Consider the following 56,446-nt stretch of genomic DNA (forward strand, 5'->3'; position numbering starts at 1 on the left):
GATCAGCATCGAGTACGTCATCTTGCGCCATTTGCGCATGGAGTTGAAGTCGCCGTTTACAACGAGCTTCGGCACGTTTCAAGCGAAAGAGTTTCTTTTAGTGGAAGCGGTCGACCGCGACGGCGTTTCCGGCTGGGGCGAATCGGTCGCCTTTGCCGCCCCGTGGTACAGCGAGGAAACGGTGAAAACGAACTGGCATATGCTCGAGGACTTCCTTGTCCCGCTTGCGCTGGCGGAGCCGATCGATCATCCAGCGGAACTGTCAACGCGCTTTAACGCCATCCGCCAAAATCATATGGCGAAAGCGGCGCTTGAAGGAGCGGTGTGGGATGTATATGCCAAGCGGCTCGGCGTCCCGCTTTATCAAGCTCTTGGGGGGACGAAAAAAGAGATTGAAGTCGGTGTCAGCATCGGCATTCAGCCGACGGTGGGCGACTTGCTGCGGGTCATTGAACGGTATGTGGCGCAAGGATATCGGCGAATCAAGGTGAAAATAAAGCCCGGATGGGATGTCGATGTCATTCGCGAGGTGCGGCGCGCGTTTCCGAACGTGCCGCTCATGGCCGATGCCAATTCGGCGTACACGCTTGCCGATATGGATCGGCTGAAAGCGCTTGATGAATTCGGATTGATGATGATCGAACAGCCGCTTGCCGCCGATGATCTCATCGATCATGCGCGCTTGCAGCCGCTCCTTGAGACGCCGATTTGCCTTGATGAAAGCGTTCGTTCCTATGACGATGCGCGCAAGGCGCTGGACCTTGGCAGCGGCCGCATCATCAATATCAAAATTGGGCGTGTCGGCGGGCTTGGGGAGGCGAAGCGCATCCACGATCTTTGTGCTGAGCGCGGCGTGCCGGTGTGGTGCGGGGGAATGCTCGAAGCGGGCATTGGGCGTGCCCACAATATTGCGATCACGACGTTGGAAAACTTTACCCTTCCCGGCGATACCGCCGCGTCGTCCCATTATTGGGAGCGGGATATTATCACGCCGGAAGTCGAGGTGCAAGGCGGCTTGATTCGCGTGCCGGACGCCCCCGGCATCGGCTACGGCGTCGACCGCCGCCAAGTCGAGCGGTATACACAGTTTGCCAAGGTGTTTCATCGGGCGACGACATAAAGCGGATGGCATTCAATAAGCTTTCCAAGGAGTTTACATAAAGGGGAAAAGAAAAAATGATCATAAGACCGATTGATGTTAGCAATGCGGAAAATTTTTTGGAGTTGAGCAAAAAAATTAATGAATATTATATGTGCAAACTGTTATAGCACGCATTTCAAGCTGGCCCAAAACGCGTTGGCGCTTTGGGCCAGCTCTTTGTTCGTGGCGTTACACCCGTCCGATTCCGGTGTTCGCTTTGACGACAATTTCGGTGTATTTCTTTTCGTCCGCTTTTTTCGACGAAACGAGCGTGCCGATGACGGCGCCGATAAAGCCGAGCGGGATCGAGATGATGCCCGGATTGGCGAGCTTAAAGAGCGGTTCGCCGACGAAAATGGCGGCTCCTGGCTGCGGTGACCAGACGTTCGGGCTGAAGAAGACGAGCAACAGGGCGCTGATCAAGCCAACGAGCATGCCAGTAATGGCTCCTGTCGTATTAAAGCGGCGCCAGAAGATCGTAAAGACGATCGTCGGCAAGTTGGCGCTCGCCGCCACCGCAAAGGCCAGCGACACGAGGAAGGCGACGTTCATTTTTTGTGCGAACAACGCTAACAAAATCGAGAGTACGGAAACGCCGACCGATGCCCAGCGCGCCGCCTGCATTTGTTCTTTTTCCGTTGCTTGGCCGCGCCGCAAAATATGGCTGTAAAAATCGTGGGCAAACGCGGAGGCGGCTGACAGAACGAGCCCGGCGACAACGGCCAAAATGGTCGCGAACGCGACAGCCGAGATGAAGGCGAACAAGAAATCTCCACCAAGCGCTTCAGCCAACAGCGGAGCGGCCATATTGCCGGCGGGGTTAGCGGCGACGATTTTGTCATAGCCGACGAACGCGGCGGCACCGAACCCTAAGAAGATGGTCAACACATAGAAAATCCCAATGATCCATGTTGCATAAACGACCGATTTGCGCGCGGTTGGCGCGTCTTTGACCGTAAAGAAGCGGATCAAAATGTGCGGCAGCCCGGCCGTTCCCAACACGAGCGCCAAGTTTAACGAAATCGTATCAAGCGGGTCTTTAAACTTGTTGCCCGGGTTTAAAAACGCTTCGCCAAGTGGCGTGGCGGTTTTGACTTCATGGAACATTTTAGCGATGCTGAAGTCGAATTTGGCAAAGACGATGATGGAAATGATAAACGTACCGACCATCAACAAGACGGCTTTGACGATTTGCACCCAACTTGTGGCCGTCATGCCGCCGAAGACGACGTACACCGTCATCAAAACGCCGACGATCAAGACGGAATAAATGTAATCGAGCCCAAGCAGGAGCTTAATGAGACCGCCGGCGCCGACGAGTTGGGCGATCATATAGAAAATCGAAATGGCGATCGTATTTAACGCCGCGACGCCGCGCACTTTTTTATCGTCAAAACGGGCGGCGATCATGTCGGCCATCGTGTATTTGCCGAGGTTGCGCAGCGGTTCGGCGACGATGTACAAGACGACAAGGTAGGCGACGAGAAACCCGATGCTGTAAAAGAAACCATCAAATCCCGCCAAGGCGATCATGCCGGCGATGCCCAAGAAAGACGCGGCGGACATATAGTCGCCGGCGATGGCCAGCCCGTTTTGCCAGCCGGTAAGGCTGCTGTCGGCCGTATAAAACTCGCTCGTCGTTTTCGTCCGTTTCGACGCGTAGTACGTAATGACCAACGTCAAGGCGACAATGACAAGAAAGAGGAAAAAGGCGAGCCCATGCATCAGACATTTCCTCCTTCCGCCGTTTCTTGTTTCACTTGTTCGACGATGTTGTCAAATTCGGCTGCGCGCTTTGAATAAAGGATGCATAAAGCCCATGTCATGATAAATTGCGCGAACGCAAACAGCCAAGCCCAGCTGACCGGTCCGATCGCCGGCGTATTGAGCACTTTCGAGTACGACGTTAATACCGGAAGGGCGAAGTAAAAAACGAAGAAAAAGACGGTCGCCGGAACGATAAAGCGCTTCTTCGCTTGGATGAGAGCGCGAAATGAAGCGGACTGGGCGATCGCTTCGTAATTGGCGCCGACCGGTTCGGAAAATGACTGCTTTTTGACGGCCATGAAAATCCCTCCTTAGTTTGAATTAAAACGTTTTCAAAACGAGATATCGATGCACACCGTTGGTCGGAAAGACCGTCCTCCTTTCTTGTCACAACTTTGTCACATGTTCATTATACAGTTGACTGAAAAATTTGTAAATTGTTTTTATTCAATCGATAATGAAAAAATTTTTTGCTTTGGCGCGCCAAACGGAAAAAATTTTTTGCTGTTTTTCTTATTTTCACACTTTACAAAAAAACCATCATCATGTACAATGCTAACTGTACTTTTCGATAAAATTCAACAAATTTCTACAAAAAACGACAAGGGGAGACATCTATGAGTCTGTTTCGTAAAAAACCGATTCACTTGCTGATCAATGAATCGGCGGCGAAAGGAGCCTCGCTGCGCAAGGAGTTAGGGGCGTTCGATTTGACGATGCTCGGCATCGGCGCCATCATTGGGACAGGCATTTTCGTCCTGACCGGGGTGGCGGCGGCGGAACATGCCGGTCCGGCGCTTGTTCTTTCGTTTATTTTGTCGGGGTTAGCGTGTGTGTTCGCGGCGCTTTGCTACGCGGAGTTCGCTTCGACGGTGCCGGTGTCCGGAAGCGCGTATACGTACAGCTATGCGACGTTCGGCGAACTGTTCGCCTGGATTTTAGGATGGGATTTGATTTTGGAGTACGGCGTCGCTTCATCGGCGGTTGCCGTTGGCTGGTCCGGCTATTTCCAAGGCCTGCTTGCTGGGTTTGGCATTGAGTTGCCAAAAGCGCTGACGAGCGCGTATGATCCGGCAAAAGGAACGTTCGTTGATTTGCCAGCTGTTTTGATCGTGTTGCTGATTGCTTTCCTGCTGAATTTGGGAGCGAAAAAATCGGCCCGTTTCAACGCCATCATCGTGACGATCAAAGTCGCGGTCGTGCTCCTCTTTTTAGCTGTCGGTGTTTGGTATGTCAAGCCGGAAAACTGGACGCCGTTTATGCCGTATGGCTTCTCGGGTGTCGCGACCGGCGCGGCGACGGTATTTTTCGCTTACATCGGGTTTGACGCGGTGTCGACGGCGGCGGAAGAAGTGCGCAATCCGCAGCGCGATATGCCGATCGGCATCATCGTCTCACTGCTTGTGTGCACTTTGTTATACATCGCTGTTTCGCTCGTGTTGACAGGCATTGTTCCGTATGAACAGCTCAATGTCAAAAACCCGGTGGCGTTTGCGTTGAACTATATTCACCAAGACTGGGTCGCTGGTTTTATTTCGCTCGGAGCGATCGCCGGCATTACGACGGTGCTTCTCGTGATGATGTACGGACAGACGCGCCTTTTCTACGCCATCAGCCGCGACGGGTTGCTGCCGAACGTGTTTGCCCGCATCAGCCCAACGCGCCAAGTGCCGTATGTCAATACGTGGCTGACTGGAGCGGCTGTAGCGGTGTTTGCCGGCGTCATCCCGCTCAACAAATTGGCCGAACTGACGAATATCGGCACGCTCTTTGCCTTCATTACCGTTTCAATCGGTGTGTTGGTATTACGCAAGACCCAGCCTGATTTAAAACGGGCTTTCCGCGTTCCGTTCGTCCCGGTCGTTCCGATTTTAGCCGTCTTGTTCTGCGGTTATTTAGTCCTTCAGCTTCCGCCGATGACATGGATGGGTTTTGTCTCGTGGCTGCTGATTGGCTTAGCGATTTACTTTGTCTACGGCCGGAGGCACAGCGCGCTCAATCAGGCGGGTGCCAAAGAAGAGAAAGTCAGCTGACGATTGTCAAAAGAAGAGAGGTTGATCCAAACGGTGTCGTTTGGACAACCTCTTTTTTGCTTCGGACGGCTGAGCAGCGGAAAAACGGACAGAGGTTGGGCAAATGGAGCTTGGAAAGGGGGGGGAACACCGGGGCCAGCCACATTCCTCAAGCAGGTCGGTGAAACACAGCTGCCACGAGTCAATCAGCGGCATTACACCATAAGGATGATTTTTCCATTTCTGATTTTTACCCAGCGAGCGAACCGGTGATGTTTCAGCCGTCGTTTCTAAAGGGGTGGTGAAAAACCGCTGTCACACACGAATCGGCGGCATTTTCATTCAGAAAAGAAAGCTGATTTTGCAAGGCTTCTCTCATTGAGAAACGGATGGAATCAGCAGTATTTTACACTAAATCACCAACCTTCTAAACGAGTTCCCCGGTTGCGACACCTTTCTCTTGAACGACGCCCACATTTCCGTTACGATGTACGAATAGTGTAAAGAAGAGCGTCAGTCCGTTTCATTTAAGCGGGGTGAAATCGATGTTTGGCACATTATTGAAAAAGAGAGAGAGAACGCTTGAACGGACGGTGGCAGAGATCCAGCAAGGGAATGAAGCGCTGCGCAATGACTTGATCCAGCAATACAAGCCGTTTATCGCCAAAACCGCCTCGAGCGTCTGCAAGCGGTTCATCCGTGAGGAAGATGATGAGGCGAGCATCGGGTTGATTGCGTTCAATGAGGCGATCGAAAAATATGCGCCGCACAAGGGCGGCTCGTTTCTCTCCTTCGCTGAGCTGCTCATTAAGCGGCGGTTGATCGATTACATTCGGAAAGAGGCGCGAATGCGCGAATCGGTCTGGCACGTTGAGGACGGCGAGGACAGCGAACAGGCAGCCCAGACGTATTTGGATGCCAAACTGTCCATTGATGAGTTTTACAAGCAGATCGAGCAGCAGCAGCGGCGCGAAGAAATCATTCACTACCGGCAGGTGCTAAAACAGTTCGGTATTGATTTCCATGATTTGGTTGAACAGTCGCCGAAACATAAGGATGCCCGTCTCAACGCCGTTCGTGTCGCCCAGTTGTTGGTTGAAAACGAGGAATGGCTTGCCCTCTTGTTTCAGAAAAAGCAATTGCCCATCAAACAGCTCGAAACAATGGCATCCGTCAGCCGCAAAACCATCGAGAGAAACAGAAAATACATTATTGCGGTCGCGGTCATTTTGGCGGGTGATTATCTTTACTTAAAGGACTATATAAAAGGGGTGCTTTCATCATGAAAAAGGGGATTGTGCTCGAATGGGACGAAGAGTTCGTCACGGTGCTGACGCCGGAAGGAGAATTCGTACAGCTAAAAAAAGAACGAGAGTACGAAATAGGGGAAGAAATTGAGGCGCGACCGGTCCATTCATCGTTTCCGTTTCGGCGCCGCTCCTTTCGATACGCTCTTGTGAGCGCCGTCATCGCTGCCGCGCTGCTGGTGGCCACTTGGATACAGCGGCCCGTCGATACGGTGTACGCGTATATGTCGATCGACATCAACCCGAGCATTGAAGCCGGAGTGGATGATGAGCTGCGCGTATTGACGCTCAAAGCCTATAATGAAGAAGGGAGCGACGTGCTCGCGGCGCTTTCAGCATGGAAAAGCGAACCGTTTTCAACGGTGGCGAAACAAATTATTGCTTTGAGTGAACAAAAAGGGTATTTAAGAGCGGGCGGTGAGGTGCTGATTACGACGGTGGAAACCGAACGAGACCTCTCTTCGGAACGGAAGCTGTCGGCCGAGCTCGCGGAAATCCGGCAAGCGGTAGCCGATGAACAGATTGTCGTCACAACGAAACAGAGCACGATGGAAGTGCGCAATCGAGCCGTCAAACGGGGAATGACAACAGGAAAGCTGCTGCAAATCGAGAAAAAAGGGAAACCCGTCCCGCCATCGCCCTCCCATTCGCCAAACGGCAAAGAGAAGGAAGGGAGAAAAGGAAACGAACCGTCGCCGTCGTCCACGAAGCCGCCGGCGTCAACGAAGAAACATCATGATGAGCCAAAACAACCGAAGGGGCAGAAAAACGAACAACAGCCGCCGCATCAGCGGAAAAACGCTGATTCCCCTTCAAAACCGTCCCCTGCAGACAAAATGTCCCCCAAAGGGAAAAACAATGAGAACGCCCGTCCTCTGCGGCCGGGCGATTATGATGAAAACAAACGGGCCGGGAAGGGAAAAGGCAACCCTACACGCGGTTCGCTCGCTCCAAACGAGACCGACCGAAAGATGAAAGCAACGGATGGCAACACAAAAAAAGCCGAGTGATTGCGCTCGGCTTTATTCCGTTCTTCGGCCCGTCAGCTCGCTTTGCGCCTGAGCGATGAGCCGTTTCGTTATTTCTCCGCCGACAGAGCCGTTGGCGCGCGAAACAGTGCCAGCCCCAAGCTGTACGCCAAACTCTTGGGCGATCTCGTATTTCATTTGTTCCAATGCTTGTTCAATGCCTGGAACAAGCAGTTTGTTGCTTCCACGTGCCATTCTTTTTTGCCTCCTTCGTCATGTTTCGATGTGGCATCATTAGTATAAGCAAACCGTTGCTTGGGTATAGGTGGGAATTAAAGGGAGGCAAGATGATGAAAAAAGTCGTTGCAAACTTTATTCATCATCGGTCCGATCGTATTTGCCGTTTTTTTAGCATTTCATAAAGTGCAGCTGTTAGGAACGGCATCTTTTGAGTTTGTAGGGTTTGATAACTTTGCGCGCATGGCGCATGATACTCGGGCAAAAATCGCGTTGTGGAACACCGTGAAATACGTCGTCATTGTCGTTCCTTGTCAGACCGTTTTGGCTCTTGTATTGGCGGCTACTTTAAACGCAGGGTTAAAAGGAGAAAAGTTTTTCCGCATCGTTTACTTTTTGCCAGCATTAGCTTGACGGCCTTGGTCGGTTCGGAACCTTTTTCCGGATCGTCCTGCCGCTCGCCCGCCCGGCGCTGGCGGCTCAGGCCATTTTCGTCTTCATGGGTTCGTGGAACGATTTCATGCGCCCGCTCATTATTTTGTCGGATCCGCAATTGTTTACCTTGCCGCTTGGCCTGAACAGCTTCAAAGGGCAATACATCAGTTATTGGAACTACATCATGGCCGCCTCCATGGTGTTTACTTTGCCGGTATTGATCATTTATGCGTTTTTCAATCGCTATTTTATAAAAGGGATTTCGTTTACGGGCGGGAAATAAAGATAGGTTTGTTTCTGTCTGCGCGTTGAGAACGGAAGAAGGGGCTTTGATAAAGCTGTCCCAAGGTCTTCCTGACCTTGGTACAGCTTTTTTTCATGCGGCATAGGCGTTGAAAAAACGAGCATCATATAGGTGAAATACCTACGCTGCGAGGAAAGGGATCAACGCCATGGAATGGACGATGCGGTGGCCGAGGCAGGCAGGAAAGAGGATAAGGCGAGGATGGGGGGCGGCTGCGCTTGCCGTCGTGTTGAAGCCATGACGGTGCATAATCGATGTATGGCCGAGGCACGATAAGAAAAAAGCGGAAGGAGGATCAAGGTGGCTGACATCGCGTTCCCGGTTGCCCGTCTTCATGACGGGACGCTTCGCCAGCTCCAGCAGTTGGAACAGCGGCTGCGCGAAGAGACGGGGGAAGAAATTGTGATTGTCGCTTATCAACGGAAAACGATAGATGAAGGGGAGACGAAACGATGATGAAACGAAAAGTGAAATTCGACGCGGCGAAAAACAACAATAAAACGCCGACCGAGAGCCTGCCGGATACGGAATTTGCCGCGCAATACGCCGGCGAAGAAGACATGATTCGCGGCGCGAACCGCAATTCGAAAAAAGGGCGCCAAGGAGGCGGCGATGGATAACGATCAGAAGGAGCGGCCTGTCCAACGAAATGAAGAAATGGCGTTTGAATGGGGCGATTTTGCCGCTCATCAACCTATTTGGCTGATGGAAGAGCAAAAACGGGCGAAGAGGAAGGAAACAAAAAAGAAAGACCCACCGCGGTGAGAGGGCTGTCTGCCAGCCGCTTTCACAGCAGGCAAGCGAAAACAGAAGGGACGCCGGAAGCGGCGTTCTTTTTTCGTGCCATGAATGGGCAGCTCCCATTTGCGAATGAATCGAATGTGGCGAAACAGCGGCGATGGTGAGACGCGGCTTCATCGATTCACGGAAACGAGCCCGTCGTTGATCATCCAGAATCGGGAACACCCGCATGCGCTGGCGGAAGGAGTCGGTAAGCGGGTGCTCAATGGAAAAGAAAAGCACTGACAACACTCCGGGCGTAAGGATAACGAAGGGTTGTCAGCGCCTGTTCACCGGCCTCCGTTTTCATGGAGGAGCGGCCGGCCATGACAAAAAGCTTTCCGTCTACGCCGATGCCGAAGAAACCGACAACGCTGAAAGCGGCGCGGAAAACAGCGTCGCACCGGCACCGGACGGGGCGAAGTAGGCGACGATGGCGGTTGGCGTGAACGAAAGCTGTTTTTTGGCCGTGTAGCGGCCGACATCCACCGGCACGATTTCAACGACCGTATGTTTAAACAGTTCTTTTTCCCCGAGCCCAAGGGCGGCAAAATCCGCTCCGAGCGCCTCAGGGCGCTCAAGCAGCGCCCGGTAGACGGCTGCGCGCGCCGTTTTCTCCGTTTTTTCGTCCCACCACGGTTTGCGCGGCTTATATTTTTGGTTGCGCAAGTAGTCGTATTTCATGAGCGATTCGGCGATCGGCAAAGCGTCTGGCGCAGAGGTGCGCAAAAACTCATGGAGGCGGCGGAACAAGTCTTCTAACTGGTGGCCGATGCGCGCCCAGCCGCGTTCATCCCAATACGTGCCAAACTGTTGGAAAAAGTCAAACGGCGACGAGAAGACGTCGGTGACTAAATATTCAATCGTTTCATCCATCCGATGGGCGTTCCAATATTTCTCGAGCACGTCTTCCACTTGCTTGATGCGAATCACGTCCTCAAAGGAAAGAACGTTGTTGCTCAGTATTTCGTACGGCGCATGATCCATATATACGTAGCCGTATTCATGGGCGCGCAGGCGCAGCCCGGTGCCGCGCAGCAATTTCAAAAACCCGAGCTGCAGCTCTTCGGGACGAAGAGCGAACACGTCATTGAACGTCTTCCGGAACGAGTCGTAATCTTCTTCCGGCAGGCCGGCGATCAAATCTAAGTGCTGGGCAATTTTCCCGCCTTCCTTAATCATCGTCACCGTCCGCGACAACTTGGCGAAGTTTTGCTTGCGCATGATCAGGCGGTTCACCTCATCGTTCGTTGATTGAACGCCGATCTCAAAGCGGAACAGCCCAGGGGGCGCTTCGTTGTTTAAAAACTCGATCACCTCCGGGCGCATGATGTCGGCGGTAATTTCAAACTGAAACACCGTCCCCGGCACATGCTCGTCAATTAAAAAGCGAAACATGTCCATCGCGTAGCTGCGGCTGATGTTGAACGTCCGGTCGACGAACTTGATCGTCCGCGCCCCGTGCTGCATCAAATAGCGCAAGTCGTCTTTGATTTTTTCGCGGTCAAAATAGCGGACGCCGACCTCAATGGATGACAGGCAAAACTGGCAGCTGAACGGGCAGCCGCGGCTCGTTTCGACATAAACGATCCGGTTGGGAAGATGGGGGATGTCTTCTGGAAAGCGAAACGGTGACGGCATGTCAGCCAAGCGAATTTTATTCCGCTGTGGATTGACGACGATGCGGTCTCCGTCCCGAAACGCCAGCCCGGCGATATTGCTTACGTCCCCGCCGCCGTTTAGGGCGAACAGCAGCTGTTTAAACGTTTCTTCCCCTTCGCCAATCACGATAAAGTCCAATTCCGGCACCCGCTCCATCCACTCGCGCACATCATAGGACACTTCGGGTCCGCCGGCGACAATGATCAGATTCGGCGCTGCTTTTTTTATCATTTTTACGACTTTGATCGTTTCTTCAATGTTCCAAATGTAGCAGCTAAAGCCGACGACATCGGGCCGGCGCTGGTACAAGTCGGCGACGATGTTCATGGCCGGATCTTTGATCGTATATTCAACGAGCTTGACGTCAAACTCTGGTTGGGCGTATGCTTTCAAATAGCGGATGGCGAGATTCATATGAATGTATTTGGCGTTTAAGGTCGTGCAAATAATGTTCATCGAAATGAAAACCCCTTTTTCCATTCGTACTAACCTTTCATTATAGCGCAGTTTCGCCAAATGAAAAAGAAGAAAAAACTTGTCGAACATTGAAGAAAAGATTTTTGCAAAATCTTCGTAAATAAAGGGAGGAGTAAATTTTTCCACAGCGAATATACATGTAGTTGATATGGTTTGAATAGACAAGGAGAGATCGATATGGCCAAAAGCCTTTCTCCCCGGGAAGAGCAACATGCATCGCCGGACGTGCGGCTGCTTGAAGAAGAAAATCGACGTTTGAAGGAGCGGTTAAACAGCTATTCAATCATTTTCGAGCGGTCGCTTGATGCCATTGTCATTTTAAATAAAAACGGCGAATTTGTCGATGTGAACGAAGCGGCGTGCAAGCTGTTTGAAATGGATAAGTTTTCGCTCGTCGGCCGTTCCTTCTCTTCCTTTTTAGAACTCGTGCCGCCCGATATTTTGCTGTTTCAGCGCTCGATGCTGCAAAAGTTCGGTTCGTTTAGCGATGAATTGCTCATCAAGCTGCCGGACGGCAAGGTCAAGCATGTTGAATTTTCGATGAAAAAAGATGTGTTCGACGAATTTGACCTCGTCATGATGCGCGATGTTTCGGCCCATAAGGCGCTTGAGCGCGAGCGGATCATTCACGAGTTTTTGTTTCGCGACGTCTTTAACCGCGCGGTCGACAGCATCGTCATTTTTGATGAGTTCGGCCGCTTTATTGACGTGAATCCGGCGTTTTCGCTGAGTTTGAATTTGGAAAAAGACAAGTTGCTAAACTTATCGTTCCAGCAGTTTGTCGCCCGCGAGTGCGCCGAGGAGTTCGCTCGTTTGCTGGCGGAGATGAAAGAAAAAGGGACAGCCAAGGGCGAGCTGTCGCTCATTCGCCCCGATGGCACGGTGAAAATGTTCGAGCTGACGGCGACGTCGAACGTGTACAGCGGATTTTACATGGCCATTATGCGCGATGTGACAGAGCGGAAAAATATGGAGGTCAAGCTGCAAAAAAGCGAAGAACGATTCCGGGCCATTTTTGAGCAGGCGCACGAAGCGATTCTCATTTGGGATGACTTTGGCTACATATTGAACGCCAACCCAGCGGCGAGCCGCACGTTCGAGCTGCCGTTGAACTTGCTTGTGCGCCGCAATTTATTGGATTTTGTCGACTATGGAGAGGAAAAGGTGAAGCGCATTTTTAGCGAATTTCGCCGCAAAGGAGAAATTCGCGATGAATTGACGTTCCATATGCCGAACGGTGAGGATAAACAGCTCGAGTTTACGATGAAAAAAGGGGCGATCGACGGCTATCATTTGACGATTTTTCGCAATGTGAGCGAGCGGCGCAAAATCGAACGCGAGCTGCGCGAAAGCGAGCAAAAGTTCCGCAGCATTTTCGACCATGCGATGGACGGCATTTTGCTCTGGGATCGGGAGCATCGCATCATTGACGCCAATCCGATCGCCTGCGACATCTTTGCCGCTGCCAAAGAACAGCTGCTCGGCCGAACCGTGGGAGAGTGCGTTCCAGATCGGGCGCGCCGCCAGCTGAACAAGCTGCTTGCTCAATGCGAGCGAGCCGGTGAGGCGAGTGGAGAAGTGGAGTTTTCCGATGAGTGGAAAGGAAGAATGGTCGAATTTTCGTTGAAAAAAGAAGTGATTCCCGGCGTCGGGATGATGATGCTCCGCGACGTGACGGAACGGAAAGAGATGGAGCTGCAGCTGCGCAAATCGGATACGCTCAATGTCGTCGGCGAGCTGGCTGCGGGCATCGCCCATGAAATCCGCAACCCGATGACGGCGTTAAAAGGGTTTATCCAGCTGCTGCAAGGAAGCATTGACGGCGACTATTCGATGTATTTTAATGTTATTATGTCGGAGTTGAAGCGGATTGAGTCGATCATCACCGAGTTTCTCGTTCTAGCGAAACCGCAGGCGGTGCAATACAAGCAAAACGACATTTGCAAAATTATGCAAGATACGATCGATTTGATCAGCGCCCAAGCGATGATGCATAACGTGCAAATCATTGCCGATTTCGAGCGCGGGCTGCCGCCGGTATATTGCGAGCCGAACCAGCTGAAGCAAGTGTTCATTAATATTTTGAAAAACGCCATTGAAGTGATGCCAAAAGGCGGGGACATTACGGTGCGCATCGCCCGCGCCGGTTGCCATGTGCGCATCTCGATCACCGACCAAGGGTGCGGCATCCCGAAAGATAAAATTAAAAAGCTCGGCGAGCCGTTTTATACGACAAAAGAGCGCGGCACCGGGCTCGGCTTGATGGTCAGCTATAAAATTATCGAAGAACACCAAGGGAAAATTGACGTGGAAAGCGAGGTCGGCGTCGGCACGACGTTCCATATTACGCTGCCGATCGAGCGAACGGAAAGAGAGGACGACGATGACGATTGACTATGCGGTATACCGTTCAGCGCTGCTCGGCGATATGTACATCGCTTCTGACGGTGAGGCGATTGTGAAAGTTGAGCTGTTTTCGGAGGAATGGCGCGCGTTTGCGAGCAGGCATCCGGTGGTGGAAAGCCGGTCGCCGCTTTTGGAACGCGCGCTTGCGCAGTTGGATGAATATTTTCAAGGCCGCCGTCAAGCGTTCGATTTGCCGCTGCGGTGGCAAGGCACGGCTTTTCAACAAGACGTGTGGAAGGCGCTCTGCCGCATTCCGTACGGTGAAACGGCGACCTACGCCGATATTGCCGCGCAAATCGGCCGGCCGAAAGCGGTGCGCGCCGTCGGACAGGCGAACCGGGCGAATGAACTGGCGATCATCGTTCCGTGCCATCGCGTGATCGGCAAAAACGGCGCCTTGACCGGCTATGCCGGAAGCCGCACCGATGTGAAGGAGAAGCTGTTGGCGCTCGAGCGGCGCCACAAATAGGGGCAAAGGTGCAAAAAAACGCCGCCCCTAGGACTTGAGTCCACAGGGGCGGGATCGGGCGTTATTTTTTTTGCCAATGCGACAACGCGAGGGCGCCGACTAAAATGGCGCCTTTTATAATGTCTTGGGCGTAGTACGGAACGTTGGCCATCGTCAAGCCGTTCAACAACACCCCCATCAAAATCGAGCCGAACAACGTGCCGATGACGTTCGGCTTGCCGGCGCCAAAGACGGAAAAGCCGATGTAGGCGGCGGCGACGCCGTCCATCAAAAACGAGGCGCCGGCGGACACTTGCCCGGTGCCGATGCGTGAAGCGAGGACGATGCCGCCAAGGGCGGCGAAAAAGCCGCTAATGATGTACGCGTACGTCCGGTAACGGTTCACCGGAATCCCCGACAGCCTTGCCGCTTCCCGGTTTTCCCCCGTCAAATAAAAGAGGCGCCCCGGTTTGGTGTATGTCAAAAACAAATGGGTAGCTATAACGACAAACAGCATCAGCAAAACGGAAAACGGCACGCCGAACAGCTCTCCTTGGCCGATAAATAGAAAGGAAGGGATGAATTTGCCCGGCGCCGTGCCGCCGTCTGGCAGCGGCATATCGTTATAAATCGAAAATCCTTTCGTATAGGTGAGCTGTACGCCGTTGATGGCGTACATCGTCGCCAATGTCGCAAGCAAATCCGGCAATTTGAATTTGACGATCAAGAGCGAGTTGAGCAGTCCGACGGCGACGCCGAGCAACAGCGGCACGAGCAAGGTGACGAAAATTTCTTGGCGGTACAGAACAAGCGCCGCCGCACTGGCGATCGTCGCAAGGCTGACCGTTGACCCGACCGATAAATCGAAGCCGTCAACGATGAGCGAAAACGTAATCCCGATCGCCACGAGCGTCACGATCGAAATCGAACGCAAAATGTCGCTGAAGTTTTCATACGTGAAAAACCGGTCTTGCGTGATGCCAAAATAGGCGATCACGGCCAGAATGGCGAGCAATGTCCCGTGTTTATACAAAAACTCAAGAATAGACGGTGCCGTTTTTTTCGACGGCGTCGCGGAAACGGTCGGCTGGTTCATCGATTTCACCTCCGCTGCAATAATAAACAAGCTGCTCGTACGTGAGTTCAGCGGCCGGCAGGCGGGCGAGCAGCCGACCGTCGACCATCACGTAGATGGTGTCGCAAATGTCAAGAAGCTCTTGACATTCACTGGAAAAGTACAGCACCGTTTTTCCTTCATCGGCAAGGGAGCGGATGATGGCAAACACGTCCTGCTTCGCGTGAACATCGATCCCTTTCGTCGGCTCGTCGAACAAAAAGACGCGCGCGTTCGTGTTTAGCCATTTGCCGATCACGACTTTTTGCTGGTTGCCGCCGCTCAAATGGCGGACAGCCGTGGCGCTTGACGGCGGATGAATGCCGAGCGAGCGCACGAGAGCATTGGCGGCTTCCGCTTCTTGTGCCCGCTTGATCCATTGCCAGCGCGCTAGGCGGGAAAGAAGGCGCACGGTGATGTTCGCCCGCACCGATTCGGGCAAAAACAGCCCTTGTTTGCGCCGTTCTTCGGGGATAAGGCAAACGCCGGCGGCGATGGCTTCATAGGGCGATGAGAACATATAACGTCTGCCATCTATTTTCCACTCGCCGGATGTGTTTCGATGGGCGATCAAGCTTTCAGCAAGCTCCGTCTTGCCGGCGCCGACCAAGCCGGCGATGCCGACAATTTCGCCGCGATGGGCGTATAGGTCGATGGTCGTGCCGGTTTTGTCAATCGTGATTCCGCGGGCGGCAAAGGCGATGTCGTCCCCGTACGTGCGCGCCTGGTTGGCAGACGTTCTTCGCTTTGTCCCGGTCATATGCAGGACGATGTCTTCAAGCGACAGGCTGTCGGCCGCGCCGTGATAGACGACGCGGCCGTCGCGCAAAATCGTCAGCCGGTCGGCGATTTCTTGCACTTCTTTCAGCTTATGAGAAATATAAATAAAGCCGACGCCTTGCTGTTTCAGCTCATGAATGATGGCAAACAGCCGCTTCGTTTCCGCCTCGCTCAGCGCCGCGGTCGGTTCGTCCAAAATGATGTAGCGCGCGTCGGATGACAGCACCTTCGCGAGCACGATCAGCTGCTTTTCGTGGAGCGAACAGTCGCGCACGAGCTTCGTCGGCGGGATGGAAAGGCCGACGCGGCGAAGGAGAGCGGCGGCCCGCTCTTTTTCTTGGCGCAGCGAGCGGATCGGCCGCTGCGTGGCGCGAGCGAGTTCATCGGCGGCGATGTTTTCGTACACTGACAAACCGGGAAACAGCGCTGTGTCGACTTCTTGCACGACAAAGCCGATGCCGGCTCGTTTCGCGTCAAACGGCGAGGAAAACGCGCATGGGGTGCCGTCGATTGCGATCGTGCCGGCATCAGGCGAAATGGCGCCGGCCAACATGTTCATCAGCGTGCTTTTGCCGGCGCCGTTCATGCCTAAAAGGGCGTGGACTTCGCCCGGACGAACGTCGAAGTCCACGCCGTCAAGCACGCGCACGGCGCCAAACGATTTTTCCATGCCCCGCATTGACAACCCGTTCATTTTTTGTTCACCTGAGCTTCCAACGTTTTCATCCACGGCGAGATGGCGACGTTCGATTGCCCCCAGCCCGGGATGTATTGCGAGAGATCGCTCATTGATACTTGTTTGTCCGGCAGGTCGGACCGTTTCACTAAATGCGGCTCGAGCGAGTAAATGTTCGGCGTTTTTTCACCAGCAATTTTTTGGTAGGCAAAGCGAACTTGCACGCGGCCGACTTCCGCCGGATCCGTCGCTGTCGTCGCCACCCACGGGCTGTTCGGTTTTTGGATCATTTGCAAATCTTCATCGCTCAAATCGATGCCGTACACTTTAATTTCCGTGCGCCCGGCTTGTTCGATGGCGCGCGTCGCCCCTTTGGCGAACTCGTCCCATGTGGCGAAGACGGCGTCAATGTCGCCTTTGTTCGGGTATTTTTTCAAAATCGCTTCCATTTGCGTTTGCGTGTCTAGCGCGGTGTTGGCGCTCGCTGTGCCGAACTTGGCGATTTCCTTAATGTTCGGGTAGCGTTTTTTGAACGCCTCATAAATGACATGGCGCCGTTCCATCGGAGTAAAGCCGCCGACCCAAATCGTGACGATGTTGCCCTCGCCGTTTAAATCTTCGGCGAGCGTCTTTAACGTTTTCCAAGCGAGGCTATAGTCGTCTTGGTCGATGACGGTGACGCCGGGAATGTTCAAATCGTTGTCAAACGCCACAACCGGAATGCCTTTGGCGACGGCTTTTTTTACCGGACCTTCGAGCGCATCGGCGCGGCCGTGGTCAAGCAAAATCGCGTCGACGTTTTGTGTAATGGCCGTTTCAACATACGATGCCATCTTTGTCAAATCGTTGTCGGCGTTGTAAATTTGCACTTCGCCGCCGAATTTTTGCACTTGTTCTTTCACGCCGGCGATGTATTGCGAGGAGAATGTGCCGATCGATAGTTGCATAATGGCGGCGATTTTCACCGGCTTTTTCAGTTTTTCCGGAATGGCCGCCTGCTCGCTGCTCGCGGCGGTGGAGCTGTTGGACGATGTGGCGTCGTTGTTGTTCGTTTGTTTCGTTTCGTTGGCCGGCTTGGCGCTCATGGCATCTTGCTCGTTCGTGCAGCCGGTTAAGATGGAAAACACCGTAAAGAAAAGAAGAAAAAGAGGTGATAAGGCTTTAAATCGTTTCATACTGCTCCTCCTTTGCGAATAACGATGGCAGCGCCGTTTCGTAATGGCCGCGGACGATGCCTTTTTCGGTAATGATGGCGGTAATGAGTTCGTTTGGTGTCACGTCAAACGCCGGGTTGTACACGTTGACGCCTTCCGGGGCGATGCGCACACCGGCGAGATGGGTCACTTCGTCCGGATGGCGCTCTTCAATCGGGATGTCCGCCCCTGTTTTTGTCTTGATGTCGATCGTAGACAGCGGCGCGGCGACGTAAAACGGAATGCCGAACGATTGAGCGAGCAAAGCGAGGCCGAACGTGCCGATTTTGTTCGCCGTGTCGCCGTTTCGCGCGATCCGGTCGGCGCCGACGATGATGGCGTTAATATGTTTCGCCTTGATCGTTTGCGCCGCCATGTTGTCGGTGATGAGCGTCACATCGACGCCCGCCTGCATGAGTTCCCATGTGGTCAGGCGCGCCCCTTGCAAAACGGGACGTGTCTCAAGGGCGTAGACGGACAGCTCGATTCCTTTTTCTTTCGCCAAATAAAATGGAGCAAGCGCCGTTCCGTAGCGGGCGGTGGCGATCGAACCGGCGTTGCAAATCGTCATCACCCGGTCGCCCGGGCGGAAAAGGGACAAGGCGTATTCGCCGATGCGGCGGCACACATCCTCATCTTCGATTTGGATGCGGATCGCTTCGTGAATGAGCGTTGTTTTCGCTTCGTTGACGGAAGCGGCGCTGTTGGCGGCGGCGACGAGCCGATCGAGCGCCCAAAACAAGTTGACGGCCGTCGGGCGCGCGCTCGCTAAGTAGTCGCGGTCTTGTTGCAAGCGGCGCTGAAATTCGTCCACCGCTTCGGTTTCATAGCGCGAGGCGGCGAGCGCCAAGCCATAGGCGGCCGTGATGCCGATCGCCGGCGCCCCGCGCACTTTCAACGTCGCGATCGCCTCATGGACGTCTTCGAGCGTATGCAAGTCGATGTATTCGGTGACCGATGGCAGTTTTTGCTGGTTTAAAATCGTGATATGCGTCTCACGCCATTCGACAGAGCGCGGGATGGCAAATGAGTTCATCGTCGTCTTCCTTTCTCGGTTGATCGATTGGCCCAAGCTGGCGTTGGACGGCCGGCCCGGGCAGAGGGTGTCATCGTTCCGTTTCGATAAACAGGCGGCGGAAGCCGTCCGTTCCCGCCAGTTCGGCGCGCTCAACGATCAGGCGGCGGCCAAGGCGGAGCGCGTGCCGTTTCGCGGCGAGCCGTTCGTCTTTTTGTTCAATGCCGTCGAGATCCGCCACATGGGCGAGGCCGATCGTCCGGCGGATGACTTCGCAGCCGGCAAAACCGACGGCGTCAATGAACGCTTGCCGCAGCACCTCATCAAGCAGTCCGGGCGTCGCGGCGTACGTTTCGACGCTTTCCGTCTGCCACAGCTCAGCGAAAATGGACGTAAACACCTTCCATGTTGAGTCGATGTGAACAAAGAGCGGTTGACGCTCCGCTTCAGGACGGGACAACGCATTTAACAGCAAATTGGCGAAAAATTGGCCAAGGTCAAACCCGATCGGGCCGTAAAAGGCGAATTCCGGGTCGATCACTTTCGTTTCGTCGTCGCTGGCGAAAATGCTGCCAGTGTGTAAGTCTCCGTGCAGCAGCACATCCGCTTCAGTCAAAAACTTGCGCTTCAGCTTCGCCGCTTCGAGGCGGAGGCGGTCATCTTCCCAAAGCGCTTCAACGTCTGGGCGCAATTCGTCCTCAAAGTTGTTCGTGTCATGGTCGAAAAACGGATCGGTGAAGACGAGATCTTCCGTAATTTTGCATAGCTCTGGATTGACAAAGCTTTGCGCCAACTTCTTTTTCTCTTGTTGGTTCATGCCGAAATCAGACGTGTAAAACGCCGTTTTGGCGATGAATTCGCCGATATGCCGGGACAACAGCGGGTACGTTTTCCCTTCGATCAGCCCTTTGCGCGCGATTTGCAAGCGAGACAAATCTTCCATTACCGTGATGGCGAGCGATTCGTCGGAATAATAGACTTTTGGGACGTATTGCGGCACATAGCTGGCAAACGTGCGCAGCGCGTTGCTTTCAATGACCGCGCGCTTTAACGTAAGCGGCCAGCTTTCCCCGACGACTTTCGCGTACGGCAGCGCTTGTTTGATGATGACGCCTTGCTTTGTTGCTTGGTCGACGATATGGAAAACAAGGTTCAAGTTTCCGTCGCCGATCTCGCGGCAGGCAAGCGGCGCCCCGTCGCGGAACAAGCCGAGGCGGACGGCGAGGGCGGTCGCTTTTTGTTCGGTGAGCGGTTCGTAAACAGCTGATTGGACAATCGTCATTTTCACGTTCCCCCTTTACGTTTTGGCAAATGAAAAAGCCTCTTTCGCATACGGAAAGAGGCTTGAAGATTATTTGTCTTCACGCCTCTTATCTTTCAGAAAGACAGCGGTCTTTCTGTTGGACTTAGCACCGTGCCCTGCGGAAGCGGGTCGCTTCCGGCGCCGCCCTTGGCGTGCGCCCTATCTCACGATAGCATTACGGTCGGTTGCTGGGCTTCATTGGGCCAATTCCCTCAGCCAACTCTTGATAAGAGTACCGGTCTGGCTATTGAGTTTTTGCAATTTTCGCGATGTTAACAATCGTTTGGTTGCTTGATTCGAATGATACAGGTTGGGCAGGCGGATTGTCAATACGTTTTGAAAAATTTTTTTGCCGCCTCGTCGTAATCGCGCGGCCGGCGGTCGGCAAACACTGGGATGCGCGCACGCACCTGTTTAACGAGCGCCGGGTCGATGTCCGCCAGAAGAACGCCCGGCTTTTCATCGGCCTCGGCGATGATTTCGCCCCACGGGTCGATGACGAGCGAATGGCCGGCAAAGACGTTGTTCGGGTCGCTTCCGGCCCGATTGCAAGCGATGACGTAGCATTGATTTTCAATCGCTCGCGCCATCAGCAGCGTCCGCCAATGGTGAAGGCGAGGAAGCGGCCATTCGGCGACGACAAACAGCACTTCCGCCCCGGCTAAAGCATGGACGCGAATCCACTCCGGAAAGCGGATGTCATAGCAAATGACTCCGGCGCACGACAGCCCGTCAAGCGAAAATAAGCCTGGCGCGTTTCCCGGCTGCAAATACAAATGCTCATCCATCAGTTGGAACAGATGAAGTTTGCTATATTCACTGACGATTTGGCCGCTTCGGTCGGCGACGATCATCGTGTTCGTCACACCGGCGGCGGTTTTTTTGGCGACTGAGCCGGCGACGAAATGGACGCCATATGTTTGCGCCAGGCGGGAGGCGAACGCTTTCGCCCGCCCGGCATCGTCATCGGCAATTTCGTCCAAGCGCGTCAAGTCATAGCCGGTCGTCCATAGTTCCGGAAGCACGACGATGTCGGCTCCTTCGTTGGCGGCGGATTGCACGGCTGTTTCGGCTTGCTGTTCGTTCGTTTGCGGATCGCCAAACGCGATATCGAGCTGGAGGCACGCGATGCGGATGGTCATTGTTTTTCACCCCAATGAAAAAATTTGCTTTACATTTTGCTTTTTACGATATATGATGTTGCACTAGAATTTCAAGAATTTTTCAAGAAGGTGTGGGCGATGACGATCGAATTTCCTTTTTCCGAACTGCTTGAACAGCTGCCGAAGCAGTTTTTTGCTTCGCTTGTCGCCAAAGTGGGAGAGAAAATCAAGGCCGGGCATGATGTCATTAATTTAGGGCAAGGCAATCCGGACCAGCCGACGCCGAAGCATATTGTCGAGGCGATGCAGCGGGCGGCGGCCAACCCGAAATACCATAAATACTCGCCGTTTCAAGGCTACTCGTTTTTGAAAGAAGCCGTTGCCGCCTTTTATGCACGCGAGTACGGAGTTGAGGTCGACCCGACCCGCGAAGTCGCCATTTTGTTTGGCGGCAAGGCCGGGCTTGTCGAGCTGCCGCTTTGCCTCGTCAACCCGGGCGATGCGGTGCTCGTCCCGGATCCGGGCTATCCGGATTACTGGTCGGGAATCGCGCTCGCCCGCGCGCGGATGGAAATGATGCCGCTTGTCGCCGAGCAGCAATTTTTGCCCGATTACAGCACCATTCCGGCGGCGGTTGCCGACCAAGCGAAACTGATGTTTTTAAACTATCCGAACAACCCGACCGGTGCGACGGCGACAAAAGAATTTTTCGCCGAGACGGTGGCGTTCGCCGCCAAGCACGGCATCGCCGTCGTGCACGACTTTGCCTATGGGGCGATCGGTTTTGACGGCAAAAAGCCGGTTAGCTTCCTCGAAGTTGACGGGGCGAAAGATGTCGGGGTGGAAATTTACACGTTTTCGAAAACGTACAATATGGCCGGCTGGCGCGTCGCGTTTGCCGTCGGCAACGAGCGGATCATTCGGGCGCTTGAGCTGCTGCAAGATCATTTGTACGTCAGCCTGTTCGGCGCCGTCCAAGAAGCGGCGGCCGCAGCACTTCTCGGCCCGCAAGATTGCGTCAACGAGCTTGTCGCGCTGTATGAAGCGCGCCGCAACGCCTTCATCGCCGCGTTGCGCGAGATCGGCTGGGAAGCACCGGCGCCGTCCGGGTCGTTTTTCGCCTGGCTCCCCGTACCGAAAGGGTGGTCGTCCGCCGAGTTTGCCGATGTGCTCCTTGAGCGGGCGCATGTCGCCGTCGCTCCGGGCATCGGCTTTGGCGAGCACGGCGAAGGGTATGTGCGCGTCGGCCTGTTGACCGATGAGGCGCGGCTCTGTGAAGCGGCCGAGCGGATCGGACGGCTCGGGCTGTTTTGAAAAAAATGATTGACAACGGCGGCAAAGGCTGTCATAATTCAAAGTAAATTTGCCATACTCGCCAAAATCGTTTGACAAGTGTATAGTTACGCAAGCATTCTTATCAAGAGCAGGCGGAGGGACGAGCCCAATGAAGCCCGGCAACCGGCTTGGTACATTCAAGCACGGTGCTAATTCTTGCAGCGGAAACGCTGAGAGATAAGAAGAGCGCCATAAACGAATGACGCCTCTTCTTATGAAGAGGCTTTTTTCTTTGGAAAGAGGGATGAATGATGAGTGCAGTGATGGCAACGTATTTGCTTCATGACGAGAAAGACATCCGCAAAAAGGCGGAAGGAATCGCGCTCGGCTTGACGGTCGGCACATGGACCGACTTGCCGGCGTTGGAGCAGGAGCAGCTTCGCAAACATAAAGGGGAAGTGGTCGCCGTTGAGGAGCTTGGCGAAAGCGAGCGGGTAAACGCGTATTTTGGCAAGCGGCTGAAGCGGGCGATCGTCAAAATCGCCTATCCGACGGTCAACTTCAGCGCTGATTTGCCGGCGCTTTTGGTGACGACGTTTGGCAAATTGTCGCTTGATGGGGAAGTGCGGCTGCTTGACCTTGAGTTTCCGGACGAGTGGAAGCGGCAATTTCCGGGGCCGCGCTTTGGCATCAGCGGCATTCGCGAAAAAGTCGGGGTATATAACCGCCCGCTGTTGATGAGCATTTTTAAAGGCATCATCGGCCGCGATTTGGCGTATTTGACGTCCGAATTGAAAAAACAGGCGCTTGGTGGCGTCGACCTAGTCAAAGATGACGAAATTTTGTTTGACAGCGAGCTTCTTCCGTTTGAGAAGCGGATTACGGAAGGAAAGGCCGCGCTTCGGGAAGTGTACGAACAAACGGGCAAACGGACGCTGTACGCCGTCAACTTGACCGGCAAAACGTTTGAGCTGAAAGAAAAAGCGAAACGGGCCGCCGAGCTTGGCGCCGACGTGCTGTTGTTTAACGTGTTCGCCTACGGGCTTGATGTGTTGCAAGGGCTGCGCGAGGATGAAAACATCACCGTCCCGATTATGGCGCATCCGGCGTTTAGCGGCGCGATCACGCCGTCTGAGTTTTACGGGGTCGCCCCGTCGCTGTTGCTCGGCAAGCTGTTGCGGCTCGCCGGGGCTGATTTCGTCCTGTTCCCGTCGCCGTACGGCAGCGTCGCTCTCGAGCGCGAGCAGGCGCTTGGTATCGCAAGGGCGCTCACCGATGACCAAGAGCCGTTTGCGCGCGCCTTTCCGGTGCCGTCGGCCGGCATTCATCCGGGGCTCGTGCCGCTTCTTTTCCGTGATTTCGGCCTTGACAGCATCGTCAACGCCGGCGGCGGCATTCACGGCCATCCGGACGGGGCGATCGGCGGCGGGCAGGCGTTTCGCGCGGCGATCGATGCGGTGTTGGCCGGTCGGCCGCTCCGCGAAGCAGCTGTTGAAAACGAGGCCCTACAAAAAGCGATCGACCGCTGGGGTGCTGTTGAGGTGGAAGCATGACGAGGCAGCTTGTTCTCTTTTGCGATTTTGACGGCACGATTACGGAAAACGACAACATTATCGCCATTATGAAACAGTTCGCCCCGCCGGAGTGGGAGGCGCTCAAAGACGACATTCTCGCTGAGCGCATCTCCGTTCAGGAAGGGGTCGGGAAGATGTTTTCCCTCCTTCCGTCTTCGTTAAAGGGCGAAATCGTCGATTTTCTGCGGCGCACCGCCCGTTTGCGCGAAGGGTTTCGCGAATTCGCCGCTTGGACGAAAGAGCAGGGCATTCCGCTCTATGTGGTGAGCGGGGGGATCGACTTTTTTGTCTACCCGCTGCTTGACGGGATCATCGAACGAGAGCGCATTTTTTGCAACGGATCCGATTTCAGCGGCGCGACGATCCGCATCACGTGGCCTTACGCGTGCGACGGTGAGTGCCAAAACGGCTGCGGCTGCTGCAAGCCGTCGCTCCTTCGCAAGCTTTCCCGCCCGGACGGGTATCATGTCGTCATCGGCGATTCGATTACGGACGTAGCGGTGGCGAAGCAAGCGGATTACGTGTTGGCGCGCGATTTTTTGCTCCAAAAATGCCAAGAGCTTGGCTTGCCCCATGCGCCGTTTGCGACGTTTTTTGATGTGATGGATCATTTGCAGCAGGTGGAGGTGGTCGTATGAGCCTCGTCGTGCAAAAATGGAACGAGCTCGCCGAGGTGAAGGCCGAGCTTGCCGCCCGCGACTGGTTTTTCGCGACAAGCGGTAATTTATCGATCAAAGTGACAAACGATCCGCTCACCTTTCTTGTCACGGCCAGCGGCAAAGACAAACGGAAGCAGACAGACGAAGATTTTCTGCTCGTTGATGGTGATGGAAACCCGGCGGAAGACACGCATTTGAAGCCGTCGGCGGAGACGCTGCTGCATGTTGAGATTTATCGGCGGACGAAGGCCGGCTGTGTGTTGCACGTCCATACGGTCGACAACAACCTCATTTCCGACGTGTACGCCCAAAACGGGGAAGCGGTTTTTTCCGGCCAAGAAATCATCAAAGCGTTCGGCATTTGGGAGGAAAACGCCGCGGTGCGCATTCCGATCATTGACAATGACGCCGACATCCCGACGTTGGCCGCTAAATTTGCGAAACATGTCGACGGCGATACGGGCGCGGTATTGATCCATAACCACGGCATCACCGTCTGGGGCCGCGACGCCTTTGAAGCGAAAAAACATTTGGAAGCATGGGAGTTTTTGTTCCGCTGGCAAGTAAAGCGGCTGCTTTTGCAACGGGCCGGCTTGCCAGTTGGTTGATCTATATTCATTTCCAAGGAGGATGAAAACGATGGCAGTCATTAAAGTGAAAAAAACTGGTCAAGTGATTGAGGGAGAGGACAACGTCCGCGCGTTTTTAAACAGCCAAGGTGTCTTGTACGAGCATTGGGATATCTCAAAGCTGCCGGAACATTTGCGCGACAAGTATGTGTTAAGCGATGAAGAGAAAGCGGAAATTTTAGCGGCATTTAAAGACGAGATCGAAGACTTGGCGGCGCGCCGCGGCTACAAAACATGGGACATTGTCGCTTTGTCCGACGCGACGCCGAACTTGGATGAGCTGCTGAAAAAGTTTGAACAAGTCCACATTCATACAGAAGATGAAGTACGCGCCATTACGGCCGGCCACGGCATTTTCATCATCAAAGGCGACAAAGAAACGGGCTATTTCGATGTGGAACTCGAAGCCGGCGATGTCATTTCCGTGCCGGAAGGGAATCCGCACTACTTCACATTGATGGATGACCGCCGGGTGGTGGCTGTCCGCCTGTTCATCGATCCGTCCGGCTGGGTCGCTCATCCGTACGAGGAAACAGAAGAAGGAACCCGCTGAAGCGGCTGTCGCGATAAGGTGGAAAGCGGCTGATTACTCCGAACCGTCTGCTTTCCCCGCCTTTTCCGCCTAGGCGCGCCGCTGCGCTGACGATCCGGTCGCACAAGGGGCTGACGTTGTCTGCCTTCAAGATCGGCGCAACAGACCGTGCGACAGAAGCAGCCCAACCCGTATACAGCAACGAAAAGGGGGCTGTCCCAAAGGGCGCTTTCCCCTCAAGAAAGCCCCCAACTCGTGTGGCAAGGAAGCGGTTAGTGCCTATATATAGCGACGAGAGAGGGTGTCCCGGTCCTTTTGGGACACCCTCTTGTACGATCCATCTCCTTGATGGAAGTTTTGCTTTCTTGTGCACGGAACTCATGTTTCGCGGCCTTTGCATATTATACAAAAAACAGCCCATCAGCGGTTGTGCGAGCCAATCGCTGGCCTCCTAAAGATGGTCAAACGTGTTTGGCCTTCGCCAAGAGGGCGTTTGGTGCGTTCCTAACGAGGCGAAGGCCGGCGTTAAAACGATTGGGTTAAAAATATCATAAATAAAATGCCGACAATAAACGCATACGTTGCTGCTCGTTCGTGTCCATCGCCATGGCTTTCCGGAATCAGCTCTTTGTAAATAATAAACAGCATGGCTCCGGCAGCAAACGCCAATCCATACGGAACTAAGCCGCGAAAGACGGAAGTCAAATAAAAGCCGAGCAGCGAGGTGACGATTTCAACCGCCCCCGTTAACGTGGCGATCAAAAAGGCTTTGAAGCGGCCGATTTGCTGGTTGACTAAAAACAAGGCGACTAGAAATCCTTCCGGCGCATTTTGCAAGCCGATGGCTAAGGCGATCAAATTGCCGATGGGAGAAGCGCTGTCCGAGGCGTAACTGACTCCGACCGACAGCCCTTCCGGAAGGTTGTGCAGCGTAATGGCAGCGATAATGAGCAGCGCCTTTTCATCAAATTGCAAGCCGCTTTTTGTATGTTCCAAATCTATATGGGGCACAGTCATTTCAAGCAGCGTTAAAGCAAGCACCCCCGCCGCCAATCCGATCAAAAGCGCCCCAAAACCGCCGGTTTGCAATGCTTGCGGGATTAGGCTAGCCATGGAAGCTGCCATCATAATGCCGGCAGAAAAGGCGAGCAACATGTCGCGCCACCGATGGGTGAGCGATTTGGCCATAAACAAAATCGGCACGGCGCCAAGCCCGGTCGATAAGGCGGACAGCACGCTGCCGACTAACACTCCGCTCATCGAATCCCTCCTCCTCATCCTTTATTCTTTTCATATGCGCTGGCAAAGAAAACGTGACAATCGCCCAAAGAGGCGGCGATTTCGTACAAAATCCTGCGATTCCATCTCGTTCTCAGTTAGAAAAGCTTGGCGAAATCAGCCTGCTTTTTTGGCAAAATGCCGCTCATTCCCTTCATCAATGGGAAAACGCGTGAAAAGCAAGGCCGATGCAGCATTTTCGTTAGAGAAATGAGATTGCCCATCGGTATACGATGAAATTACCAGCCTCCTAGAAAGCTGGTGAAAAACGGCAGATTCCCTTCATCAATGAGAGAACACGTGAAAAGTAGGACTGATGAAACAAGGTTTTCGAATGGAGAAATGACATGGCAAAGCCGTATCCACGAGTCAATCCCCGGCCTCCTAGGCGCTGCTACATAGGCTGTCATAAAGCAATTCCGGCTCAATCCCTTGGCAAGCTGGCACGGTGACAAAAAGAGCGATGCCGCCAAAAACAAGCGCGGCTTATATGATAACTTATCATAACGGAATTGGAACGGGGTTGGCGAGAAAAATGCATACATAAAAAAACGGTTGCCTGCTCGTTTTCTGTTCCAGTATAATTGCAAGTAAGAAACGGCCAAATGCAAAGGATTGGATGTTATGGAACAGAAAGGACAAGCACTCGAGCAATCGTTAAAATTATTTATCGTTCTCTCGCGGGCGTATCGCGCGGTCAGCGATCAAGTCAACAAATCGATCCACTCATTCGGGGTCAATCCCACGGAGTTTGCCGTGTTGGAACTGTTATATCATAAAGGCGATCAACCGCTCCAGCAAATCGGTGAGAAAATTTTGCTCGCCAGCGGCAGCATCACGTACGTTGTCGATAAACTGGAAAACAAAGGGTTGATCGTCCGCCGCGCTTGCGAGCGGGATCGCCGCGTCACATACGCTTCGATTACGGAAGAAGGACGGCGGTTTATTGAGCGCGTTTTTCCAGAACACGCCGAAACCATTCATGACACCGTGTCCGCGCTTACGGCAGAGGAGAAGGAGCAGGCCATCGCTTTGTTGAAAAAATTAGGATACGGGGCGAAACATGCCCTCACCGATCGAGACTGACGGTGTGTCAGTCTCTTTATTTTTGCCGAAAATGGATACGTTAATAAAGAAAGCAACAACGCCAAAGGAGGGAACGTGTATGATGATTCCCGTGGGGGTGTCGAACCGCCACATTCATTTGTCGAGCGAGCATATGGCGGCGCTGTTTGGCGAAGGCGTCGAGTTGACCGTGCTCAAGCCGCTGTCGCAGCCCGGGCAGTTTGCGGCGAACGAGACGGTGACGGTCGAAGGGCCGAAAGGGAAAATCGAAAACGTCCGCGTCCTCGGTCCCGTCCGTTCGCTGACGCAGCTCGAGATTTCGAAAACCGACAGCTTCAAGCTCGGCGTCGCGCCACCGGTTCGCTTATCCGGCGACATTGACGGAACGCCGGGCATTACGATTCACGGACCGAAGGGGACGGTGACCGTCGACAAAGGGGTGATCATTGCCAAACGGCACATTCATATGACGCCGAAAGATGCCGAGACGTTCGGCGTTCGCGACAAGCAAGTCGTGAAGGTGAAAACGCAAGGGGAGCGGGCGCTCATTTTTGATGAAGTCATCGTCCGCGTCAGCGACGATTTTGCCTTAGATATGCACATCGACACGGATGAAGCGAACGCAGCCGGCCTAAAAACGGGCGATTATGTTGAGCTGCTTCCGTCATGAAAATCATCCGTGTCAAAGGCGAACAAAGCGCCCTCTCGTTTGTACCGAGAGGGCGCCTTCCGTTAACGCGTAACGCGGACGCTTCTTCTCTGATCGATCTAGGGTGCCGGTGATTTCGTGCAAAACACCGTTGAGTTCGATCCATTTCTCAATTAGAGAAACCTTGAAGAATCGGTTTTCTTTTCTTAATGAAAATGTCGCCGCTTGGTGGTGGCATCGTTTTTTCACCAGCCTTCTAGGAGGCCGACGAGATGAAACGATGCCTCACGCCGAATGGCATCAATGACGCCGCCGCTGATTGATGACAAGAGCGTGCATGGCGGCTCATCCTTTCGGGTTAATGCAGCGATTCGTTCAAATAATGGTCAAACCATTCGACGATATGGCGAAGCCGCTCAAGGCGAAGCGTCGGGTTGCCGGTGCGCGACAAGTCATGGTTGGCGTCCGGAAAGCGAACGAATTTCGTTTCTCGCCCGAGTTGTTTCAAGGCGATAAACAGTTGTTCCGCCTGCTCGATCGGACAGCGGTAATCGCGCTCACTGTGAAGAATAAGAAGCGGCGTGTTCATCTGTTTGACGTATTTGAGCGGCGAATGATGCCAAAGCCGCTCGGCGTCTTCCCACATGTCGCAGCCGACCTCCCATTTGGTGAAAAAGTAGCCGATGTCGCTCACGCCGGAGAAACTGAGCCAGTTGGAAATCGAGCGCTGGGTGACGGCCGCTTTGAACCGGTTCGTATGCCCGACGATCCAGTTTGTCATAAAGCCGCCGTAGCTGCCGCCGGTGACGCCAAGCCGTGTTTCGTCAATGAAGTCGAATTGGCGAATGGCGGCGTCGACGCCGGCCATAATGTCTTCATAATCCATGCCGCCATAGTCGCCGCGCACGGCATTGACAAATGCCTGGCCATATCCGTGGCTGCCGCGCGGGTTCGTGAATAAGACGGCATAACCGCGCGAAACGAGCAATTGAAATTCATGAAAAAAAGTCAATCCGTACATCGCATGCGGCCCGCCGTGAATTTCGACGACAAGCGGCGCCTTTTCCCCTTCGCCAAGCCCGGGCGGTTTCATGATCCAGCCTTGAATGTCCGAACCGTCTGTTGATTGGTAGGTAAACGGTTCGGCATCAGCGAGCGCGACTTCGTTCTCGAGCGCTTCATTGACCGTGGTGAGCCGCGTTTTTGCGCCGTTTTCAAGTGAGATGGCATACAAATCCCCAATCACTGTCGGCTCGCTAATCGCGGCAACGGCCTGCTGTTCGTTCGGATGGACGGCGAGGCCGTATACATGGAAGTCTCCTTCGATGATCGGAACGACGGGTCCGTCAAGCGGGATGAAAAATACGTTGACGCGCCCGCGCTCCGAGGCGGTGACATACAGGCCGCTCCCGTCGTTTGCCCAAATCGGGCCCGGGCCTTTCGCATCAGCGTGCATGTCGCCGATCATCGCATCGCCGAGATGGACGTCCCAATCGGCGGTCAGCACCCGCGCCGTTCCACGCTCCGGCTCAAAAACGTAAAGCCGGTGAAGCGTCGCCCCGAGATAAGCCAAATCATGGCCGATGGCGGCGAGTTTTGTTCCGTCCGGCGACCAAGCGAGCGAGGCGAAGGTGCCGCATCCGTTCGTCACATTCGTTTCCGCTTTCGATTCGAGGTCAAGCAGCACAATGTCGCGTGTAAAGACGGTGTCGGGATCTTCGTTCCGGTTAGCCACAAAGGCAAGCGTCCGTCCATTGGGCGACACCGCAAACGAACCGATTTCCTCCTCGCGGCTCGTCAACGCTTCCGCTTTTCCCGTCGCCGCATCGATGCGCACGAGCACCGGTCGTTTGTCGTCAAGAAATCCTGCCGCGTCTGATTTGTAATAGAGACGCTCGACTACGCGCGGTTTCGGGTCCGCCGGCTTCGCTTCCTTTTTTTCCGGCTCTTCGCGGTCGGCGATCGTTTCGTCGTCGCCGATCGTCGTTAGGGCGATGAGAAACGTTCCATCCGGCGCCCAAACGTAATCGCGCACCCCATTTTTGAAAAACGTCAGCTGGCGCGCTTCGCCGCCATGGGCAGGCAACAGCCAAAGCTGCGCGCGTCCGGAGCGGTCCGATAAAAAGGCGATCTCTTCCCCCGTTGGGGAAAAGCGCGGTTTCGTATCGCGCCAGCGCCCGAACGTCCATGGACGGACGGAGCCGTCTTCGCTCCACATCGATAGATGCGAGCGGTATTGTTTTTCCTCGTCGATCGATTTTTCCACAAACACGACGCGCGTCCCGTCCGGGGCGTAGTGCGGGTCGCGCACGGAGCGGAGGCGAAGCAAGTCTTCTGCCGTCATGCCGCGGCGTTTCGTTTCGTGTTCGCTGTTCATGCCTGATCCCTTCTTTCGTAAGAAATGCTTGGTTGATAGATTGTTTCGCTTTTCGAAAGAAAAATCCTGCTTTTGGTGAAAAAAAAACGAACGTCCGTTGAGACGGACGCCCGCTTTCGATTATGCCGATCGTTTTTGTCTTTGTCGCTCGTGCTGTGCTGCTTTTCTCACTTGCGGGTAAAAGATCAAACCGCTCGCGAGCAAAGTGAGACCAAAGAGAAACGTTTTGATGTCCGCCGTGCCAGCGATGACGACCCAGACCGAATAGACGGTCGCTACAGCGGCAACGACGCCATCCGTTAGGCGGCTGCGCTCCCCTTGATACGTTTCGCCCGTGATGACAAGCTTTAATTGAAAGACGGACGCAATCAAGTACGGGACGAGGTACGCCAGCGTGGCGATGTAAATGACAAAATCAAACGCCGCGGCCATCGAGTGGGAAATCGTTGAAAAGATAAACAGCTGGGCCAACGCATTGGACAAGGCCAATGAAAAGCTCGGCGCCCGTCTGTCGTTTTCCTTTAAAAAGGACGGCAAAAACATCCCTTGTTTCGCCGCTTGGTACGGTACCTCGGCGCTCAACAAAATCCAACCGAGCGTCGAACCGAGCAAGCTGATAAGACCGAGTCCGGCAAGCACGTAGCCGCCGATAGGACCAACGATGGCGACAATGGCATCGACGAGCGGTTTTTCCGATTGAATGAGCTTCTCTTGCGGCAAGACGCCCATCACCAAAAAGCTGATGCCGATATAAATGGCCAAAGCGATCAGAAGACCGGCGATCGTCGCCCGTTTGACGTCCGCCTGTTTGCGGGCCCGCGCTGCGAACACCATCGCCGATTCAACGCCGACAAACGCCCAGAGTGTTGCTAACGCGGCGTTGTTGATTTGCCCGAGCAGGCTGATCGCTTGCCCATCCCCGTCATAGCGCGGAGCATTAAGGGGACCGATGACCGCCTTGTCAAAGGCAAACAGCGCGACGACGATAAACAGGAAAAAGCCGAGCACTTTGGCGGCGGTAGCTACAAAATTGAGCTTTCCGGCGTTTTCCACTCCGTGCAAAATGATGGCATGCATCCCCCAAAGGAGCGCCGTGCAGACGAGAAACGTCAGCAAATTTCCTAGTTTCAAAGGAAACGAACCGATCATGGCCACGGTGTGGTCGCTTGTCAAGACAGGAAAGAATGTCGATAAGTAGCTCGCAAACGTTGTGATGATGGCGACATTGCCGGCAAAGTTGCCGACCCAATAGCCCCATGATGACATAAACCCGGATAAAATCGACCAGTTCGACCCTTTCGGGAACAGCTCTTTCGCGTAAATTTGCGGCCCGCCGTTCAAGTCGGGCTTGCGGATCGCCAAGTTTCCAAACACAAGCGCTGTCATCAAAACGCCCGTTCCGGTCAACAGCCAAGCGAGCATGACGCCAAGGGGGCTGGCAGCCTCCGCGAGCGAACGCGGCAGCATAAAAATTCCCGAACCGACCATATTGCCGACGACTAGCGCCGTTAATACCCAAACGCCCAGTTTTTGTTGCTTACCCAACCGCTAACACTCCTTTTCAAAAAAATATGCACCCGCGCCTCTTCAGCGGGTGCATGGCATGTTCGCATCCAGACTGAATGGCGATAGCGCTCCATCGCCGTAGGCGATGGCAGTCCTGCGCCTGTTCGGCCGCAGTCCCAGCTTGCGGCGCCGGAGCGCGCCGCAAACTTCGGCGGTGAACCCTTTCCCGCTGCGTCATCGGCCGCTCCGAGCCTCGGCAGCGCTACTTTTGTTCACCGCAACCTCTATCCCATTGGTGGAGAGGGGGTATATGGTTGCCGACATTATAGTACTTAATTCGACAAAAAACGTCAAGTTGTTTTTGCTGGAAACGGCGCCGAACCGTTCGGATGGAAAAAACCGGTACGAAGCGGTTTTTCACCAGCCTTTTAGGAAGGCGGTGATTTAATCCTAGATACGGCTTTGCAATGGCATTTCTAAACTAGAAAAAACCTGATGCATCGGTCCTGCTTTTCACACGCTTTCCCATTAATGAGGGGAATCAACCGTTTTTCACCGGCCTTTTAGATGTCTTGTGAAAAACGGTTGTTTCTTTTGAGCGATGGGGGAGAGTTTGAAAGACGATCCTGATGCGACACGGCTTTTCTATGGGAGAAACGGGCTTGATCAGCGGCTTGCTCCCTTAAATCACCGCCTCTTAGAAAGATGTGGGACGGAAGAAGGATGTTCCCGCTTTTTTCGGATCGTCCGGGCAAAATTCAAAGGTTGGAAAAGGCAGGAGATTTTTGCACGACGGCGAATAGACAAAAAGGGCGAAAAAATACGAGCCCAATGCATGGTGATGAGATCATTCGTGAAGAGAGAAGGGGATGACGATGAAATTTTCCGAGTTTCGCTATGAGCGTCCGGACATCGATCAGTTGCAGGATGAGTTTCAAGAAGCGCTCGATGCGTTCCGCCGCGCCGGGAGCGCCGCCGGTCAGCACGAGGCGATGAAACGGGTGAACGAGCTGCGCCGCCGCTACAGCACGATGGCGAATTTGTGCCACATTCGCCATACGATCGATACAAACGATGAGTTTTATAAGAAAGAACAAGACTTTTTCGATGAAACGGAGCCGATCGTCAAAGGGCTCGTCAACGACTATTACCGCGCCCTTGTCGAGTCGCCGTTTCGCGCCGAGCTCGAAAAAACGTGGGGCGCGCAGCTGTTTGCCTTGGCGGAAACGCAGCTGAAAACGTACGCTCCGGCAGTGATGGAAGACTTGCAAAAAGAGAACAAGCTGGCGAGCGAATATACGAAGCTGATCGCCTCGGCGAAAATCATGTTTGAAGGCGAAGAGCGGACGCTCGCCCAGCTGCAGCCGTTCGTCGAATCGCCGGATCGCTCGATGCGCAAACGAGCGAGTGAAGCGCGGTTTTCGTTTTTCACCGATCATGAAAAAGAGCTTGATGAGCTGTACGATGAGCTCGTCCATGTCCGCACGGCGATCGCCGAGAAGCTCGGGTTCAAAAATTTTGTCGAGCTCGGTTATGCCCGTTTAGGCCGGACCGATTACAATGCCGAGATGGTTGCCAACTTCCGCCGGCAAGTGAAAGCGCACATCGTCCCGCTCGCCGTCAAACTGCGCGAACGTCAGCGGCAGCGGATTCAGGTCGATCGGCTTACGTATTATGATGAGCCGTTCATGTTCCCGAGCGGCAACCCGGCGCCAAAAGGGGACGCCGTTTGGATCGTCGACAACGGCCAGCGCATGTATGAAGAGCTGTCGCCGGAAACGGGCGCGTTTTTCCGCTATATGATCGAACATGAACTGATGGATCTTGTCGCCAAAAAAGGGAAAGCGAGCGGCGGCTATTGCACGTATATTGACGACTACCAAGCGCCGTTTATTTTCTCGAACTTTACCGGAACGTCCGGCGACATTGACGTATTGACCCATGAAGCGGGGCATGCGTTCCAAGTGTACGAAAGCCGCCATTACGACATTCCGGAATACAACTGGCCGACGCTTGAGGCGTGCGAAATCCATTCGATGAGCATGGAATTTTTCACATGGCCGTGGATGGAGCTGTTTTTCGCCGAGGACGCCGATAAATACCGATTCGCCCATTTGAGCGACGCGCTCTTGTTTTTGCCGTACGGCGTGGCCGTTGATGAATTCCAACACGCCGTCTACGAGCGCCCGGACATGACGCCGGCCGAGCGGAAGAAAACATGGCGCGACATTGAGAACGTGTATTTGCCGACAAGGGATTACGACGGCCACGATTACCTTGAACGGGGCGGCTTTTGGCAGCGGCAAGGGCACATTTACACCGACCCGTTTTATTACATCGACTACACGCTCGCGCAAGTGTGTGCGTTCCAGTTTTGGAAGCGGGCGCAAGACGACCGGGCTGCGGCGTGGCGCGACTATGTGGCGCTTTGCCGATTGGGCGGCAGCCGGCCGTTCACCGAGCTCGTCCAATGCGCCAACCTCCAGTCGCCGTTTGCCGACGGGGCGGTCGCTTCGGTCGTCAGCCATATCGAACGGTGGCTGGACAGTGTCGATGACAAAGCGTTGTGAATGAAAAAGGTGGAACGGCATCGTTTCACCTTCTTTCTTCAAGACGGAGAAACACTTATTGCGCTAGGGGGAAAAACGATGATTCGGAAAGCAGCTTTCAGCGATGTGCTGGCGATTGCTGCTGTCCATGTGGACAGTTGGAAGACAACATACCGCGGCATCGTGCCGGATGCGTACTTGGAGACATTGGCAGTGGAAGAAAAACAAACGTTATGGGAGAAGGTGCTCAGCCAAGCGGACCATTCCGTGTTTGTCGCCGAGGAACACGGGCGCGTCGTTGGCTTCATCTCCGGCGGACGAAACCGGGCGAGCGACGGCCCAGCGGCCCACTATGACGGGGAGTTGTACGCGGTGTATTTGCTCAAAGAGGCGCAAGGAAAAGGATGGGGACGGCGGCTTGTGCAAGCTTTGGCCCGCGACTTGGCGCAAAAAGGTATTCATTCGCTCGTCGTCTGGGTGCTTGCCGCCAATCCGTCGCGCGGTTTTTACGAACGGCTTGGCGGTGAAAAACTGGCCGAGGAAAGGGTGGAAATCGGCGGAACAGCGTTATCGGAGTGGTGCTACGGCTGGCAAGACATTCAAACGATGAACTAGGAAGGGGCTGCCGAACCGTCGGCAGCTTAAAAAATGTATTTTGTGAGTGATTACTCACTTTACAAGTACGTATTCCTGTTTTATACTTCTTGTGAGTGATTGCTCACTACTTCATTTTTAAGAAGGAGGAAAGGCTTATGAGTGTTTTGAAAAATAAGTGGGTGGCCTTGTCACCCGTCATTGTGGCCGTTGTTGTATTGATTTTCTCTCTTGTTCTCATTCCAACAGTGCACCCGACACCGCAAAAACTTCCCGTTGCGTTTGTCAACGAAGACGAAGGGATGCAATTGCCGAATCAGCCGTCGATCAACATGGGGAAGAACATTGAACAGGCCATCAGAAACACCATGAAATCGAATGCAACAGAAAAGGATCAACCGCCCATTGATTGGATAAACGTTGATAGCGAGATGGAAGCGCGAAAAGGGATGGATAAGCAAAACTATTATGGCGCTCTCATTATTCCAAAAGATTTCAGCCAGAAAGTAACGTCTCTGCAGACGGTCCATCCTTCTTCCCCAAAAGTGAAAATCATTGTCAATCAAGGAATGAATGCCGCAGTGTCTACGATCGTGCAGCAAATCTTGAATCAAATGGTGGATCATATTAACACCAATGTACGCCAACAATTGTTGCAAGCGATGGCGAAAAAAAGGGTGATGATGAAAGCTGAACAGGCCGCTTTTCTCGCCTCACCTGTTGGGAAAGAGACAGCCGTCGTTCACTCGGTCGGCACACATAGCGCCAACGGCAATGCGCCTGTTTCGTTCGTTCAGCCGATTTGGATGACAAGTCTTGCCGCGGCGGCGCTGCTATATTTAGCGATGGACCGGCGTGGGGTGGCACGCCGGCGGGAGAAACTGGCCGCACAGGTGATGAAAAACGTTGTCGGACTGCTTCTAGCGCTTATAGCAGGATTTGGATTTATCGGAATGGCCGACGCCATCGGATTTCACATCCCTTCGTTTATCAATATGGCGCTGTTTGTTTCGCTTGCTTTTTTCAGCTTCTTTACCATCGAAAGCGCCGTGTTGGCTTGGATTGGTTTCAAAGGGATTCCGATTTTTGTTCTTCTTTTGTTCTTCGGTGCTCCACTGCTTTCCATGGCGCCAGAATTGATGACATCGTTCTATCGGGATTGGGTTTATTCGTGGCTGCCACAACGTTTCATGGTGGAGGGGCTTCGGGAACTGTTTTTCTTTAATCAGAAGCTGCAATGGAACGAACCTGTTTTCGTCTTATGTTCGTTGGCGCTTGCTGGGATTGTTCTCGTCATTGTTTCGGCATTCAAGAATGATTCTGTTCAGCAGTCGGGGGAACCCGGCAAACTGACGGTTTCATCATGATACGCAAGGAGGAATAAAAAATGCTCGCTCATCCACCTATTCAAGTCGAGCGTGTTTCCAAGCGGTTTGGAAAAAAAGTGGTCATCGACGATGTGTCGTTGGATGTCCGCGCGGGGGAAATTTTCGGTCTGCTCGGCCCGTCGGGAGCCGGCAAGACGACATTGGTGCGCATGATCGCCGGCATTGATCAAGCGAGCGAAGGCACGATTCGCGTGCTGGGCGTGAACATGCCTGATCTTGGCGCCATGAAGCGGATCGGCTTTATGGCGCAGTCGGATGCCTTGTACGGAGAATTGACTGCGCTCGAGAACATGCAATTTTTTGCTTCGATCTATGGGTTGCGAGGGAAAAAACAAAAAGAACGGATCGATGATATGCTTGCGCTCGTCAACTTGACGAATGATCGGAAAAAGCCGGTGCACCAATACTCAGGCGGGATGAAGCGGCGGCTGTCGCTGGCGATCGCCTTGCTTCATGAACCCGAAGTGCTCATTTTGGATGAGCCGACGGTCGGCATCGATCCAGTGCTACGCCAATCGATTTGGGCGGAGCTCGAGCGGATTCGCCAGCGTGGTACAACCATTGTCGTCACGACCCATGTGATGGATGAAGCGGAAAAGTGCGGGCGGCTTGGCATGATTCGCGAAGGTCGGTTGATTGCCGTCGGCGGCCCGGATGAATTGAAACAAAAAGCAGGCGCAGAAACGATTGAACAAGCGTTTTTGACGTTTGGAGGTGCTCGTCGATGAGAGTGTTGGCCATTGTCGTCCGCATCATCCGCCAATTTTTCCGCGACAAGCGCACGCTGGCGCTCATGATTGTCGCACCGATGTTCGTCTTGTTGTTAATGGATTTGGTGTTTAATGGCGAAGAATACAAACCAGCCATTGCCGTCAGCGAACACGTGCCTGAGGCGGTTGTTGACAAGTTGAAAGAAGCAGGAGCGAACGTGAACGAGCTGTCGGCAAAACAAGCGCGAAAGCAGCTGGACGATCAAGACATTGACGCGTGGCTTGACATGAGCGGAAGCGCTCCGCACCTTACGCTGGAAGGAAGCGACCCGACGGCCAATCAGGCGGTGCTGGCCGCGGTGCAGCAGGCGTTTCAGTCCATGGCGCCCAAGCCCCCGTTTCAGCTGAAAACAACGTATTGGCACGGATCAAGCGACATGGCGTCATTTGATTATTTCGGCCCCGTGCTGATCGGCTTTTTCGTCTTCTTTTTTGTCTTTTTGATTGCCGGAGTGTCATTTTTGCGCGAGCGGACGAATGGGACGCTCGAGCGGTTGATGGCGACGCCGCTCAGGCGCTGGGAAATGGTCGTCGGCTACATGATCGGGTTCGGGCTGTTTACGACGATTCAGGCAAGCTTAATTTCATGGTTTGCCATTGATGTGCTCGACATGATGATGGAAGGTTCGTTCGTGTATGTGCTGCTCATCACGTTTTTGCTGGCGATGACGGCGCTGGCGCTCGGGATGCTGCTGTCGGCGTTCGCCAACAACGAGCTGCAAATGGTGCAGTTTATCCCGCTTATCGTCGTGCCGCAAGTGTTTTTCTCCGGCTTGTTCAACCTTGACACGATGGAACAATGGCTGCGTTCGCTGAGCGTCATTATGCCGCTCACCTACGGGGCGGATGCGCTGCGCGATATTATGGTGCGCGGAGAGGATTGGAGCGCTATCGCTGTTGACGTATACGTGCTGCTTGGCTTTACGTTGCTGTTTATGGTATTCAATGTAGTAGCATTGAAAAAATACCGCAAGCTGTAAGGAGTAGAGTCATGAGCGAGCATTCATGGATTCAAGAATTGCTGCAAATCGGCGGCAAGGACGGACAGTTCAGTGAAAAACAGCTAAAAATTTTGGAAGCAGCGGTGGAAATGTTTGCTGAAAAAGGCTATGCGGCGACGTCCACGAGTGAAATCGCCAAAAAGGCCGGGGTGGCGGAAGGGACGATCTTCCGCCACTATAAGACGAAAAAAGACTTATTGTTGGCGATCGTCACGCCGACATTGTTTCAGTCCGTCGCCCCGTTTTTGGCGAAAGAGTTTGTCCGCGAAGTGTTTGACAACGAATATGAGACGTACGAACAGTTTTTGCGCGCGGTGCTCGCCAACCGCTACGCGTTTGTGAAAACGTATTTGCCGGCGATTCGCGTGCTTTGGCAGGAGCTGGCCTTTCATTCCGAGATTAAACAATGCTTTCAACGCGTGTTTACCGAGCATGTGTATCCAAAATTCGCCCGCATTGTCCGCCATTTTCAAGAGAAAGGGGAGTTGGCCGAGCTGCCGGTCGATTCGGTCATCCGCTTGACGATCACATCGCTCGCCGGCTTTTTGGCCGCCCGCTTTCTCCTTTTGCCTGACCGCAACTGGGATGATGAGGCGGAAATGGAACGGACGATCCGCGTGTTGATGAACGGTCTGCGGCGCTAACCGGCCGGCTTCCGTCAAGGAGCCGGCCTAGTTGCTTTCTTTCGCGTAACGGAGGATGGCTTCGGCATCAAGCAGCGTTCGATCACGCTGATCTTGTTGAAAATGACTTCCCTTTTCATAGATGGTCCCGCTTTCCATAATTTATTGTAACACCGGCGTTCTCTCTTCGTTTAGCTTCGCATCACCAAAAGTTGTCCTTGATTTTTTCATCACGTACTTACGTATGCAACCAAGAAAGAACAGGAAACCAATCATGTTTTGCATACACTTGTGCAAAGAAGTGGACCGGCTGTCAAGTACATGTTGTGGTGAAAAGACAGAAAACGAAAAAAGAGGCGATGGCGACCACCCTTTTTCAGCGAAAATCCTTTATTCGTGCGAAAGAGTCTGACCTCAAGAAACGGACGTGCATTCGGTCAAAACGTTTGACCGAATGGCCGTCATGTTCTGGCACCGCCGTCTTCCGAAATGACGCTGGACCCTTTGTTTGGATCGAACGATGGATACCACTGGACATCGTTAAAAATATGGACAGGGGATCGCTCTTTGTCCAAGATGAAAAGATTGTACCGCAAGTCTCCATGATTGATTCGATTGATCAAATCTTTTGGTATATCGTCTATCCATGAGGAAGAAATGGTGATGGTATATGACAACTGTCCGTTGGCCGGCAAAGGGCCTTTGACGGCGTTCGAACGGTCAACATGGGTCACGCGAGAAAGTTCCTCTGGATATTGAATGACGAAATAGTAATCTCGATACTGTTCAAGCAACTGATACAGCTGCTCCGAGAGGGTGTAACGCATCGTCAAGTGAATCGAGCGGCTCGTTTTTGGCGGTAAATTCATTGACTAAAAAATGCGGTGGCAGAAATTTCTCCTCTAGCGATAACGGCTTCTGTTCCTTTTTTGCTTTTTCCTTTTGCTCGTTTCCTTGTACCGCTTCTTTCCCTACATGGTGCGGAGCGGGGGTAGGATCATGTCCGCGCTCGCACGCCGCCAGCAAGAGAACGCCGATAAAAAGAGGGTAGAAGAACTTTTCCTTCATAAAATCACCCATTCATGAAGATAGGTTGGAGGAATTGGGCTCCCGCTTTTCAGATGCCAAAACCAAGGCCGAGAGACAGGATCGCTTTTTACGCTACAAACACTAACAATATTTTCAAATTGATTGTCTCATCAAATAAGAAAAATGCCAAGCACAACCGTTAGTGAAAATTCGACATCTTTCGACTTGTGGTTTGTGGTATTGGTCATAAAAAAACGCCTCACCTTTTGTTCAAAGGTGAGACGATGTTCGTCAGACGGTTATGAGGCGATTTTTGCCACGATGGCGTCTCCTTCAACATCGATGCGGATCGCGCGCACCGATTGGTCAGCGTCAAGCAGGCAGTCGGCGATGTTGTCTTCGACATGCTCTTGGATGACGCGGCGGAGCGGGCGGGCGCCGAAGGCCGGATGGTAGCCGAGCTCAGCCAGCTTTTCTTTCGCCGCTTTGGTCACGTCGAGTTCAATGCCTTGTTCGCGCATCGCCGCTTTGACATCGGCGAGCATCAAGTCGACAATCTCAAGCAAGTGCGCTTTTTCGAGCGGCTTGAACTCGATGATGGCGTCGAAGCGGTTCAAAAATTCCGGCTTGAAGTAAGCGCTGAGTGAGTCAAGGACGCTTGATGGGCCGCCGCTTTGTTTTTCAAAGCCGACGGTGATTTTTTTGTCGGTGACGCCGGCGTTGCTTGTCGCGATAATGACCGTGTCTTTGAAACTGACGGTGCGGCCTTGGCTGTCGGTTAAGCGGCCGTCTTCCAAAATTTGCAGGAAGATGTGCTGCACGTCCGGGTGCGCCTTTTCAATCTCGTCGAGCAAGATGATGCTGTACGGATGGCGGCGCACTTTTTCCGTCAGCTGGCCGGCTTCTTCAAAGCCGACATAGCCCGGAGGAGAACCGATCAGCTTCGCGACCGAATGTTTCTCCATGTATTCGCTCATATCGAGGCGAATCATGGCGTCTTTCGTGCCAAACAGCTCTTCGGCGAGCGTTTTGGCGAGTTCCGTTTTCCCAACGCCGGTCGGGCCGACGAACAAGAACGAACCGATCGGGCGGTGTTTCGCCTTCAAGCCGGCGCGGCTGCGGCGAATGGCTTTGGCGACTTTTTGCACCGCTTCCGCTTGGCCGATCACTTTTTTCGCCAAGTTTTCTTCGAGATGTTTCATTTTTTCTTTTTCATCGGCTTGCAGCTTGCCGACCGGGATGCCGGTTTTCTCGGCGATGATTTGCTCGATATCGGCGGCATCCACGACAGGGCGTTCTTGGGTGACGCCTTGGTCGAGCTGTTTCTCCAGTTTCAGCTCTTCATCGCGCAGTTTTGCCGCCAGTTCATAGTTTTCTTCTTTCGCCGCTTGTTCTTTTTCTTTCGCGATTTGCATCAGCCGCTCTTGCAGCTGTTTTTCATCGGTCGGGCCGAGGCGCAAGTTCGCTTTCGAGCCGGCCTCGTCCAACAAGTCGATCGCTTTGTCCGGCAGGAAGCGGTCTTGGATGTAGCGGTGCGCGAGTTTGACGCACGCTTCGATCGCCTCATCCGTATAGCGGACATGGTGGAACTGCTCATATTTTGGTTGAATGCCTTTTAAGATGGCGATCGCTTCGTCAACGGTCGGCTCGTTTACGATGACCGGTTGGAAGCGGCGCTCAAGAGCGGCGTCTTTTTCAATGTGCCGGTATTCTTTCAATGTCGTCGCCCCGACGACTTGCAGCTCGCCGCGGGCGAGCGCCGGTTTTAAAATGTTGCCGGCATCCATCGACCCTTCGGCAGCGCCAGCGCCGACGAGCAGGTGAATTTCGTCAATGAACAAGATGACGTTTTTCCGCTCTTGCAGTTCGGCGATGAGCCGTTTCATCCGCTCTTCGAATTGACCGCGGATGCCGGTGTTGGCGACAAGCGAAGCGACGTCAAGCAGGTACACTTCTTTGTTCAGCAGTTTTTCCGGCACGTTTCCTTCGGCGATTTTCAGCGCGAGCCCTTCAACGATCGCCGTTTTCCCGACACCTGGTTCCCCGATTAAGACCGGATTGTTTTTATTGCGGCGGTTCAAAATTTCAATAACGCGCGCAATTTCTTTGTCGCGGCCGATGACGGGGTCAATTAAGCCCGCTTTGGCCATTTGCGTCAAGTTGCGGCCAAATTGATCCAAAAATCCGCCGCCATGACGCTGCGGGCGTTTGGCCGCCGTTTCCGGCGCGGCCGCTTGCGCGTTGGCCGCCGCCAGATGACCAGCGAACCAGTCGTCAAACGAAAACGGCGAAAAGCCGAAGTTCATTGGAATTGACAGTTGTTGTTTTTGTTTTTCATAGCATGTATGGCAGAGATGAAGCTGTTTTTTCTCACCATTCCATTGCAAGTTGACAAACACCGTTGCTTCACGTTGTTGGCATGCTTGGCAACGCATGAGGAATACCCCCTTCTCCGTTACTAGTAGTTTGACTTTGACTTTCTTTGACTTTCTGATTTTATTATACTTTGACCTTTTTTGACTTTCAAGTGTTTTGCGCAAAAAAATTTGTGATAACGATGAAATGTTTTTGAAAAAATGGTGAAGACTAATAGAGGTGGGGCGAAGCTATGATAAACTGAAAAACAGAAAAAGAGACTGTTTTGTTCACCTGTCCGGTCGGGCAAGTGGCATGACAGCTCTTAGATGGAAAGGAGAACAGGAACATGAAACGGTTCGCGTTAGCGTGTGTGGCTGCGTTGATTGGCCTCACAGCGGCGGCTTGCTCGGACAACAATAAGCGAACAGAAACGCCGGCTGTGCTTGATGTGAAGATGGAGATACCCGATCATATCGAGTTGAACAAGCCGACGAAGCTCGCTTGTGTCGTGACGTATGGCGGTGAAAAAGTAGACGATGCGAGCGAAGTAAAATTTGAAGTGTGGAAGCACGGCGCCGGCGATCGCGACATGCTGGAAGCGAAGCGCGATGGCAGCGGGCGCTATTCGGTCACCAAAACGTTCACCGAAGCGGGGACGTATTCTGTTGTCGCCCATGTGACGGCACGTGATATGCACAACATGCCGAAAAAAGATGTTGTCGTCGGCAATCCAAGCCAAGCGGCTGAAAAAGGAGAATCGGATAGCCACGCGTCCGGCGAAGCGGATCATCAGCACGGTGAGGCAGGCCATCACCACGACAACAGTGTGTCCATGTCGTTATCTTCCCATTCGGTGACAGCCGGAAAACCAGTGACCTTAGCGGTTCGCATCATGAAAGACGGAAAGCCGCTGACGAAGGCGACCGTCCGTTTTGAAATTTGGCAGGCGGACAACAAACATGAGTTTGTCGAAACAAAAGAAGCCGGAAACGGTGACTATCAGGCAGAGGTGACGTTTGCTACGCCGGGAACGTATTCCGTGAAAGTGCATGTCGAAGCGGCCTCCCTGCATGAACATCAAGTCGAACAAGTGATGGCGCATTAACGAAGACGAGGGTGTCCCAAAAGGAACGGGATACCCTCTTTCGTTGCTATAGATACGTGCTGACTGCTTCTGCCGCACTATAGTGCCGATCTTGAAGGCAGACAACCTTTTGGGTCAGCACCGTTTTTTCTATTGAGGAACATTCTCCGGTTCGGCCGTCTTTCTTGTCCGCTGCGGACATATACATGGAATGAAAAGAGAGGACAAGAGAAGGAGATGGCAGACGGTGAGAAAAAAAACGGAATGGGCGGAGGCGTGGCAAATTGCCGCCGTGTATGTCGGTACGGTGATCGGCGCTGGATTCGCGACGGGCAGAGAAATCATTGAATTTTTTACCCGGTATGGAACGGCGGGGACGATCGGGGTGGCGGTCAGCGGCGCGCTGTTCACTTGGGGCGGGGCGCGGCTCATGGTGATGGCGCGCCGCCTTGGCGCCGCCTCTTACGATGAATTGAACCGCTATTTGTTCGGGAAACGGCTCAGTCCGCTAGTGACCTTCGTGATGACGTGCATGGTGGCAGGGGTGACGGCGGTAATGATTGCCGGGGCGGGCGCGGTGTTTGAAGAGCAGCTCGGCTGGCCGCGGCAGGCGGGGATTGCGCTGACGCTTGGCGCGGCGTTGGCGGTCATGTTGCTCGACCGCAAAGGGCTGTTTGGCGTGAATGTGTTTGTAGTGCCGATGATGGTGTTGTTTAGCGTCACCATTTTGCTCAAAATGGCGACAGCCGGGCATCTATGCCGACCGGGGGCAACAGCAGCGGACTATTCGCTGAAAGCGATGATGGCGCCGTTTTCTTATGCGGCGTTTAACTTGGCCATGGCGCAAGCGGTGCTTGTTCCCGTCGCCCGCGAAGCGGCGAATGAGCGGGTGGTCAAGCGCGGCGCGGTGTTGGGCGGCTTGCTGCTGACGGGGCTGCTGCTGTTGAATCATACGGTGCTGTTGTCGTTTCCGCATCACGCGGGCGATGAAATCCCGATGGCTCAGGTGGTTCGGACGTTTTTCGCCGTGCTTTATTGGTTTTATGTCGTCGTGATTTACGGGGAAATTTTCACCTCCGTCATCGGCGGATTGTTTGGGCTGGAACGTCAGGCGCGCGCCTGGTGGCCCGGGGGCGGAAAACCGCTTGGGGTGCTGCTTGTGCTGCTGTTTGCCGCCGTCAGCCCATTTCGCTACGGGGAGCTGTTGTCGATGGTTTATCCGTTGTTCGGTTACATAAGCGTTTGTTTGTTATGGCTTCTTTGGCGCCGGCGTATGCCAAAGCGGTAAACAAGCCCTTTTGCTCCTTGCCCAAGCGGACGAGAAGCAAAAGGGTTTGCTTTTATAAAACCGGTCATTGAAGAGAGGTGGGCCTGTCACCAACTTCAGCGGTTTTCTCGGTCTTTTCGAAGTGAAAGCGGGAAATCATCTTATCCAATTCGCGCGCTGCCGCTGCCAGTGCATCCGCTTCGCGCGCCAGCTGATGAAGAGCGAGCGTCTGCTGTTCGAGCCCGGCCGATGTTTCATGAACCATGTTGGAAAATTCGGTGGCGACAGTGCGCACGCCTTCCATCAATTCACCGAGGCGTCTGCCGTCGGCGGTGATATCGTTGACGTAGACTTCGTTTTGTTGAAGCAAGCCGTTCAGCTGCGCAAACATGTTGCCGAGCGCCGTGAATGTTTCCCCGGTTTTCCACAGCGAATCTTTCGTTTTTTCTACGTGCCGGCCGCTTCCTTGCGCGGCATCGACCGCTTCTTTGAGCGCGTTCGCCATAGCGTCGAGGGAGGAAAAAATTTCCGACGCAAACGCGTTTGTGTCTTCGGCGAGTTTGCGCACCTCTTGGGCGACGATGGAAAACCCACGCCCCGCCTCGCCGGCCCGCGCCGCCTCGATCGACGCGTTCAGGGCGAGCAAGTTCGTCTGTTTGGCGATCGTGCGAATGGCGGCGATCATCTCATGAACGCGCCCGGCTTCTTTGGCCGCCTTGTCGATTAAGGCGGTCGTCTCCCCGATGCCGATCTGCATGGCATCCATATTCGTTTTCGTTTCGTCCATGAGGCGAATGCCCTCAGCCGCCGATGACCACGCTTCATCGGCCTGCCTGACGACCCGCTCTACAGCGGAACGCATTCCTTGGACGCGCTCCACCATTTGTTGGATGACGTCATCGGCTTGTCGGACGGCGTCGGTTTGTTGCTTGGCTCCTTCACGGAACGTTTCTACTGCGGCAGCGATTTCGTCAAACGATTCGGACAAGCGGCGCATTTCCATTTGTTGCTCATGGCTGACATCTCGCACCGTTTTCGCTGCTTTGCCGAGCTCGGTGATCATCGTGCGGATGCCGAGAATCATTTTGTTGATTTCGTAAGCGATTTGGTGAAATTCGTTTCGTTTCCCCGCCGTTTCCACTTCAGCGTGCAATTGGCCGGAAGAGGCGGTGCGGGCAACGCGGTACCAACGGCGCAGTTCGGTTGTCAGCCGCCGTTCCCAGAAAAACGAAAGCGCTGCGCCCGCTATCATCGCGGCCAAGGCGGCCAACCAGACAGGCAGCCGAGCGGCCGCCATTCCTCCGCCAACTGCGACGGGAAGGGCGACGAGGCTGGCAAACACCCACGGCAAATACGGGCGATGCATGAGCCGCCCTAGCCGCAAATTGATCCGTCTTCCACTCGGCTCTGTCCAAAGCGGGCAGCTAGCGTCAATCAACACTTCGCCCGTGTCGCGTTCGTACACTTGCAATAGCGGCTCGTTCGTGCGGGCGGCGGCGAGCCCGACCGGATCGGCGAAGGTTCGCCCTTCGCGGAGACGGTTGGTATGAATGAGGCCGTATCCGTTTTCGTCGACAACGACAAAGTATTCGTCATGGCCGAGCCGCTCATCCAACAAGGCGCGGAGGCGGTCGAGCTGCTCCTCAAGGGGGCGCGTCGGGTCCATGGATCGCCGCAGCCATTCCGCTGTTTCTGTCACTTTTTTCAACGCCTGTTTCGCGCGGCGTCGCTTCGTCAAGTCACTCATTCGGCATTCTCCTTTTTCTTTTCGTCAGTCTTTTACACGCGTCCAGCCAAAGAGCACGCACTGGCGTGATAGGGAAGAAGGCGTCTCCTTTTGATCGGCACGTTTCACCAAGGGGGCTATTTTTAATAATATATAGAAGATTTTGTCGAATCAATAGGAGATCAGAGGGGGATGAAGAAAAATCATCGATGGTTGGAAGTGGACTTGAAAGCTGGCGAAAAACAATAGATTCGCTCGATTGATGAGAAATTCCAAGGAATGACATGATGACGTTGCAAGGTTTTTTCCGGTTGAGAAACACGGTTGGAGAGCAGTATTTCCCTTTAAATCACCAACCTTCTTGGTTCGTCCACCTCCAAGTCGGCTGCTGAGGATGAATAAAACTCATGGATAGCTGGGAGACTATGGCGTAAACGGAAAAGCGAGGGGATGGACGTGGGGTTGTTCACGTTTTGGAAAAATAAGAAGAAACGCCCTCCCAAGCGTCCGGTTTCGCAGCTTTGGGAACAATTGCGGCAATCGAGCGACTTTGTCGAAGTATCGTTTCGCGTTGGAGGCAAAGAGCTTTCCATTTATTATTTTGATTCACTCGTCGATCCCCAACTGTTGCAAGAGCGGATTCTTTGCCATCTGCAAAATGACATTCCAAAGCATCCAGACGTCCGGCTGGAAGATTTGCAGCAAATCGTGCCGATTCAGCGCATTGAAGTGAGCGAAGACACGGCGCTGATCGAAGAAAAAGTGCTGAAAGGATTTGTCGCTGTCACCTTCCGCGAGCAGCCGAACAAAGCGGCGCTCATGAGCGCCCCTGCTGACAATTTAGGGCTGCGGGAAAACAACGATTCGGAAAATGAGTTCAGCGTCGTCGGGCCGAAAGTCGGGTTTATCGAAAACATCGGCGTCAACCTTCATCTCCTCCGGCGGCAAATCGCCATCCCGAATTTGGTGTTTCGGGAAATGGCGATCGGTTCTGTATCGAAAACGAAAGTCGTCGTCGCCTATATCGACGGCGTGGCCAATCCGGAAGTGGTGCAAACGGTGACGCAGCGGCTTGAGACGATTCACTTTGACGTCGTGTTTGACAACGCGATTTTGGATCAGCTGCTCGCCGACAATTCGCGAACGCCGTTTCCGCTCTTTATCTCGACCGAACGGATCGATCGCGCGGTGTATGCCCTCATTTCCGGGCAAGTCGCGGTGCTTTGCGACGGTTCGCCGTATGCGGTGATCGGGCCCGCGGCGCTGTTCGATTTTTTTACGTCGCCAGAAGATTACTATTTGCCGTGGGTACTCGGTTCGTTTTTTCGGCTGATCCGGTTTTTCGGCGTGGCGTTTTCCGTGCTGGCGTCGCCGATTTATGTGGCCGTGTTGACGTATCATTACGAAATGATTCCCGAGGATCTGCTCGGTCCGATCATTTATTCGCGTTCCAATGTGCCGTTTCCGCCCGTGCTCGAAGTGCTGTTTTTGGAAATTACGATTGAGCTGCTGCGTGAAGCCGGGGCGCGGCTGCCGACGAAAGTCGCGCAGACGCTCGGGATTGTCGGCGGGATTGTGATCGGGCAGGCGACCGTCGACGCCGGTTTGACGAGCACGATTTTGTTGATTGTCGTCGCCTTGGCCGCGCTCGCGTCGTTTACCACGCCGATTTTCAAAATGTCCAACACGATTCGGTTCATTCGGTTTCCATTCATTTTGTTTGCTGCCGGCTGGGGCGGGGTCGGGATTGCTTTTGCCGTCTGTTGGCTGCTCATTCATTTAGGCCGGCTGCAGTCGTTTGGGTATCCGTATTTGGTGCCGTTTTATCCGTTGCGGTTTCCGCATTTGAACGATACCTTTATTCGCTCCCCGTACAGCCAAGCGGCGGAGCGGCCGCAGTTTCTTCGCCCGCGGTCGCGGTTTCGCTTTGACCCGAAGGAGGCGAAGCAAAAGCGCGATATTGATGAGTAAAGTACGATGGCCGACATGATCGCCGCCCGTTTTGACGAGAAGCAAAAGCGCGATATTGATGAATAAAGGGGGATGATGATGCGGCGCGGGTGGCTATGGATCGGGGCGCTGCTGTTGCTAGGCGGGTGCGCCAGTTCGTCGCGCCCGATCGACGAAATTCAAATTATCCAAGAGATGGGATATGATTTTGCGAACGGTCGTTATACAGGGACAGCCGTGTACCCGACGTTCAAACAAGGACCGATGACGAAACCGAACATATTGACGACGACGTCGCCAACGATTTACGACCTCATTCCGCGCCTGTCGTCGAAATCGCCGTTGCCGATCGAGGAGGGGCAGCTGCGCCTCATTTTGTTCGGCAAGGAGTTTGCGAAGCGGGGAGTGACGCAGATTACGCACAGCTTGGCACGCAACAACAAAGTCGGAAGCCATTTGCTGCTTGGCGTGGCCAAAGGCAGCGCCAAGGAGCTGTTGCACATCACAGCGAAGACAACGCTCAGCGATACGCTCTATTTGCCGAACCTCGTCGAGCAAAATGAACAGTCGATGAACTTGCCGAAGACGAACTTGCATCTGTTTTTGTATCGCTACTTTTCCCCGGGGAGCGATCCGTTTTTGCCGTACTTTGAGAAAAAAGGCGATTTTGTGAAGCTCGAGGGGCTCGCGTTGTTTCGCGACGACAACTATGTCGGGCACGTCAGCTTGCGCGATGCCTTTTTAATGAAAATTTTGCTCGGGGAAACGAAAAACGGCGTTTATCAGCTGAAGGTTGGCAATCGCGGAAAGCAAGGCGAGGATCGGGTCATGCTGCAAAACTTATGGGCGAAGCCGAAATTTGAATGGAAACGTGACGGAAGCCGCCATCGCCTCGATGTGTCCGTTCATATTCATGCTTCGGTGCGAGATTATCCGTCATGGCTCGATCCGCTCATGGGGAAGCAGTTAGATAACGTGAGAAAAAAGATGGAAAGCGAATTGGAACACAATATGGAACGTTTATTCCGCTCTTTTCAAAAAAAGCGAATTGATCCGCTTGGCTTCGGCGATTTTGTCCGCAGTGTGACAAGACATTGGGATCAGGCTGCGTTTTACCGCGAATATCCGGACTTGGACATCCGCCCCCATGTGACAGTCGACATCGTGCACACGGGCATTGGCGAATAAGACGGGGACTATGAGGAGGGAAAATCATGAAACAACCGATTCCAGACCGGTTTCTCATCTCCCCGTTTTTCGTTTTTTTCGTCATCCACGCTACACAAATTGGCGTTGGGGCGCTCAGCTTCCAACGGCCGCTGATGAAAGCGGTCGGGCAAGACGCCTGGATGGTCGTGCTTCTGACCGGGCTGGCCACCCACTTGTTCATTTGGTTCATGTATCGCCTGCTTTCCCGCGCTCCTTTCGGCGGGGATATCGTCTTGCTTCATCAACATTATTTGGGCCGGTGGTTTGGCGGCCTGTTGAGCGTAGGGGTACTGTTTTACTATTTGTTGGCGGCGCTGACGGTGCTGCAGGCGTACATTGAAATCATTAAAGTATGGGTGTTTCCGTTCATGGGAACATGGCAGTTCAGCCTCATTTTTTTGGTGCTCACCTATTACGCCGTACTTGGCGGATTCCGCGTCGTGACGGGACTGTGTGTATGGGGTGTGGTCATTCCGCTGGCGACCATTTTCCCGATGTTGTTTTTCCCGCTGGAGTACGCGCAGTATCGAAACTTGCTGCCGGTATTCGACCATTCGTTTGGGCAGCTCGTCAGCGCGTCGAAAGAAATGACGCTGCAATATTTAGGATTTGAAATGTTGCTCATGTACTACCCATTTGTGAAAAACGCGCCGTCTTCGCAAAAATGGGCGCATGCCGCCAACGGTTTTACGACCTTCATTTACCTTGTCATCATTCTTATCTCGATCGTGTTTTATAATCAAGAACAAGTGCAGCACTTAACATGGCCGACGTTGACGCTGGCGAAAATTCCCGAAGTGCCGTTTATCGAACGGATGGAATACATCGTCATCTCGATTTATGTGCTTGTCGTGTTTCCGATCATCACCCTCTCGGTTTGGGCGGCGACGCGGGTTGTGAAACAGCTGTTTGCTGTCCAGCAGCGCCGGTCGCTGCCTATGCTTCTTGTCATTTTGTTTATCGGCACGCTCTTGCTTCAAGAGAAAGCGGACATCGAACGGATCAGCCAATGGACGGCCAAGCTCGGATTGTATCTTGTCGCCGTCTATGTTCCACTTTTATGCATCAGCGTGTGGGTGGTGGAAAAGGTGAAAAAAACGCTACAACAAAAGCCGTAAATATGGTATAGTGAGAAAGAAAACAGAAGAATACAATTCCGTACGTTTGTACGGGAGAGGTTTCTAGCAACACCCTCTATAAAAAACTAGGGACGGCTGTATCCTAGGGGTATGGCCTTTTTGTTTTGGAAACCTCTTCTTCTGCTCATTCAGAAGGAGGCGGATGAGGATGAAGCGAAAGGAAGAAAAGGCGGTCGTCGTCTTTAGCGGCGGCCAAGACAGCACGACGTGTTTGTTTTGGGCGAAAAAGCAGTTTGGTGACGTGGAAGCGGTGACGTTTGACTACGGCCAGCGCCACCGTCTAGAAATAGAAGTGGCCTCGTCCATCGCCGCGGAACTTGGCGTCCGCCATACGGTGCTTGATTTGTCGCTTCTCGGGCAGTTGGCGCCGAACGCCTTGACGCGGCGCGACATCGCCATTGAACAAAAGGAAGGCGAGCTGCCGACGACGTTTGTGGACGGGCGCAATTTGTTGTTTTTGTCGTTCGCTGCCGTGCTTGCCAAACAGCGGGGGGCGCGCCATATGGTGACAGGTGTGTGCGAAACTGATTTCAGCGGCTATCCGGACTGCCGCGATGTATTTATCAAATCTTTGAACGTCACGCTCAATTTGGCGATGGATTACGAATTTGTCATTCATACGCCGCTCATGTGGCTGACGAAAGCGGAGACGTGGAAGCTCGCTGATGAGCTCGGGGCGCTCGAGTTCATCCGCACGAAGACGCTGACGTGCTACAACGGCATCATCGCCGACGGCTGCGGCGAGTGCCCAGCGTGCGTGCTGCGCAAGCGCGGGTTGGAGGAATATTTGCGAGAAAAAGCGGAGGTGGAGGCGCGATGATGCATCAGCTCTATCCGCAGGTGACGCATCACTACCGCTATGAGTTGAACAAAGATATGCACATCGCCGCCGCCCATTTCATCCCGCACAAAGCGGCGGGAAGCTGCGCCAACGTCCACGGCCACACGTACATCGTCAATGTGACGATCGCCGGCGATGAGCTCGATGAGAGCGGCTTTTTAGTCAACTTCCAAACGGTAAAGAAGCTTGTCCACGGAAAATTGGACCATACGCTGCTCAATGATCACAACGATTGGTTTGACCGTCACGACCCGAACCGGTTTCCGACGACCGAAGTGGTGGCGCGCACGATTTATGAAACGATCCAGCGCTATTTGGATACGCTGCCGCACAAGCCGAAATGTTTGCAAGTGTTTGTCCGCGAGACGCCGACGAGCTATGTCGTCTACCGGCCGAAAGCGGGGGAGTGGTAATGGCGCGCACGATTCCGGTGTTGGAGATTTTTGGTCCGACCATCCAAGGAGAAGGAATGGTGATCGGTCAAAAGACGATGTTCGTCCGCACCGCCGGCTGCGATTACCGCTGCCGCTGGTGCGATTCGGCGTTTACGTGGGACGGGTCGGCGAAAGACGAGATCGAGCAGCTGACGGCCGACGACATTTGGCAACGGCTTGAAGCCATTGGCGGCCGCCGCTTCCGCCACGTGACGATCTCCGGCGGCAACCCACTGCTGATCGCCGCGCTCGGTGAGCTCGTCGCGCTCCTTCATGAAAAAGGGGTGCGGGTGGCGGTCGAAACGCAAGGGAGCCGCTGGCAGGATTGGCTGCTTGACGTTGACGACGTCACCCTTTCCCCGAAACCGCCAAGCTCGGGGATGGACACCGACTGGACGGCGCTCGATCAAATCATCGAACGGCTGCTGGCCGATCGCAGCCGGATGCGGCGCATCAGCTTGAAAGTCGTCGTGTTTGACGACGCTGATTTGGCGTATGCGAAACAGGTGCACTGCCGCTACCCAGGCGTTCCGTTTTACTTGCAGACGGGCAACGCCGATGTGGTCGCTTCCGAGGTCGATGCCCTTCGCGCAAAGCTTCTCGGCCGGTTGGAATGGCTCGTCGAGCAAGCCGCCGAGTCGGAGGAGCTGGCCGATGTCCACATCCTGCCGCAGCTGCACACGCTTCTTTGGGGAAACAAGCGCGGCGTGTAAAGCGGGGGCGGCTCACTTGGCATAGATCCATCAAGGAGGAATGAAGGAATGGCAGGAAGAAAAGAGGAAGAATTGAAAGAGTTGACGCTGCTTGGCAATCAAGGAACGACGTATTCGTTTACGTACAATCCGAATCTTCTTGAAGTGTTTGACAACAAACATCCTGACCGGGATTATTTCGTGAAGTTCAATTGTCCGGAGTTTACGACGTTGTGTCCAAAAACCGGACAACCGGACTTCGCGACGATTTACATCAGCTACATCCCGGACAAAAAATGCGTCGAAAGCAAGTCGCTGAAGCTGTATTTGTTCAGCTTCCGCAACCACGGCGATTTTCACGAAGACTGCGTCAACATCATTATGAACGATTTGATCAAAGTCATGGAGCCGCGCTATATCGAAGTATGGGGAAAATTCACCCCGCGCGGCGGCATTTCCATCGACCCGTATTGCAACTGGGGACGCCCGGGGACGAAATACGAAAACATGGCGGAATACCGGCTGCTCAATCACGACTTGTATCCAGAAAACGTCGACAACCGCTGAAATCGTCAAAAAAGAGGTAGTTTTTTCGCTCCGGCTCATATATAATGAACGATGAACGTTTGTAGCCTTGGAGGTTTGGAAGTTGGAGCGAAGAACAGCCCTTTTGCTCGGAGCGAGCGGTTTGGTCGGCGGTGAAGTGCTGAAGCTGTTGTTGCAGTCGGATGTATACCGGCAGGTGACAGTGCTCGTTCGCACGCCGTTGCCGATCAAGCATGAAAAGCTGCAGCAAGTCGTCGCCGATTTTGCCCAGCTTGAGTCGTACGAGCGGTATTTTGCTGTCGACGATGTCTTTTGCTGCCTCGGGACGACGCGCAAAAAAGCGAAAACGAAGCAACGATTCATTCAAGTTGATTATGAATATACGCTGCGCGCCGCGGCGCTGGCGGAAAAACGCCGCGTGAAAAGCTTTTTGACCATCTCTTCGGTCGGTGCCGACCCTTGCTCGCCGTTTTTCTACCAGCGAGTCAAAGGAGAGACGGAAGAAGCGCTGCAACGGCTTTCCATCCCATCGCTTCATATTTTTCGTCCGTCTCTGCTTGTCGGCAAACGGCGGGAGTTCCGGCTCGGCGAGGCGCTCGCCGGGTGGCTGTTCGGTCGGCTGCCGTTTTTGTTCGTTGGCAAGTGGAAAAAGTACAAGCCGATTGATGCCCACGAGCTTGCGTTGGCGATGTTTTACCGGGCGTTGTCGGCGGCGGACGGCGTCCATATTTATGAATGTGATGAACTCGCCCGCATTTCGTAAACAAAAAAGAGGCTCTTGGCAGCCTCTTTTTCCTATTCAATAATTTTATAATTTTTATGATTGACAACTGTCCGCTCTTGCAAATCGAGTTCACGGTAGTTTTTCATGTATGTCAAATCCACGATGACTGAGTTTTCATTCACCTTCTCCACAATGCCGCGCAACCCATTTTTAAACTCGATGATATCTCCGACTTTGGCTTTTTTCATCGTCATTCCCCTTTTATCCAATTTGATCATCAGCCGAATTTGCTGCGATGGAGCCACTCGGTGCACTTATTCTTGCAACCGGCTTTTTTACTAGTTTGCCGTATTTTTGAATGCAAGTAAAGGGGATATATGTCCTAAAAAATTGAACGTACGTTCCAAACCAAATCCCCTGCCACCTTATCACCAAAACATGTACTTGACGGTTCACTTCTCTGAATAAGTGTATGCAAAACATGATTGGTTTCCTGTTCTTTCTTGGTTACATAAGTAAGGCACGTGATGAAAAAATCAAGGACAACTTTTGGTGAAGAGCCCCCTCCCTCAAGGGGAATGAAGGGCGACGGCCCGGCGAAGCGCAACGGAGGGCGTTTGCGATTGAAAAAAGGGGCGAAACCGCCCCTTTGTTTTCGTTTATTTGGCAAACACGTGGTTGCCGATGACAACGGTCACCGGGCGAGAGCGCAGCCAGTTGCTTTTCGCCGTTTTCGGATTATAGAAATAGAGCGAGCCGTTTCCTAAACCGCGAAAAGCAAGTGCTTCTTCAACGGCGCGGTAAGATTCGCGGTCAGCCGGTTCGTTGATCGTTCCGTTTGCGACCGGCGTGAACGCGTAATGGCCGCCAGAGCGCTCATAAATGACGTCGCGAATCGTATCCGGAAAATCAGGGTGATCGACGCGATTGAGAACGACCGTCGCCACGGCCACTTTCCCGGCATACGGTTCTCCCTTCGCTTCGGCATGAACAAGGCGGGCAAGCAAATCTTTTTCTGCCGCTGTGATGCCGGCATCAGGGATGACGAGTGGTTCGCCAGGGTACAATAGATCGCCTTTGCGATTCTTTTGCTTCAGCTGCTTCAGCGGTACGCCGTATTGTTTGGCGATTTTCCAAAGTGTATCGCCGCGTTTGACTGTATGAATGGTCGCCGCATCGGCGTGGCCGGCAAAGAAAAACGTTCCACACAATAGCGCCATCACCCATGCCTTTCCTCGTTTCATTCACATCCCTCCTCTCGTAAACTCGCTACTAGAGTAACAAGGATGGCGTCGTTCTTCATTATCTAAATGATGGAAAAGGGTGCGAAGCGTTGATAGGACGAGTTTCATAGAAACGTTGGAAATTTCTCCGCCAAAAGCAACATCCGGCTTTCCTCCTCCCTTGAAAGCCGGATGTTGAAACGATGAAGACAAAGAAGTCAGCTGCGCGGGGTATCCATGTAATGGTAGAGAACGTGGCCGCCACGCTGGGCGATGCCGCGGAACTGTTTGAAATCGGGCTGTTGGATGAGCACGGAGCGGAAGAGTAAAAAATCTTCTTTTTTCACCAATAGTTCAGAGATGATGCCGTTGCGCAGTTCGTTGATTTTTTGAACGGCCCATGCTTCATTCATCATCGATCCCCCCAACCGTTGATGAAATCGCCTTGACAACATTTATCATAACGCAGCCGACGATGCGGATAAATACCCATATTTTGGCCGGGCAAACACCCTTTGCTTGTTCCGACATACAATATGGGTGGGTACGCGCCCCGAGAATATGAGTGAGAAAGGGAGAGGACAATGAATCATTGGAATTCGTATGTGAATCAACCATTTCCGGCGG

54 protein-coding genes, 2 pseudogenes and 3 riboswitches (2 of these 59 only partly in view) are annotated in these 56,446 nt (G+C 53.6%); of the genes and pseudogenes, 36 read left to right on the forward strand and 20 right to left on the reverse strand.

Annotated features, from left to right (window positions below):
• Positions 1 to 1,120, forward strand: the 3' portion of a protein-coding gene (menC, locus tag ACTVIM_RS04610) for an o-succinylbenzoate synthase (protein ID WP_445613806.1). Its footprint begins 5 nt before the window's first position; only the last 1,120 of its 1,125 coding nucleotides appear in the window; its start codon lies off the left edge, out of view; it ends in the stop codon at positions 1,118 to 1,120.
• A gap of 210 nt (positions 1,121 to 1,330) precedes the next feature.
• On the opposite strand, the gene ACTVIM_RS04615 is transcribed toward menC, so the two are convergent.
• Both ACTVIM_RS04615 and ACTVIM_RS04620 read right to left on the reverse strand, forming a co-directional pair.
• Positions 1,331 to 2,866, reverse strand: a complete 1,536-nt coding sequence (locus ACTVIM_RS04615) for a solute symporter family protein (protein ID WP_445613807.1) — start codon at positions 2,864 to 2,866, stop codon at positions 1,331 to 1,333.
• Positions 2,866 to 3,207, reverse strand: a complete 342-nt coding sequence (locus tag ACTVIM_RS04620) for a DUF485 domain-containing protein (protein WP_445613808.1) — start codon at positions 3,205 to 3,207, stop codon at positions 2,866 to 2,868. Before ACTVIM_RS04620 ends, ACTVIM_RS04615 begins: the two co-directional genes overlap by 1 nt.
• A 318-nt stretch (positions 3,208 to 3,525) precedes the next feature.
• Between ACTVIM_RS04620 and ACTVIM_RS04625 the strand changes: the two genes are divergently transcribed.
• The 3 genes from ACTVIM_RS04625 to ACTVIM_RS04635 all read left to right on the forward strand — a co-directional run bounded on the left by ACTVIM_RS04625 (position 3,526) and on the right by ACTVIM_RS04635 (position 7,237).
• A complete protein-coding gene (locus ACTVIM_RS04625) occupies positions 3,526 to 4,941 on the forward strand; it encodes an amino acid permease (RefSeq protein WP_445613809.1) in 1,416 nt (471 codons plus the stop codon).
• A gap of 515 nt (positions 4,942 to 5,456) precedes the next feature.
• A complete protein-coding gene (gene sigI, locus ACTVIM_RS04630) occupies positions 5,457 to 6,206 on the forward strand; it encodes an RNA polymerase sigma factor SigI (RefSeq protein ID WP_370454518.1) in 750 nt (249 codons plus the stop codon).
• Positions 6,203 to 7,237 carry an anti-sigma factor domain-containing protein gene (locus ACTVIM_RS04635; protein WP_445613810.1) on the forward strand — a complete coding sequence of 345 codons (1,035 nt, stop codon included), beginning with the start codon at positions 6,203 to 6,205 and terminating at the stop codon, positions 7,235 to 7,237. Before sigI ends, ACTVIM_RS04635 begins: the two co-directional genes overlap by 4 nt.
• A 12-nt stretch (positions 7,238 to 7,249) precedes the next feature.
• Here the strand turns inward: ACTVIM_RS04635 and ACTVIM_RS04640 are convergent, their stop codons facing one another.
• Positions 7,250 to 7,450: an alpha/beta-type small acid-soluble spore protein gene (locus ACTVIM_RS04640; RefSeq protein ID WP_033018461.1), complete on the reverse strand. Its 201-nt coding sequence runs from the start codon at positions 7,448 to 7,450 to the stop codon at positions 7,250 to 7,252.
• Positions 7,451 to 7,567: 117 nt separating this feature from the next.
• Here ACTVIM_RS04640 and ACTVIM_RS04645 point away from each other — a divergent pair.
• The 6 genes and pseudogenes from ACTVIM_RS04645 to ACTVIM_RS04670 all read left to right on the forward strand — a co-directional run.
• Positions 7,568 to 7,840: pseudogene (locus tag ACTVIM_RS04645) on the forward strand (carbohydrate ABC transporter permease); the annotation flags it as partial.
• A 1-nt stretch (position 7,841) separates the two neighbouring features.
• A pseudogene (locus ACTVIM_RS04650) lies at positions 7,842 to 8,150 on the forward strand (carbohydrate ABC transporter permease); the annotation flags it as partial.
• A gap of 321 nt (positions 8,151 to 8,471) precedes the next feature.
• A complete protein-coding gene (locus ACTVIM_RS04655) occupies positions 8,472 to 8,627 on the forward strand; it encodes a hypothetical protein (RefSeq protein WP_445613811.1) in 156 nt (51 codons plus the stop codon).
• Positions 8,624 to 8,791, forward strand: a complete 168-nt coding sequence (locus tag ACTVIM_RS04660) for a hypothetical protein (protein WP_011230441.1) — start codon at positions 8,624 to 8,626, stop codon at positions 8,789 to 8,791. Before ACTVIM_RS04655 ends, ACTVIM_RS04660 begins: the two co-directional genes overlap by 4 nt.
• Positions 8,784 to 8,936 (forward strand): hypothetical protein, encoded by a 153-nt coding sequence (locus tag ACTVIM_RS04665; protein ID WP_165570907.1) that lies wholly within the window; start codon positions 8,784 to 8,786, stop codon positions 8,934 to 8,936. Before ACTVIM_RS04660 ends, ACTVIM_RS04665 begins: the two co-directional genes overlap by 8 nt.
• Before the next feature lie 105 nt (positions 8,937 to 9,041).
• Positions 9,042 to 9,197, forward strand: coding sequence for a hypothetical protein (locus ACTVIM_RS04670; RefSeq protein ID WP_445613812.1), 156 nt, complete (start codon positions 9,042 to 9,044; stop codon positions 9,195 to 9,197).
• 99 nt (positions 9,198 to 9,296) lie between these two features.
• On the opposite strand, the gene ACTVIM_RS04675 is transcribed toward ACTVIM_RS04670, so the two are convergent.
• Positions 9,297 to 11,069 carry a B12-binding domain-containing radical SAM protein gene (locus ACTVIM_RS04675; protein WP_445613814.1) on the reverse strand — a complete coding sequence of 591 codons (1,773 nt, stop codon included), beginning with the start codon at positions 11,067 to 11,069 and terminating at the stop codon, positions 9,297 to 9,299.
• 198 nt (positions 11,070 to 11,267) lie between these two features.
• Here ACTVIM_RS04675 and ACTVIM_RS04680 point away from each other — a divergent pair, with 198 nt between their 5' ends.
• Both ACTVIM_RS04680 and ACTVIM_RS04685 read left to right on the forward strand, forming a co-directional pair.
• Entirely contained in the window at positions 11,268 to 13,484 is a 2,217-nt protein-coding gene (locus ACTVIM_RS04680) for a PAS domain S-box protein (RefSeq protein ID WP_445613815.1), read from the forward strand.
• The gene (locus tag ACTVIM_RS04685) at positions 13,474 to 13,965 is read left to right on the forward strand and encodes a methylated-DNA--[protein]-cysteine S-methyltransferase (RefSeq protein WP_033017632.1); all 492 of its coding nucleotides are present in this window, start codon (positions 13,474 to 13,476) and stop codon (positions 13,963 to 13,965) included. Before ACTVIM_RS04680 ends, ACTVIM_RS04685 begins: the two co-directional genes overlap by 11 nt.
• Before the next feature lie 61 nt (positions 13,966 to 14,026).
• On the opposite strand, the gene ACTVIM_RS04690 is transcribed toward ACTVIM_RS04685, so the two are convergent.
• The 6 genes from ACTVIM_RS04690 to ACTVIM_RS04715 all read right to left on the reverse strand — a co-directional run bounded on the left by ACTVIM_RS04690 (position 14,027) and on the right by ACTVIM_RS04715 (position 21,167).
• Positions 14,027 to 15,040, reverse strand: coding sequence for an ABC transporter permease (locus ACTVIM_RS04690; protein WP_445613816.1), 1,014 nt, complete (start codon positions 15,038 to 15,040; stop codon positions 14,027 to 14,029).
• Positions 14,982 to 16,532 (reverse strand): sugar ABC transporter ATP-binding protein, encoded by a 1,551-nt coding sequence (locus ACTVIM_RS04695; protein ID WP_445613817.1) that lies wholly within the window; start codon positions 16,530 to 16,532, stop codon positions 14,982 to 14,984. The genes ACTVIM_RS04690 and ACTVIM_RS04695 overlap by 59 nt, the downstream gene beginning before the upstream one ends.
• Entirely contained in the window at positions 16,529 to 17,689 is a 1,161-nt protein-coding gene (locus tag ACTVIM_RS04700) for a sugar ABC transporter substrate-binding protein (protein WP_033017635.1), read from the reverse strand. The genes ACTVIM_RS04695 and ACTVIM_RS04700 overlap by 4 nt, the downstream gene beginning before the upstream one ends.
• Entirely contained in the window at positions 17,676 to 18,743 is a 1,068-nt protein-coding gene (gene mtnA, locus ACTVIM_RS04705) for an S-methyl-5-thioribose-1-phosphate isomerase (RefSeq protein ID WP_445613818.1), read from the reverse strand. The genes ACTVIM_RS04700 and mtnA overlap by 14 nt, the downstream gene beginning before the upstream one ends.
• Positions 18,744 to 18,813: 70 nt before the next feature.
• A complete protein-coding gene (gene mtnK, locus ACTVIM_RS04710) occupies positions 18,814 to 20,004 on the reverse strand; it encodes an S-methyl-5-thioribose kinase (protein ID WP_445613819.1) in 1,191 nt (396 codons plus the stop codon).
• An 85-nt stretch (positions 20,005 to 20,089) separates the two neighbouring features.
• Positions 20,090 to 20,258: riboswitch (SAM riboswitch) on the reverse strand.
• 93 nt (positions 20,259 to 20,351) lie between these two features.
• On the reverse strand, positions 20,352 to 21,167 hold the full coding sequence (locus ACTVIM_RS04715) for a carbon-nitrogen family hydrolase (RefSeq protein ID WP_445613820.1): 816 nt from the start codon (positions 21,165 to 21,167) through the stop codon (positions 20,352 to 20,354).
• 99 nt (positions 21,168 to 21,266) lie between these two features.
• On the opposite strand from ACTVIM_RS04715, the gene ACTVIM_RS04720 reads away from it, so the two are divergent.
• From ACTVIM_RS04720 to ACTVIM_RS04740, 5 genes are all read left to right on the forward strand, one after another.
• Positions 21,267 to 22,442, forward strand: coding sequence for a pyridoxal phosphate-dependent aminotransferase (locus tag ACTVIM_RS04720; protein ID WP_445613821.1), 1,176 nt, complete (start codon positions 21,267 to 21,269; stop codon positions 22,440 to 22,442).
• A gap of 97 nt (positions 22,443 to 22,539) precedes the next feature.
• Positions 22,540 to 22,647: riboswitch (SAM riboswitch) on the forward strand.
• Between the two features lie 67 nt (positions 22,648 to 22,714).
• Positions 22,715 to 23,956: a 2,3-diketo-5-methylthiopentyl-1-phosphate enolase gene (gene mtnW, locus ACTVIM_RS04725; RefSeq protein ID WP_445613822.1), complete on the forward strand. Its 1,242-nt coding sequence runs from the start codon at positions 22,715 to 22,717 to the stop codon at positions 23,954 to 23,956.
• On the forward strand, positions 23,953 to 24,615 hold the full coding sequence (mtnX, locus tag ACTVIM_RS04730; protein ID WP_445613823.1) for a 2-hydroxy-3-keto-5-methylthiopentenyl-1-phosphate phosphatase: 663 nt from the start codon (positions 23,953 to 23,955) through the stop codon (positions 24,613 to 24,615). Before mtnW ends, mtnX begins: the two co-directional genes overlap by 4 nt.
• The gene (locus ACTVIM_RS04735) at positions 24,612 to 25,244 is read left to right on the forward strand and encodes a methylthioribulose 1-phosphate dehydratase (RefSeq protein ID WP_445613824.1); all 633 of its coding nucleotides are present in this window, start codon (positions 24,612 to 24,614) and stop codon (positions 25,242 to 25,244) included. The genes mtnX and ACTVIM_RS04735 overlap by 4 nt, the downstream gene beginning before the upstream one ends.
• Before the next feature lie 31 nt (positions 25,245 to 25,275).
• Positions 25,276 to 25,818, forward strand: a complete 543-nt coding sequence (locus ACTVIM_RS04740; protein WP_445613825.1) for a 1,2-dihydroxy-3-keto-5-methylthiopentene dioxygenase — start codon at positions 25,276 to 25,278, stop codon at positions 25,816 to 25,818.
• A gap of 504 nt (positions 25,819 to 26,322) precedes the next feature.
• Here the strand turns inward: ACTVIM_RS04740 and ACTVIM_RS04745 are convergent.
• A complete protein-coding gene (locus tag ACTVIM_RS04745) occupies positions 26,323 to 27,057 on the reverse strand; it encodes a ZIP family metal transporter (protein ID WP_445613826.1) in 735 nt (244 codons plus the stop codon).
• Positions 27,058 to 27,699: 642 nt separating this feature from the next.
• Here ACTVIM_RS04745 and ACTVIM_RS04750 point away from each other — a divergent pair.
• Complete coding sequence (locus ACTVIM_RS04750) at positions 27,700 to 28,161, forward strand: MarR family winged helix-turn-helix transcriptional regulator (RefSeq protein WP_144973417.1); 462 nt, start codon at positions 27,700 to 27,702, stop codon at positions 28,159 to 28,161.
• Between the two features lie 79 nt (positions 28,162 to 28,240).
• On the forward strand, positions 28,241 to 28,810 hold the full coding sequence (locus ACTVIM_RS04755; RefSeq protein WP_172418596.1) for a phosphate propanoyltransferase: 570 nt from the start codon (positions 28,241 to 28,243) through the stop codon (positions 28,808 to 28,810).
• A gap of 337 nt (positions 28,811 to 29,147) precedes the next feature.
• On the opposite strand, the gene ACTVIM_RS04760 is transcribed toward ACTVIM_RS04755, so the two are convergent.
• Positions 29,148 to 31,166 carry a S9 family peptidase gene (locus tag ACTVIM_RS04760; protein ID WP_445613827.1) on the reverse strand — a complete coding sequence of 673 codons (2,019 nt, stop codon included), beginning with the start codon at positions 31,164 to 31,166 and terminating at the stop codon, positions 29,148 to 29,150.
• A 120-nt stretch (positions 31,167 to 31,286) separates the two neighbouring features.
• Entirely contained in the window at positions 31,287 to 32,711 is a 1,425-nt protein-coding gene (locus ACTVIM_RS04765) for an amino acid permease (protein WP_445613828.1), read from the reverse strand.
• A gap of 76 nt (positions 32,712 to 32,787) precedes the next feature.
• A riboswitch (Lysine riboswitch) is annotated at positions 32,788 to 32,967 on the reverse strand.
• A gap of 580 nt (positions 32,968 to 33,547) precedes the next feature.
• Between ACTVIM_RS04765 and ACTVIM_RS04770 the strand changes: the two genes are divergently transcribed.
• The 6 genes from ACTVIM_RS04770 (at position 33,548) to ACTVIM_RS04795 (ending at position 39,618) form a co-directional block, all read left to right on the forward strand.
• On the forward strand, positions 33,548 to 35,242 hold the full coding sequence (locus tag ACTVIM_RS04770; protein ID WP_445614305.1) for a M3 family oligoendopeptidase: 1,695 nt from the start codon (positions 33,548 to 33,550) through the stop codon (positions 35,240 to 35,242).
• 78 nt (positions 35,243 to 35,320) lie between these two features.
• Positions 35,321 to 35,836, forward strand: coding sequence for a GNAT family N-acetyltransferase (locus ACTVIM_RS04775; protein ID WP_445613829.1), 516 nt, complete (start codon positions 35,321 to 35,323; stop codon positions 35,834 to 35,836).
• Positions 35,837 to 35,931: 95 nt separating this feature from the next.
• Entirely contained in the window at positions 35,932 to 37,182 is a 1,251-nt protein-coding gene (locus tag ACTVIM_RS04780; protein WP_445613830.1) for a DUF3533 domain-containing protein, read from the forward strand.
• A gap of 20 nt (positions 37,183 to 37,202) precedes the next feature.
• Positions 37,203 to 37,931 carry an ABC transporter ATP-binding protein gene (locus ACTVIM_RS04785; protein ID WP_445613831.1) on the forward strand — a complete coding sequence of 243 codons (729 nt, stop codon included), beginning with the start codon at positions 37,203 to 37,205 and terminating at the stop codon, positions 37,929 to 37,931.
• Positions 37,928 to 38,953: an ABC transporter permease gene (locus tag ACTVIM_RS04790; RefSeq protein ID WP_445613832.1), complete on the forward strand. Its 1,026-nt coding sequence runs from the start codon at positions 37,928 to 37,930 to the stop codon at positions 38,951 to 38,953. Before ACTVIM_RS04785 ends, ACTVIM_RS04790 begins: the two co-directional genes overlap by 4 nt.
• Positions 38,954 to 38,964: 11 nt before the next feature.
• Positions 38,965 to 39,618, forward strand: coding sequence for a TetR/AcrR family transcriptional regulator (locus tag ACTVIM_RS04795; protein ID WP_445613834.1), 654 nt, complete (start codon positions 38,965 to 38,967; stop codon positions 39,616 to 39,618).
• Between the two features lie 440 nt (positions 39,619 to 40,058).
• Here ACTVIM_RS04795 and ACTVIM_RS04800 read toward each other — a convergent pair whose 3' ends face one another.
• The 3 genes from ACTVIM_RS04800 to ACTVIM_RS04810 form a co-directional block, all read right to left on the reverse strand.
• Positions 40,059 to 40,430: a hypothetical protein gene (locus ACTVIM_RS04800; RefSeq protein ID WP_445613835.1), complete on the reverse strand. Its 372-nt coding sequence runs from the start codon at positions 40,428 to 40,430 to the stop codon at positions 40,059 to 40,061.
• Complete coding sequence (locus ACTVIM_RS04805; protein ID WP_445613836.1) at positions 40,384 to 40,665, reverse strand: hypothetical protein; 282 nt, start codon at positions 40,663 to 40,665, stop codon at positions 40,384 to 40,386. Before ACTVIM_RS04805 ends, ACTVIM_RS04800 begins: the two co-directional genes overlap by 47 nt.
• Positions 40,666 to 40,925: 260 nt before the next feature.
• Positions 40,926 to 43,061 (reverse strand): AAA family ATPase, encoded by a 2,136-nt coding sequence (locus ACTVIM_RS04810; RefSeq protein ID WP_445613837.1) that lies wholly within the window; start codon positions 43,059 to 43,061, stop codon positions 40,926 to 40,928.
• Positions 43,062 to 43,330: 269 nt separating this feature from the next.
• On the opposite strand from ACTVIM_RS04810, the gene ACTVIM_RS04815 reads away from it, so the two are divergent.
• Positions 43,331 to 44,089 (forward strand): FixH family protein, encoded by a 759-nt coding sequence (locus tag ACTVIM_RS04815; protein WP_445613838.1) that lies wholly within the window; start codon positions 43,331 to 43,333, stop codon positions 44,087 to 44,089.
• Between the two features lie 226 nt (positions 44,090 to 44,315).
• Positions 44,316 to 45,356: a membrane protein gene (locus ACTVIM_RS04820; protein WP_033843396.1), complete on the forward strand. Its 1,041-nt coding sequence runs from the start codon at positions 44,316 to 44,318 to the stop codon at positions 45,354 to 45,356.
• 64 nt (positions 45,357 to 45,420) lie between these two features.
• On the opposite strand, the gene ACTVIM_RS04825 is transcribed toward ACTVIM_RS04820, so the two are convergent.
• The gene (locus ACTVIM_RS04825) at positions 45,421 to 47,082 is read right to left on the reverse strand and encodes a methyl-accepting chemotaxis protein (RefSeq protein WP_445613839.1); all 1,662 of its coding nucleotides are present in this window, start codon (positions 47,080 to 47,082) and stop codon (positions 45,421 to 45,423) included.
• Positions 47,083 to 47,517: 435 nt separating this feature from the next.
• Here ACTVIM_RS04825 and ACTVIM_RS04830 point away from each other — a divergent pair, with 435 nt between their 5' ends.
• The 8 genes from ACTVIM_RS04830 to ACTVIM_RS04865 all read left to right on the forward strand — a co-directional run bounded on the left by ACTVIM_RS04830 (position 47,518) and on the right by ACTVIM_RS04865 (position 54,635).
• Positions 47,518 to 49,032, forward strand: a complete 1,515-nt coding sequence (locus ACTVIM_RS04830; protein ID WP_445614306.1) for a spore germination protein — start codon at positions 47,518 to 47,520, stop codon at positions 49,030 to 49,032.
• A gap of 78 nt (positions 49,033 to 49,110) precedes the next feature.
• Positions 49,111 to 50,199: a Ger(x)C family spore germination protein gene (locus ACTVIM_RS04835; RefSeq protein ID WP_445613840.1), complete on the forward strand. Its 1,089-nt coding sequence runs from the start codon at positions 49,111 to 49,113 to the stop codon at positions 50,197 to 50,199.
• Positions 50,200 to 50,225: 26 nt separating this feature from the next.
• On the forward strand, positions 50,226 to 51,338 hold the full coding sequence (locus ACTVIM_RS04840) for a GerAB/ArcD/ProY family transporter (RefSeq protein WP_445613841.1): 1,113 nt from the start codon (positions 50,226 to 50,228) through the stop codon (positions 51,336 to 51,338).
• A 169-nt stretch (positions 51,339 to 51,507) separates the two neighbouring features.
• Positions 51,508 to 52,179 (forward strand): 7-cyano-7-deazaguanine synthase QueC, encoded by a 672-nt coding sequence (gene queC, locus ACTVIM_RS04845; protein WP_445613842.1) that lies wholly within the window; start codon positions 51,508 to 51,510, stop codon positions 52,177 to 52,179.
• Positions 52,176 to 52,613: a 6-carboxytetrahydropterin synthase QueD gene (gene queD / locus ACTVIM_RS04850; protein ID WP_445613843.1), complete on the forward strand. Its 438-nt coding sequence runs from the start codon at positions 52,176 to 52,178 to the stop codon at positions 52,611 to 52,613. Before queC ends, queD begins: the two co-directional genes overlap by 4 nt.
• Entirely contained in the window at positions 52,613 to 53,347 is a 735-nt protein-coding gene (gene queE, locus ACTVIM_RS04855) for a 7-carboxy-7-deazaguanine synthase QueE (RefSeq protein WP_445613844.1), read from the forward strand. Before queD ends, queE begins: the two co-directional genes overlap by 1 nt.
• Before the next feature lie 48 nt (positions 53,348 to 53,395).
• A complete protein-coding gene (gene queF, locus ACTVIM_RS04860) occupies positions 53,396 to 53,893 on the forward strand; it encodes a preQ(1) synthase (RefSeq protein ID WP_033017668.1) in 498 nt (165 codons plus the stop codon).
• Positions 53,894 to 53,975: 82 nt separating this feature from the next.
• Positions 53,976 to 54,635 carry an oxidoreductase gene (locus ACTVIM_RS04865; protein ID WP_445613845.1) on the forward strand — a complete coding sequence of 220 codons (660 nt, stop codon included), beginning with the start codon at positions 53,976 to 53,978 and terminating at the stop codon, positions 54,633 to 54,635.
• Between the two features lie 32 nt (positions 54,636 to 54,667).
• Here the strand turns inward: ACTVIM_RS04865 and ACTVIM_RS04870 are convergent, their stop codons facing one another.
• The 3 genes from ACTVIM_RS04870 to ACTVIM_RS04880 all read right to left on the reverse strand — a co-directional run bounded on the left by ACTVIM_RS04870 (position 54,668) and on the right by ACTVIM_RS04880 (position 56,232).
• On the reverse strand, positions 54,668 to 54,844 hold the full coding sequence (locus ACTVIM_RS04870) for a YkvS family protein (RefSeq protein ID WP_081897190.1): 177 nt from the start codon (positions 54,842 to 54,844) through the stop codon (positions 54,668 to 54,670).
• A 411-nt stretch (positions 54,845 to 55,255) separates the two neighbouring features.
• Entirely contained in the window at positions 55,256 to 55,840 is a 585-nt protein-coding gene (locus tag ACTVIM_RS04875) for a cell wall hydrolase (protein ID WP_445613846.1), read from the reverse strand.
• 197 nt (positions 55,841 to 56,037) lie between these two features.
• Entirely contained in the window at positions 56,038 to 56,232 is a 195-nt protein-coding gene (locus tag ACTVIM_RS04880) for a hypothetical protein (protein ID WP_445613848.1), read from the reverse strand.
• Between the two features lie 171 nt (positions 56,233 to 56,403).
• Between ACTVIM_RS04880 and ACTVIM_RS04885 the strand changes: the two genes are divergently transcribed.
• On the forward strand, positions 56,404 to 56,446 hold the start of the coding sequence (locus ACTVIM_RS04885) for a hypothetical protein (protein ID WP_445613850.1). The gene runs 527 nt beyond the window's last position; only the first 43 of its 570 coding nucleotides appear in the window; the start codon lies at positions 56,404 to 56,406; the stop codon falls past the right edge of the window.

The sequence above is a fragment of the Geobacillus sp. YF-1 genome, assembly GCF_052692335.1.

Coding starts and splice junctions, on each gene's coding strand:
- ACTVIM_RS04795 (WP_445613834.1), top strand. CDS start 38,965: ATGAGCGAGCATTCATGGATTCAAGAATTGCTGCAAATCGGCGGCAAG.
- ACTVIM_RS04640 (WP_033018461.1), bottom strand. CDS start 7,450: ATGGCACGTGGAAGCAACAAACTGCTTGTTCCAGGCATTGAACAAGCA.
- ACTVIM_RS04805 (WP_445613836.1), bottom strand. CDS start 40,665: ATGAAGGAAAAGTTCTTCTACCCTCTTTTTATCGGCGTTCTCTTGCTG.
- ACTVIM_RS04810 (WP_445613837.1), bottom strand. CDS start 43,061: ATGCGTTGCCAAGCATGCCAACAACGTGAAGCAACGGTGTTTGTCAAC.
- ACTVIM_RS04755 (WP_172418596.1), top strand. CDS start 28,241: ATGATGATTCCCGTGGGGGTGTCGAACCGCCACATTCATTTGTCGAGC.
- ACTVIM_RS04700 (WP_033017635.1), bottom strand. CDS start 17,689: ATGAAACGATTTAAAGCCTTATCACCTCTTTTTCTTCTTTTCTTTACG.
- ACTVIM_RS04715 (WP_445613820.1), bottom strand. CDS start 21,167: ATGACCATCCGCATCGCGTGCCTCCAGCTCGATATCGCGTTTGGCGAT.
- ACTVIM_RS04635 (WP_445613810.1), top strand. CDS start 6,203: ATGAAAAAGGGGATTGTGCTCGAATGGGACGAAGAGTTCGTCACGGTG.
- ACTVIM_RS04720 (WP_445613821.1), top strand. CDS start 21,267: ATGACGATCGAATTTCCTTTTTCCGAACTGCTTGAACAGCTGCCGAAG.
- ACTVIM_RS04670 (WP_445613812.1), top strand. CDS start 9,042: ATGAATCGAATGTGGCGAAACAGCGGCGATGGTGAGACGCGGCTTCAT.
- ACTVIM_RS04745 (WP_445613826.1), bottom strand. CDS start 27,057: ATGAGCGGAGTGTTAGTCGGCAGCGTGCTGTCCGCCTTATCGACCGGG.
- ACTVIM_RS04615 (WP_445613807.1), bottom strand. CDS start 2,866: ATGCATGGGCTCGCCTTTTTCCTCTTTCTTGTCATTGTCGCCTTGACG.
- ACTVIM_RS04740 (WP_445613825.1), top strand. CDS start 25,276: ATGGCAGTCATTAAAGTGAAAAAAACTGGTCAAGTGATTGAGGGAGAG.
- ACTVIM_RS04695 (WP_445613817.1), bottom strand. CDS start 16,532: ATGAACGGGTTGTCAATGCGGGGCATGGAAAAATCGTTTGGCGCCGTG.
- ACTVIM_RS04750 (WP_144973417.1), top strand. CDS start 27,700: ATGGAACAGAAAGGACAAGCACTCGAGCAATCGTTAAAATTATTTATC.
- ACTVIM_RS04815 (WP_445613838.1), top strand. CDS start 43,331: ATGAAACGGTTCGCGTTAGCGTGTGTGGCTGCGTTGATTGGCCTCACA.
- ACTVIM_RS04880 (WP_445613848.1), bottom strand. CDS start 56,232: ATGAATGAAGCATGGGCCGTTCAAAAAATCAACGAACTGCGCAACGGC.
- ACTVIM_RS04770 (WP_445614305.1), top strand. CDS start 33,548: ATGAAATTTTCCGAGTTTCGCTATGAGCGTCCGGACATCGATCAGTTG.
- ACTVIM_RS04660 (WP_011230441.1), top strand. CDS start 8,624: ATGATGAAACGAAAAGTGAAATTCGACGCGGCGAAAAACAACAATAAA.
- ACTVIM_RS04675 (WP_445613814.1), bottom strand. CDS start 11,069: ATGAACATTATTTGCACGACCTTAAACGCCAAATACATTCATATGAAT.
- mtnW (WP_445613822.1), top strand. CDS start 22,715: ATGAGTGCAGTGATGGCAACGTATTTGCTTCATGACGAGAAAGACATC.
- ACTVIM_RS04685 (WP_033017632.1), top strand. CDS start 13,474: ATGACGATTGACTATGCGGTATACCGTTCAGCGCTGCTCGGCGATATG.
- mtnX (WP_445613823.1), top strand. CDS start 23,953: ATGACGAGGCAGCTTGTTCTCTTTTGCGATTTTGACGGCACGATTACG.
- mtnK (WP_445613819.1), bottom strand. CDS start 20,004: ATGACGATTGTCCAATCAGCTGTTTACGAACCGCTCACCGAACAAAAA.
- ACTVIM_RS04760 (WP_445613827.1), bottom strand. CDS start 31,166: ATGAACAGCGAACACGAAACGAAACGCCGCGGCATGACGGCAGAAGAC.
- queC (WP_445613842.1), top strand. CDS start 51,508: ATGAAGCGAAAGGAAGAAAAGGCGGTCGTCGTCTTTAGCGGCGGCCAA.
- ACTVIM_RS04840 (WP_445613841.1), top strand. CDS start 50,226: ATGAAACAACCGATTCCAGACCGGTTTCTCATCTCCCCGTTTTTCGTT.
- ACTVIM_RS04825 (WP_445613839.1), bottom strand. CDS start 47,082: ATGAGTGACTTGACGAAGCGACGCCGCGCGAAACAGGCGTTGAAAAAA.
- mtnA (WP_445613818.1), bottom strand. CDS start 18,743: ATGAACTCATTTGCCATCCCGCGCTCTGTCGAATGGCGTGAGACGCAT.
- ACTVIM_RS04835 (WP_445613840.1), top strand. CDS start 49,111: ATGCGGCGCGGGTGGCTATGGATCGGGGCGCTGCTGTTGCTAGGCGGG.
- queD (WP_445613843.1), top strand. CDS start 52,176: ATGATGCATCAGCTCTATCCGCAGGTGACGCATCACTACCGCTATGAG.
- queE (WP_445613844.1), top strand. CDS start 52,613: ATGGCGCGCACGATTCCGGTGTTGGAGATTTTTGGTCCGACCATCCAA.
- ACTVIM_RS04620 (WP_445613808.1), bottom strand. CDS start 3,207: ATGGCCGTCAAAAAGCAGTCATTTTCCGAACCGGTCGGCGCCAATTAC.
- queF (WP_033017668.1), top strand. CDS start 53,396: ATGGCAGGAAGAAAAGAGGAAGAATTGAAAGAGTTGACGCTGCTTGGC.
- ACTVIM_RS04790 (WP_445613832.1), top strand. CDS start 37,928: ATGAGAGTGTTGGCCATTGTCGTCCGCATCATCCGCCAATTTTTCCGC.
- ACTVIM_RS04870 (WP_081897190.1), bottom strand. CDS start 54,844: ATGAAAAAAGCCAAAGTCGGAGATATCATCGAGTTTAAAAATGGGTTG.
- ACTVIM_RS04680 (WP_445613815.1), top strand. CDS start 11,268: ATGGCCAAAAGCCTTTCTCCCCGGGAAGAGCAACATGCATCGCCGGAC.
- ACTVIM_RS04735 (WP_445613824.1), top strand. CDS start 24,612: ATGAGCCTCGTCGTGCAAAAATGGAACGAGCTCGCCGAGGTGAAGGCC.
- ACTVIM_RS04665 (WP_165570907.1), top strand. CDS start 8,784: ATGGATAACGATCAGAAGGAGCGGCCTGTCCAACGAAATGAAGAAATG.
- ACTVIM_RS04875 (WP_445613846.1), bottom strand. CDS start 55,840: ATGAAACGAGGAAAGGCATGGGTGATGGCGCTATTGTGTGGAACGTTT.
- ACTVIM_RS04625 (WP_445613809.1), top strand. CDS start 3,526: ATGAGTCTGTTTCGTAAAAAACCGATTCACTTGCTGATCAATGAATCG.
- ACTVIM_RS04785 (WP_445613831.1), top strand. CDS start 37,203: ATGCTCGCTCATCCACCTATTCAAGTCGAGCGTGTTTCCAAGCGGTTT.
- ACTVIM_RS04690 (WP_445613816.1), bottom strand. CDS start 15,040: ATGAACCAGCCGACCGTTTCCGCGACGCCGTCGAAAAAAACGGCACCG.
- ACTVIM_RS04775 (WP_445613829.1), top strand. CDS start 35,321: ATGATTCGGAAAGCAGCTTTCAGCGATGTGCTGGCGATTGCTGCTGTC.